Source organism: Enterococcus sp. BWR-S5, assembly GCF_016745255.1.
Lineage (GTDB): Bacteria > Bacillota > Bacilli > Lactobacillales > Enterococcaceae > Enterococcus_L.
Window position 1 is genome coordinate 1 of sequence record NZ_JADOEQ010000007.1, and the last position, 54,136, is coordinate 54,136.

73 protein-coding genes, 1 tRNA gene and 1 other annotated feature (1 of these 75 cut by a window edge) are annotated in these 54,136 nt (G+C 38.0%); of the genes, 17 read left to right on the forward strand and 57 right to left on the reverse strand.

Translation table 11 applies throughout. The features are described from left to right. Positions 1–541 precede the first annotated feature (541 nt). The 4 genes from IW510_RS09520 to IW510_RS09535 all read left to right on the forward strand — a co-directional run bounded on the left by IW510_RS09520 (position 542) and on the right by IW510_RS09535 (position 5,682). Positions 542–1,231, forward strand: a complete 690-nt coding sequence (locus IW510_RS09520) for a response regulator transcription factor (RefSeq protein ID WP_202058989.1) — start codon at positions 542–544, stop codon at positions 1,229–1,231. After that, positions 1,221–2,399 carry a sensor histidine kinase gene (locus IW510_RS09525; RefSeq protein ID WP_202059322.1) on the forward strand — a complete coding sequence of 393 codons (1,179 nt, stop codon included), beginning with the start codon at positions 1,221–1,223 and terminating at the stop codon, positions 2,397–2,399. Before IW510_RS09520 ends, IW510_RS09525 begins: the two co-directional genes overlap by 11 nt. A 31-nt stretch (positions 2,400–2,430) precedes the next feature. After that, positions 2,431–2,644 (forward strand) — a binding site (T-box leader). A 61-nt stretch (positions 2,645–2,705) separates the two neighbouring features. After that, positions 2,706–3,977, forward strand: coding sequence for a serine--tRNA ligase (gene serS, locus IW510_RS09530; protein WP_202058990.1), 1,272 nt, complete (start codon positions 2,706–2,708; stop codon positions 3,975–3,977). Between the two features lie 226 nt (positions 3,978–4,203). Next, the gene (locus tag IW510_RS09535; RefSeq protein WP_202058991.1) at positions 4,204–5,682 is read left to right on the forward strand and encodes a polysaccharide deacetylase family protein; all 1,479 of its coding nucleotides are present in this window, start codon (positions 4,204–4,206) and stop codon (positions 5,680–5,682) included. A gap of 102 nt (positions 5,683–5,784) precedes the next feature. Here IW510_RS09535 and guaB read toward each other — a convergent pair whose 3' ends face one another. From guaB to IW510_RS09565, 6 genes are all read right to left on the reverse strand, one after another. Continuing rightward, the gene (gene guaB, locus IW510_RS09540) at positions 5,785–7,269 is read right to left on the reverse strand and encodes an IMP dehydrogenase (RefSeq protein ID WP_202058992.1); all 1,485 of its coding nucleotides are present in this window, start codon (positions 7,267–7,269) and stop codon (positions 5,785–5,787) included. 302 nt (positions 7,270–7,571) lie between these two features. After that, complete coding sequence (locus IW510_RS09545; protein ID WP_202058994.1) at positions 7,572–8,255, reverse strand: DUF1129 domain-containing protein; 684 nt, start codon at positions 8,253–8,255, stop codon at positions 7,572–7,574. 326 nt (positions 8,256–8,581) lie between these two features. Further along, positions 8,582–9,682 (reverse strand): redox-regulated ATPase YchF, encoded by a 1,101-nt coding sequence (gene ychF, locus IW510_RS09550; protein WP_202058996.1) that lies wholly within the window; start codon positions 9,680–9,682, stop codon positions 8,582–8,584. 71 nt (positions 9,683–9,753) lie between these two features. Next, the gene (locus IW510_RS09555; protein ID WP_202058998.1) at positions 9,754–9,936 is read right to left on the reverse strand and encodes a DUF951 domain-containing protein; all 183 of its coding nucleotides are present in this window, start codon (positions 9,934–9,936) and stop codon (positions 9,754–9,756) included. Between the two features lie 143 nt (positions 9,937–10,079). Further along, complete coding sequence (locus IW510_RS09560) at positions 10,080–10,619, reverse strand: hypothetical protein (protein ID WP_202059000.1); 540 nt, start codon at positions 10,617–10,619, stop codon at positions 10,080–10,082. 167 nt (positions 10,620–10,786) lie between these two features. Further along, positions 10,787–11,029, reverse strand: coding sequence for an LPXTG cell wall anchor domain-containing protein (locus IW510_RS09565; protein WP_202059002.1), 243 nt, complete (start codon positions 11,027–11,029; stop codon positions 10,787–10,789). Between the two features lie 511 nt (positions 11,030–11,540). Here IW510_RS09565 and IW510_RS09570 point away from each other — a divergent pair. The 4 genes from IW510_RS09570 to IW510_RS09585 all read left to right on the forward strand — a co-directional run bounded on the left by IW510_RS09570 (position 11,541) and on the right by IW510_RS09585 (position 13,220). Further along, on the forward strand, positions 11,541–11,750 hold the full coding sequence (locus IW510_RS09570; protein ID WP_202059004.1) for an XRE family transcriptional regulator: 210 nt from the start codon (positions 11,541–11,543) through the stop codon (positions 11,748–11,750). A 233-nt stretch (positions 11,751–11,983) separates the two neighbouring features. Further along, complete coding sequence (locus tag IW510_RS09575) at positions 11,984–12,430, forward strand: hypothetical protein (protein ID WP_202059006.1); 447 nt, start codon at positions 11,984–11,986, stop codon at positions 12,428–12,430. Between the two features lie 2 nt (positions 12,431–12,432). After that, complete coding sequence (locus IW510_RS09580; RefSeq protein WP_202059008.1) at positions 12,433–12,813, forward strand: hypothetical protein; 381 nt, start codon at positions 12,433–12,435, stop codon at positions 12,811–12,813. A gap of 17 nt (positions 12,814–12,830) precedes the next feature. Then, entirely contained in the window at positions 12,831–13,220 is a 390-nt protein-coding gene (locus IW510_RS09585) for a protein-export chaperone SecB (protein WP_202059010.1), read from the forward strand. A 37-nt stretch (positions 13,221–13,257) separates the two neighbouring features. On the opposite strand, the gene IW510_RS09590 is transcribed toward IW510_RS09585, so the two are convergent. The 26 genes from IW510_RS09590 to IW510_RS09715 form a co-directional block, all read right to left on the reverse strand. Next, positions 13,258–14,082 carry a peptidoglycan amidohydrolase family protein gene (locus tag IW510_RS09590; protein WP_202059012.1) on the reverse strand — a complete coding sequence of 275 codons (825 nt, stop codon included), beginning with the start codon at positions 14,080–14,082 and terminating at the stop codon, positions 13,258–13,260. Continuing rightward, positions 14,069–14,317 (reverse strand): phage holin, encoded by a 249-nt coding sequence (locus IW510_RS09595; protein WP_202059014.1) that lies wholly within the window; start codon positions 14,315–14,317, stop codon positions 14,069–14,071. The genes IW510_RS09590 and IW510_RS09595 overlap by 14 nt, the downstream gene beginning before the upstream one ends. Next, on the reverse strand, positions 14,314–14,604 hold the full coding sequence (locus IW510_RS09600) for a hypothetical protein (RefSeq protein ID WP_202059016.1): 291 nt from the start codon (positions 14,602–14,604) through the stop codon (positions 14,314–14,316). Before IW510_RS09600 ends, IW510_RS09595 begins: the two co-directional genes overlap by 4 nt. 85 nt (positions 14,605–14,689) lie before the next feature. Continuing rightward, complete coding sequence (locus tag IW510_RS09605; protein WP_202059018.1) at positions 14,690–17,083, reverse strand: glycerophosphodiester phosphodiesterase family protein; 2,394 nt, start codon at positions 17,081–17,083, stop codon at positions 14,690–14,692. Beyond that, the gene (locus IW510_RS09610) at positions 17,084–17,263 is read right to left on the reverse strand and encodes a phosphoribosyl-ATP diphosphatase (RefSeq protein ID WP_202059019.1); all 180 of its coding nucleotides are present in this window, start codon (positions 17,261–17,263) and stop codon (positions 17,084–17,086) included. After that, positions 17,263–19,218 (reverse strand): phage tail protein, encoded by a 1,956-nt coding sequence (locus IW510_RS09615; RefSeq protein WP_202059020.1) that lies wholly within the window; start codon positions 19,216–19,218, stop codon positions 17,263–17,265. The genes IW510_RS09610 and IW510_RS09615 overlap by 1 nt, the downstream gene beginning before the upstream one ends. A 16-nt stretch (positions 19,219–19,234) precedes the next feature. Beyond that, complete coding sequence (locus IW510_RS09620) at positions 19,235–20,161, reverse strand: distal tail protein Dit (RefSeq protein ID WP_202059022.1); 927 nt, start codon at positions 20,159–20,161, stop codon at positions 19,235–19,237. Beyond that, positions 20,162–23,458 (reverse strand): tape measure protein, encoded by a 3,297-nt coding sequence (locus tag IW510_RS09625; protein ID WP_202059024.1) that lies wholly within the window; start codon positions 23,456–23,458, stop codon positions 20,162–20,164. Beyond that, on the reverse strand, positions 23,459–23,770 hold the full coding sequence (locus IW510_RS09630) for a hypothetical protein (RefSeq protein WP_202059025.1): 312 nt from the start codon (positions 23,768–23,770) through the stop codon (positions 23,459–23,461). Between the two features lie 26 nt (positions 23,771–23,796). Next, positions 23,797–24,171, reverse strand: a complete 375-nt coding sequence (locus IW510_RS09635; protein ID WP_202059026.1) for a tail assembly chaperone — start codon at positions 24,169–24,171, stop codon at positions 23,797–23,799. A 34-nt stretch (positions 24,172–24,205) separates the two neighbouring features. After that, positions 24,206–24,988 (reverse strand): hypothetical protein, encoded by a 783-nt coding sequence (locus tag IW510_RS09640; protein WP_202059028.1) that lies wholly within the window; start codon positions 24,986–24,988, stop codon positions 24,206–24,208. Between the two features lie 49 nt (positions 24,989–25,037). After that, positions 25,038–25,544 (reverse strand): phage major tail protein, TP901-1 family, encoded by a 507-nt coding sequence (locus tag IW510_RS09645; RefSeq protein WP_202059030.1) that lies wholly within the window; start codon positions 25,542–25,544, stop codon positions 25,038–25,040. A gap of 11 nt (positions 25,545–25,555) precedes the next feature. Then, positions 25,556–25,945 (reverse strand): phage capsid protein, encoded by a 390-nt coding sequence (locus IW510_RS09650; protein ID WP_202059032.1) that lies wholly within the window; start codon positions 25,943–25,945, stop codon positions 25,556–25,558. Beyond that, entirely contained in the window at positions 25,945–26,322 is a 378-nt protein-coding gene (locus IW510_RS09655) for a hypothetical protein (RefSeq protein ID WP_202059034.1), read from the reverse strand. The genes IW510_RS09650 and IW510_RS09655 overlap by 1 nt, the downstream gene beginning before the upstream one ends. Continuing rightward, positions 26,315–26,644, reverse strand: coding sequence for a hypothetical protein (locus IW510_RS09660; protein WP_202059036.1), 330 nt, complete (start codon positions 26,642–26,644; stop codon positions 26,315–26,317). The genes IW510_RS09655 and IW510_RS09660 overlap by 8 nt, the downstream gene beginning before the upstream one ends. Further along, the gene (locus IW510_RS09665; RefSeq protein ID WP_202059038.1) at positions 26,641–26,979 is read right to left on the reverse strand and encodes a phage head-tail connector protein; all 339 of its coding nucleotides are present in this window, start codon (positions 26,977–26,979) and stop codon (positions 26,641–26,643) included. Before IW510_RS09665 ends, IW510_RS09660 begins: the two co-directional genes overlap by 4 nt. A gap of 43 nt (positions 26,980–27,022) precedes the next feature. Continuing rightward, the gene (locus tag IW510_RS09670; RefSeq protein WP_202059040.1) at positions 27,023–27,214 is read right to left on the reverse strand and encodes a hypothetical protein; all 192 of its coding nucleotides are present in this window, start codon (positions 27,212–27,214) and stop codon (positions 27,023–27,025) included. A gap of 8 nt (positions 27,215–27,222) precedes the next feature. Then, the gene (locus tag IW510_RS09675; protein WP_202059042.1) at positions 27,223–28,233 is read right to left on the reverse strand and encodes a major capsid protein; all 1,011 of its coding nucleotides are present in this window, start codon (positions 28,231–28,233) and stop codon (positions 27,223–27,225) included. 18 nt (positions 28,234–28,251) lie between these two features. Further along, entirely contained in the window at positions 28,252–28,596 is a 345-nt protein-coding gene (locus tag IW510_RS09680; RefSeq protein WP_202059044.1) for a hypothetical protein, read from the reverse strand. Positions 28,597–28,607: 11 nt separating this feature from the next. Next, a complete protein-coding gene (locus IW510_RS09685) occupies positions 28,608–29,240 on the reverse strand; it encodes a DUF4355 domain-containing protein (protein WP_202059046.1) in 633 nt (210 codons plus the stop codon). A gap of 118 nt (positions 29,241–29,358) precedes the next feature. Next, positions 29,359–29,811: an HD domain-containing protein gene (locus IW510_RS09690; protein WP_202059049.1), complete on the reverse strand. Its 453-nt coding sequence runs from the start codon at positions 29,809–29,811 to the stop codon at positions 29,359–29,361. Next, positions 29,771–30,001 (reverse strand): hypothetical protein, encoded by a 231-nt coding sequence (locus tag IW510_RS09695; protein ID WP_202059050.1) that lies wholly within the window; start codon positions 29,999–30,001, stop codon positions 29,771–29,773. The genes IW510_RS09690 and IW510_RS09695 overlap by 41 nt, the downstream gene beginning before the upstream one ends. A gap of 1 nt (position 30,002) precedes the next feature. After that, positions 30,003–31,442 (reverse strand): minor capsid protein, encoded by a 1,440-nt coding sequence (locus tag IW510_RS21560; protein ID WP_202059052.1) that lies wholly within the window; start codon positions 31,440–31,442, stop codon positions 30,003–30,005. A 4-nt stretch (positions 31,443–31,446) separates the two neighbouring features. Next, on the reverse strand, positions 31,447–33,066 hold the full coding sequence (locus IW510_RS09705; RefSeq protein ID WP_202059054.1) for a phage portal protein: 1,620 nt from the start codon (positions 33,064–33,066) through the stop codon (positions 31,447–31,449). A gap of 8 nt (positions 33,067–33,074) precedes the next feature. Next, positions 33,075–34,376 (reverse strand): PBSX family phage terminase large subunit, encoded by a 1,302-nt coding sequence (locus IW510_RS09710; protein WP_202059056.1) that lies wholly within the window; start codon positions 34,374–34,376, stop codon positions 33,075–33,077. After that, positions 34,369–34,818 (reverse strand): terminase small subunit, encoded by a 450-nt coding sequence (locus tag IW510_RS09715; protein WP_202059058.1) that lies wholly within the window; start codon positions 34,816–34,818, stop codon positions 34,369–34,371. Before IW510_RS09715 ends, IW510_RS09710 begins: the two co-directional genes overlap by 8 nt. A gap of 103 nt (positions 34,819–34,921) precedes the next feature. Here IW510_RS09715 and IW510_RS09720 point away from each other — a divergent pair, with 103 nt between their 5' ends. Both IW510_RS09720 and IW510_RS09725 read left to right on the forward strand, forming a co-directional pair. Then, positions 34,922–35,104, forward strand: a complete 183-nt coding sequence (locus IW510_RS09720) for a type II toxin-antitoxin system HicA family toxin (RefSeq protein WP_202059060.1) — start codon at positions 34,922–34,924, stop codon at positions 35,102–35,104. A gap of 52 nt (positions 35,105–35,156) precedes the next feature. After that, on the forward strand, positions 35,157–35,543 hold the full coding sequence (locus IW510_RS09725; RefSeq protein ID WP_202059062.1) for a type II toxin-antitoxin system HicB family antitoxin: 387 nt from the start codon (positions 35,157–35,159) through the stop codon (positions 35,541–35,543). Positions 35,544–35,875: 332 nt separating this feature from the next. Here IW510_RS09725 and IW510_RS09730 read toward each other — a convergent pair whose 3' ends face one another. From IW510_RS09730 to IW510_RS09745, 4 genes are all read right to left on the reverse strand, one after another. After that, on the reverse strand, positions 35,876–36,160 hold the full coding sequence (locus IW510_RS09730; RefSeq protein WP_202059064.1) for a hypothetical protein: 285 nt from the start codon (positions 36,158–36,160) through the stop codon (positions 35,876–35,878). A 316-nt stretch (positions 36,161–36,476) separates the two neighbouring features. Next, a tRNA-Tyr gene (locus IW510_RS09735) sits at positions 36,477–36,547 on the reverse strand. A gap of 113 nt (positions 36,548–36,660) precedes the next feature. After that, positions 36,661–36,816, reverse strand: a complete 156-nt coding sequence (locus IW510_RS21450; RefSeq protein ID WP_330932648.1) for a Thoeris anti-defense Tad2 family protein — start codon at positions 36,814–36,816, stop codon at positions 36,661–36,663. 286 nt (positions 36,817–37,102) lie between these two features. Continuing rightward, positions 37,103–37,522, reverse strand: a complete 420-nt coding sequence (locus tag IW510_RS09745) for a transcriptional regulator (protein WP_202059068.1) — start codon at positions 37,520–37,522, stop codon at positions 37,103–37,105. Between the two features lie 230 nt (positions 37,523–37,752). Here IW510_RS09745 and IW510_RS09750 point away from each other — a divergent pair, with 230 nt between their 5' ends. Continuing rightward, positions 37,753–37,941, forward strand: coding sequence for a hypothetical protein (locus tag IW510_RS09750; protein WP_202059070.1), 189 nt, complete (start codon positions 37,753–37,755; stop codon positions 37,939–37,941). 85 nt (positions 37,942–38,026) lie between these two features. Here the strand turns inward: IW510_RS09750 and IW510_RS09755 are convergent, their stop codons facing one another. The 17 genes from IW510_RS09755 to IW510_RS09835 form a co-directional block, all read right to left on the reverse strand. Then, positions 38,027–38,332, reverse strand: a complete 306-nt coding sequence (locus IW510_RS09755) for a hypothetical protein (protein ID WP_202059072.1) — start codon at positions 38,330–38,332, stop codon at positions 38,027–38,029. Between the two features lie 33 nt (positions 38,333–38,365). Then, on the reverse strand, positions 38,366–39,037 hold the full coding sequence (locus IW510_RS09760; protein ID WP_236674694.1) for a DNA-methyltransferase: 672 nt from the start codon (positions 39,035–39,037) through the stop codon (positions 38,366–38,368). Between the two features lie 202 nt (positions 39,038–39,239). Next, positions 39,240–39,812 carry a hypothetical protein gene (locus tag IW510_RS09765; protein ID WP_202059074.1) on the reverse strand — a complete coding sequence of 191 codons (573 nt, stop codon included), beginning with the start codon at positions 39,810–39,812 and terminating at the stop codon, positions 39,240–39,242. After that, positions 39,809–40,633, reverse strand: a complete 825-nt coding sequence (locus IW510_RS09770) for a DUF1642 domain-containing protein (RefSeq protein WP_202059076.1) — start codon at positions 40,631–40,633, stop codon at positions 39,809–39,811. Before IW510_RS09770 ends, IW510_RS09765 begins: the two co-directional genes overlap by 4 nt. Then, positions 40,630–40,899: a hypothetical protein gene (locus IW510_RS09775; RefSeq protein ID WP_202059078.1), complete on the reverse strand. Its 270-nt coding sequence runs from the start codon at positions 40,897–40,899 to the stop codon at positions 40,630–40,632. The genes IW510_RS09770 and IW510_RS09775 overlap by 4 nt, the downstream gene beginning before the upstream one ends. Next, positions 40,896–41,195, reverse strand: coding sequence for a hypothetical protein (locus IW510_RS09780; protein ID WP_202059080.1), 300 nt, complete (start codon positions 41,193–41,195; stop codon positions 40,896–40,898). The genes IW510_RS09775 and IW510_RS09780 overlap by 4 nt, the downstream gene beginning before the upstream one ends. A gap of 6 nt (positions 41,196–41,201) precedes the next feature. Then, the gene (locus tag IW510_RS09785; protein WP_202059082.1) at positions 41,202–41,375 is read right to left on the reverse strand and encodes a hypothetical protein; all 174 of its coding nucleotides are present in this window, start codon (positions 41,373–41,375) and stop codon (positions 41,202–41,204) included. Positions 41,376–41,389: 14 nt separating this feature from the next. After that, positions 41,390–41,536, reverse strand: a complete 147-nt coding sequence (locus IW510_RS09790; RefSeq protein ID WP_202059084.1) for a hypothetical protein — start codon at positions 41,534–41,536, stop codon at positions 41,390–41,392. 98 nt (positions 41,537–41,634) lie between these two features. After that, positions 41,635–42,099: a crossover junction endodeoxyribonuclease RuvC gene (locus tag IW510_RS09795; protein WP_202059090.1), complete on the reverse strand. Its 465-nt coding sequence runs from the start codon at positions 42,097–42,099 to the stop codon at positions 41,635–41,637. Further along, entirely contained in the window at positions 42,096–43,559 is a 1,464-nt protein-coding gene (locus IW510_RS09800) for an ATP-dependent DNA helicase (protein ID WP_202059092.1), read from the reverse strand. Before IW510_RS09800 ends, IW510_RS09795 begins: the two co-directional genes overlap by 4 nt. Next, a complete protein-coding gene (locus IW510_RS09805; RefSeq protein ID WP_202059094.1) occupies positions 43,556–45,376 on the reverse strand; it encodes a hypothetical protein in 1,821 nt (606 codons plus the stop codon). Before IW510_RS09805 ends, IW510_RS09800 begins: the two co-directional genes overlap by 4 nt. Positions 45,377–45,940: 564 nt before the next feature. After that, positions 45,941–46,447, reverse strand: coding sequence for a DUF669 domain-containing protein (locus tag IW510_RS09810; RefSeq protein WP_202059096.1), 507 nt, complete (start codon positions 46,445–46,447; stop codon positions 45,941–45,943). Positions 46,448–46,450: 3 nt separating this feature from the next. Then, positions 46,451–47,158: an AAA family ATPase gene (locus tag IW510_RS09815; RefSeq protein ID WP_202059098.1), complete on the reverse strand. Its 708-nt coding sequence runs from the start codon at positions 47,156–47,158 to the stop codon at positions 46,451–46,453. A gap of 4 nt (positions 47,159–47,162) precedes the next feature. After that, the gene (locus IW510_RS09820) at positions 47,163–47,957 is read right to left on the reverse strand and encodes a PD-(D/E)XK nuclease-like domain-containing protein (protein ID WP_202059100.1); all 795 of its coding nucleotides are present in this window, start codon (positions 47,955–47,957) and stop codon (positions 47,163–47,165) included. A gap of 14 nt (positions 47,958–47,971) precedes the next feature. After that, complete coding sequence (locus tag IW510_RS09825) at positions 47,972–48,322, reverse strand: hypothetical protein (RefSeq protein ID WP_202059102.1); 351 nt, start codon at positions 48,320–48,322, stop codon at positions 47,972–47,974. Next, complete coding sequence (locus IW510_RS09830; RefSeq protein WP_202059104.1) at positions 48,297–48,566, reverse strand: hypothetical protein; 270 nt, start codon at positions 48,564–48,566, stop codon at positions 48,297–48,299. The genes IW510_RS09825 and IW510_RS09830 overlap by 26 nt, the downstream gene beginning before the upstream one ends. A 197-nt stretch (positions 48,567–48,763) precedes the next feature. Further along, positions 48,764–48,967 (reverse strand): hypothetical protein, encoded by a 204-nt coding sequence (locus IW510_RS09835; protein WP_202059106.1) that lies wholly within the window; start codon positions 48,965–48,967, stop codon positions 48,764–48,766. A gap of 251 nt (positions 48,968–49,218) precedes the next feature. On the opposite strand from IW510_RS09835, the gene IW510_RS09840 reads away from it, so the two are divergent. Continuing rightward, the gene (locus IW510_RS09840) at positions 49,219–49,545 is read left to right on the forward strand and encodes a hypothetical protein (RefSeq protein ID WP_202059108.1); all 327 of its coding nucleotides are present in this window, start codon (positions 49,219–49,221) and stop codon (positions 49,543–49,545) included. On the opposite strand, the gene IW510_RS21455 is transcribed toward IW510_RS09840, so the two are convergent. From IW510_RS21455 to IW510_RS09855, 4 genes are all read right to left on the reverse strand, one after another. Further along, positions 49,534–49,662: a hypothetical protein gene (locus IW510_RS21455; RefSeq protein WP_269092469.1), complete on the reverse strand. Its 129-nt coding sequence runs from the start codon at positions 49,660–49,662 to the stop codon at positions 49,534–49,536. The two genes, IW510_RS09840 and IW510_RS21455, sit on opposite strands and share 12 nt — an antisense overlap. A 105-nt stretch (positions 49,663–49,767) precedes the next feature. Next, positions 49,768–49,938, reverse strand: coding sequence for a hypothetical protein (locus IW510_RS09845; RefSeq protein WP_202059110.1), 171 nt, complete (start codon positions 49,936–49,938; stop codon positions 49,768–49,770). A 111-nt stretch (positions 49,939–50,049) separates the two neighbouring features. Continuing rightward, positions 50,050–50,325, reverse strand: coding sequence for a hypothetical protein (locus IW510_RS09850; protein WP_202059112.1), 276 nt, complete (start codon positions 50,323–50,325; stop codon positions 50,050–50,052). Between the two features lie 100 nt (positions 50,326–50,425). Further along, positions 50,426–50,611: a helix-turn-helix domain-containing protein gene (locus IW510_RS09855; RefSeq protein WP_202059114.1), complete on the reverse strand. Its 186-nt coding sequence runs from the start codon at positions 50,609–50,611 to the stop codon at positions 50,426–50,428. Positions 50,612–50,911: 300 nt separating this feature from the next. On the opposite strand from IW510_RS09855, the gene IW510_RS09860 reads away from it, so the two are divergent. The 5 genes from IW510_RS09860 to IW510_RS09880 all read left to right on the forward strand — a co-directional run. Beyond that, a complete protein-coding gene (locus IW510_RS09860) occupies positions 50,912–51,274 on the forward strand; it encodes a helix-turn-helix transcriptional regulator (RefSeq protein WP_202059116.1) in 363 nt (120 codons plus the stop codon). Between the two features lie 12 nt (positions 51,275–51,286). Then, the gene (locus IW510_RS09865) at positions 51,287–51,919 is read left to right on the forward strand and encodes an ImmA/IrrE family metallo-endopeptidase (RefSeq protein ID WP_202059122.1); all 633 of its coding nucleotides are present in this window, start codon (positions 51,287–51,289) and stop codon (positions 51,917–51,919) included. Between the two features lie 90 nt (positions 51,920–52,009). Beyond that, the gene (locus IW510_RS09870; RefSeq protein ID WP_202059346.1) at positions 52,010–52,546 is read left to right on the forward strand and encodes a hypothetical protein; all 537 of its coding nucleotides are present in this window, start codon (positions 52,010–52,012) and stop codon (positions 52,544–52,546) included. A 13-nt stretch (positions 52,547–52,559) separates the two neighbouring features. Continuing rightward, entirely contained in the window at positions 52,560–53,087 is a 528-nt protein-coding gene (locus IW510_RS09875; RefSeq protein ID WP_202059124.1) for a DUF5067 domain-containing protein, read from the forward strand. A 106-nt stretch (positions 53,088–53,193) separates the two neighbouring features. Continuing rightward, positions 53,194–54,136, forward strand: partial view of a tyrosine-type recombinase/integrase gene (locus IW510_RS09880; RefSeq protein WP_202059126.1) — the 5' portion only. Its footprint extends 188 nt past the window's final position; only the first 943 of its 1,131 coding nucleotides appear in the window; it begins with the start codon at positions 53,194–53,196; its stop codon lies off the right edge, out of view.

Sequence of the window (54,136 nt, forward strand, 5' to 3'; positions counted from 1 at the left end):
TGATTTGATGTCAACTCTTTTTTTGAAGAAGTTGAAGTTTTTTTCTGCTTGGCTGTTGTCGTTTTGTTTCATAACAACTTTTATATCTTATCAACAATCTTGTTATTTGTCAACAACTTTTTTGTTGATAAAATAAGTTTTTTCTTTTACTCAGCTGTTATTCTATTGTGCTGTTTAAAAGATGTTGCCGTGTCTCAGCGACATGTAATAATATACCAAGATTATCATCTCAGGTCAATCATAAATTTGCATTTTTTCAAACTTTTTTTCATTAACGATTGTTCGTTATACATCCAGTTATCATCGTTCGCTTTTGACATCTTTTTTCTATTATATTTATAATATAGAAGTCCTAATATACGATAAATGCTTTTTGCCTAATAATACTATAGTAGAAGTTTTCTTTATATAGTAGTTATGGAGTCTATAGTTTTTAGTAATGTATTTAAAATTTCCGTAATATACACGACTTTTTATCTCTTTTTGCCTTTTTTTGTTAAAATGTTAATGACGATATTAAAGATATGGAGGATATACCCTTATGAAAATTTTAGTAGCAGATGATGACAAAGAGATTGTTGAGCTTTTAAGTATCTATATTCACAATGAAGGCTACGAGGTAGTCAAAGCCTATGATGGTAGAGAAGCTCTATCAAAGATTAGAACAATTCCTGATATTGATTTACTTGTACTGGATATCATGATGCCGATAATGGATGGTATGCAGGTTGTTAAAGAATTGCGGAAAGAATCGCAGATACCTATTATCATGCTGACAGCGAAAACAACAGATATGGATAAAATCAAAGGATTGGTTGCCGGAGCAGATGATTATGTGACGAAGCCGTTTAATCCTCTGGAGGTAATGGCTCGTGTCAAATCTATTTTGCGAAGAAGTCAAATGCAGCAAAAAGTGAATGAACCCGATGTATTGGAAGTTGGTTCATTAATTATCAACAAAGATTCTCATGAAGTAAAAACAATTGATGATAAGGAAATCCAACTGACTGCTTTAGAATTCGGTATTCTCTATCTTTTAGCCAGTCATCCAAACCGCGTATTTAATGCTGACGAGATATTCGAACGTGTCTGGCAGCAGGAAAGTGTTGTTTCCGCAAAAACTGTTATGGTTCATGTCAGCCATTTGCGCGATAAGATAGAAGAAGCTACAGGTGGAGAGAAAGTTATACAGACAGTTTGGGGTGTGGGGTATAAAATTGATGCCCGCTAAACAACGTAAACCGGAGAAACAACGTCGAATTGCTTTGACCTCTAAAGAAGTAAGTGAATTATTGGCTGAGGGAATTTTGACAATTATTCTTTTACTACTATTGAATGTCGCAATTCTTGTTCTTGTCTATCAATTTATTCAAGGTTCGCCCGCTTTGAGAAATATCATTTTTGGAACGAAAGGGGCTTTAGCTGATTATCTTGAGACAGATGTTTTCTGGAGCTGGAGCAAGTTTGTCATTCCGATTTTTCTGATTATTGACTGTGGTGTTTTATACTGGCGCTTAATTAGAAGGTATCATCAAATGCAGCTGCGTCATATTATCAGCGAATTACATTTTATCGCTGATGGAAATTATGATCATCGAATTCCTTTTGAGTTAAGTGGTGACTTGGCGAAAGTTATTGCCAGCGTGAATGGTCTTGTAGATAGCACTATTGCTGCAATCCAGGATGAACGGCGAATCGAAAAATCAAAGGATGAGCTGATTACGAATGTCAGTCACGATATTCGAACGCCTCTTACTTCTATTATTGGGTATCTGGGTCTCATTGAAGATCGGCAGTTCCACTCTCAAGAAGAGCTGCTCAAATACACACATACAGCTTATGTAAAAGCGAAGCAAATGAAGTTATTGGTCGATGACCTTTTTGAATACACCAAGGTCCGACAACCAGCAGTTCCATTAAACGCCATTTCATTTGATATGACTCAGCTGTTAGAGCAGCTCGCCATTGACTTTGAACTAGAAGCGAATAAACGCGGGATGGAAATTATGGTTAAAACCACACCAGAGTCAATTCCTATGGAGGGTGACACAGAAAAACTGGTGCGAGTATTTAATAACCTTCTATCTAATGCTCTTAAATATGGAAAGGGCGGAAATAAAATTTTGATGGAAGCAAGCAAGGTTGGAACAGAGGTGGTGGTCGCTGTTCGTAATGATGGTCCGCAGATTCCGCAAAAATCTCTCGATCAGTTGTTTGATCGCTTCTATAGAGTAGAAGAATCACGCTCACAGGAAACCGGCGGAACAGGCTTAGGTTTGGCGATTGCACAAAGCATTGTTGCGCTTCATGGTGGATACATTTATGCGAAATCAGATGCAAATTGGACCTCATTCATTATTCACCTGCCCATTCAAAGAAATGCGGCCTCTTCCAAGTAAGCATTGACATCCTATACGAAATTTTGTATGCTAAGTGAAAACAAAGAGAATTAGTACTTGTAGCTCTGATTTCCAGAGAGTTTGCGGTGGTGTAAGCAAACAATCATCTATAATGAATCCATCTCTTATTCTTGTGTCTGATGAAATAAATCAGATCGGCAGCAGCCGTTATCTGCTTAATCAAGGGCAGCCGTTATGGCTGAACTTGGGTGGCAACGCGAAATCCTCGTCATTTCGTCCCAAGATTTTTTTCTGGGGATGAAGTGGCGTTTTTTATTTTCAAATCATTAAATAGGAGGAACAACTATGTTAGATGTAAAAATGATTCGTCAAAATTTTGATGATGTAAAACAAAAGCTTAAAACTCGTGGTGTGAAAGAAGAGGTACTGGTAGAATTCATCAGCCTTGATGAAAATCGCAGAGAACTGCTTGTTAAAGTGGAAGAGTTGAAAAAGTATAGAAATGATGTATCGACTGAGATTGCTCAATTAAAAAGAAACAAAGAGGATGCTTCTGCTAAAATCAATGAGATGAAAGAAGTCGGTGGAAAGATTAAAGCTTTGGATACAGAAATCGCAGACACCGATGAGCAGTTAAAAGCCATCGCTTCTGCTTTGCCAAATCTGCCTCATGAATCTGTTCCTGTAGGCGCCGGTGAAGAAGAAAATGTGGAGCTGCGCAAATGGAGTGAGCCAAGAACCTTTGACTTTGAGCCAAAGCCTCACTGGGAAGTAGCTGAAAACCTTGGTATTTTGGATTTTGAGCGCGGCGCGAAGGTTGCCGGAAGTCGTTTTGTTTACTATAAAGGATTAGGTGCACGTCTGGAACGCGCATTATACAATTTCATGCTTGATTTGCATGTATACGACCATGGTTATACAGAAATAATCCCGCCTTATATCGTCAACAGCAACTCTATGTATGGTACAGGACAATTTCCTAAATTCCGTGAGGACGGTTTCCAATTGGAGGATACTGACTTTACGTTGATTCCGACAGCAGAAGTTCCTTTGACCAATTATTATAATGGCGAAATTTTAGATGGGAAAGACCTGCCAATCTACTTCACCGCACTGAGTCCTTCTTTCCGTTCTGAGGCTGGAAGTGCCGGTCGAGATACACGTGGGCTGATTCGTCTACACCAGTTCAATAAAGTAGAGATGGTAAAATTCAGTGATCCAGCTCATTCTTATGAAGAGCTTGAAAAAATGACTGCTAATGCAGAAGAAATTTTACAAAAGTTAAACCTGCCGTATCGAGTGATGGCTCTATCAACTGGGGACATGGGCTTCTCTGCTGCGAAAACCTATGATTTAGAAGTTTGGATTCCGGCACAGGATGTCTATCGTGAAATCAGCTCATGTTCAAACTGCGAGGACTTCCAAGCGCGCAGAGCAATGATTCGCTATAGAGATGATGAAGAAAAAGTCAATTATTTGCATACGCTAAACGGCTCTGGGTTAGCAGTTGGCCGAACAGTCGCAGCGATTCTTGAGAACTATCAGAATGAAGATGGTACAGTGACGATTCCAGAAGTATTGATTCCTTACATGGGCGGACTGAAGGTTATCGGCTAAAGTTTTCTCTTCTATAATATTTAATAAATAGGAAAGACGGACAATCTCATAGGGGGATTGTCTGTCTTTTTTATTATCAGCACATATTAATCAGAACTTAATCGCTGTATTAAAATCAATTCTCCACCTTGCATTTCTATTATGGCTCCCTTACACTTTTATTGTGGCAAATACTCTATATAGACTAACCAACACTATACTTTTTCAATAAAAGGATTTGATTCATATGGAACCAAAAACAGCACCAAAGCATTCTAGAAAAGAACGTCGAAAAAAAGACAGACAATCCGTCCCAAAAAAATGGCGATTGATCTTACCTATACTGGTTATTTTTGCAGCAGGTCTATACGTCTGTGTCCTGGGCTACCACTACATCCAAGCCGGACAGCAAAAAAAAGAAGAGCAGAAAACTGCTGCTGCTGAAAAAAAACGAGACCAACAACTACTCACAACGATAGAAAAACAGCAAACAGAGTTAGGCAATAAGGTAGTAGAAAATCAAACAGTTGATGACCAGCTTCAACAACTGACGTATCTTCCAATTACTGCGCAAAAGAAGTTGTTAAAACAGGAGTTGGAGACATTGACAGCCGAAGCACGGAAGCAGTTAGATGGAGGTACACCTTTCAAGCTTGTTGGTTATGTAAAAAAAGAAATGGCTTTTGGAAAGGTTGTCTCCTATTTACCAGTCGTTGATGTTTACCAGAGGAAGGCAGAGCGTTGGGAAGCCGGCTCTTCTTCACAGGGAAAAAAATTCTACATGAATAAGGAAACAGCTGATTTCCCCAGCGTAACTGATCTTTTTCAAGACCAAGCGACCTTAACCGCTATCCAACCGCTGATAAAACAACAGTTATTGGATGAGGCAGCGGATAAAGCTGCAGCAATTGACCCAATTCTAAATTTCCCAGAAATGACGATGGAGCAAAAGATTCTTAGTTATTCTCCGGACAAAATTACGTTATCTCTTCCGGAAAACCAATTGGGGCTTAAACAGATTGGTTTGCCATTTTCCAAGATATTGGATTTTACAGACTCTGCATTTATTGATCCAACAGTGATTACTGCAAATACAGCGCCACCCTTGGATCCAAATAAAAAATACATCGCGTTGACCTTCGATGATGGTCCTAACCCAATTACTACACCACGACTTCTTGAGGTTCTAAAGGAAAAGAATGTTAAAGCTACCTTTTTTATGTTGGGGCAAAACGTGGTTAACAACTCTGATCTAGTTCGTCAGGTCGCCGCAGAGGGGCATGTGATTGGTAGTCATTCCTATTCTCATCCTAATTTGACAACGCTTGACCCAGACAGTATAAAGGATCAAGTACAGACAACGGATCGAGCAATTGCGAATGCTACAGGGAAGTTCCCTTTAGATTTTCGACCGCCTTATGGTGCGATAAACAAGACAGCGGCAGAAATAATTGGCAGACCGATTATTCAATGGTCTGTTGACTCTGAAGATTGGAAAACCAAAAATACACCCAAAATCATCAACCGTGTAATGAAAACCAGCTACAACAATTCGATTATCTTGATGCACGATATCTATCCGGAAACGATTGATGCCGTTCCACAAATCATTGATGCTTTGCGAAGTGAAGGATATGAAATTATCCCTGTTGATGAGCTGATAACCGAAAAACAAGAACCTTTGCATATGTACTATGGAAATAAGTCGGAACAGGTTATCCAATAATCGATAGACTCTACGAAAAAATAGCCAGCTAATCCCTTTTCTAAACTGCATCCAAAAAAACGAGAGGACTGTCGCTTTGACAGTCGTCTCGTTTTTTGATTGCTATTGTTCTACAGAATAGTTTGGTGCTTCTTTTGTAATTTGAACATCATGAGGATGTGATTCTTTCAAGCCATTTCCGCTCATTTGAACAAATTGAGCTTCTTCACGCAGCTGCTTCAAGTCCGCTGCACCGACGTAACCCATACCAGATTTCAATCCACCAATCATTTGGAAGACAATGTCTGCTGCACTTCCTTTGTAAGCTACGCGGCCTTCGATTCCTTCCGGAACCAGCTTGTTCGCTTCGTTGACACCACTTTGGAAATAGCGATCACTTGAGCCCTTTTCCATAGCGCCAAGAGAACCCATACCACGGTATGTTTTGAATCGACGACCTTGATAGATTTCAAATTCGCCCGGTGACTCATCGGTTCCTGCCAACATGCTTCCAAGCATGACTGCATGTCCGCCTGCTGCAAGAGCCTTAACGATGTCCCCTGAGTATTTGATTCCACCATCTGCAATAATGGCTTTACCATATTCACGAGCAACGGAAGCTGCATCATAGATTGCTGTCAGCTGAGGAACACCAACACCGGCAACGACACGTGTTGTACAGATAGAACCAGGACCGATTCCTACTTTCACTACATCAACACCAACATCATACAAGGCACGAGCGCCTTCACCAGTAGCGATGTTTCCGGCAATCAGTGTTGCTTCCGGGAATGTGTCGCGAATTTCTTTGATTTTACGAATTACACCCGCACTGTGTCCATGTGCAGTATCAATAATGATTGCATCTACACCGGCATCAAGTAATGCTTCTGCACGTTCAAAGGTATCACTTGTTACACCGACAGCTGCGGCTACTAACAAACGTCCATGCTCATCTTTCGCCGCATTCGGGAATTCAATGACCTTTTCAATATCTTTGATTGTAATCAAGCCGCTCAAGCGTCCTGCTTCATCAACGATTGGCAGTTTTTCGATTTTATGTTTCTGCAGAATTTTTTCTGCATCCTTCAGAGAAGTACCAACTGGGGCAGTAACTAAATCATCTTTTGTCATAACGTCTTCGATTCTGATTTGATAATCAGTGACAAAACGCATGTCACGGTTTGTGATGATTCCTACTAATTTACGATTTTCCATCGTTTCAACGATTGGTACACCGCTGATTCGATATTTACTCATCAATGCTTCTGCATCAGCAACCGGACTTGCCGGAGTCAGGAAAAACGGATCTAAAATAACGCCGCTTTCTGAACGTTTTACCTTACGAACTTCATCTGCCTGCTGTGCGATACTCATGTTTTTGTGAATGACACCTAACCCACCTTGACGCGCCATTGCGATTGCCATTTTGCTGTCTGTAACGGTATCCATACTTGCACTGATTAAAGGAATATTCAACTTGATATTTTTTGCCAACTGCACGCTCATATCCACTTCATTTGGTAGTACGTGACTTTCCGCCGGAATCAGTAAAACATCATCAAATGTTAGACCTTTTTTCGCAAATTTCGTTTCCCAGTTAGACATTGCCTGAACCACTCCTCTATTTTAATTTTATTTATGAAAATAACAGATAATAAGGGATAAGTCAACCGCATTTTCTCGTTTACGAAATATTTCCGTAAATTTTCTATAACATGAGTTATTTCTCATTATTCTATCAGCAAATTGATAGAATATATCGCGATAGACTACACTACTTCTCTTATAATTGTAATAACTCTTTCCCATACCTGAATCTAATCATTTCTTCCTATGAAGATATTTTTCTTTAGAAAAAAACCTGAGTCAGGGCACTCCCTTGCTCAGGTTATCTATTTCTTCATAGCTTATCTTGCCAAACTGCTTTGCATGTTGTATTTCTTTTTAAGGAAATAACGTCCCAACAACACAGCTGCTCCAAGAACGATTACAATGACTGGGTCCAACACCGGATTGATACTTGTAGGCAGTAAAGCGGATCCCGCAAATGCCAACAGCCATAAGAACATCGCACCAACCATGATGGCGCCAGACTTCAAGAAGCCCGGACGTTGTGATTTATCTGCTCCTGGTCGGTCATATTGATAGACATACTTGTACATCAAATATAGAACATACCCGCCGACTGTTCCTCCGGCAAGCAATGTAACCAGACCCAATTGCTGTGTATTGTTTTTAAACAGCAGGCCGGTAACAGACATCATAAGTGCAATTGCACCTGTCAAAAGCATTGCATTGTCCAGCCACATCAAAAATGGTGTTGCCTCTTCCTTTGCAGCAGGCTTACTCAAAATTGCTTCTGTCCGCTCTGAGACTGTTCCAAAAAGCTGACGTGCAGTCTTTCCGCTTTTTTGTTCCTCTACCATCACCGGTAGGATTTCATGTAAAGCCAAAGTTTGTTCTTGTTCTGAAAGATTAGCCGCATTCATCGACTTTTTCAAGTCAAAGATGTACTGCTCATTTCTCTTTGTCAAATTCTTTTCCAGCTCACGATTTTCAGCAACGATTTCCTGCAGTTTTTCCAGTTCCATTTCCTTGTGCCCCCTAAGCCTGCTGTCGCAGAACAAACTTTATCTATATGTATCCTGTAAAAGATGCCATTGCATGAAGAGTGACCTTTGCACATCGTATAGAACAAAGGACTCTATTTACAAGCCGATTGCTTTAACAGGATGTATATATATGAACCGCACAAACTATTTCACTGCCTGAGAGATGGCTTTTGCTCTCTGTGTAAAACAAGCGATTCGTTTCTTTATTGTTTATTTCATCGTATTTGCAGATATCTTTTTAGATTCTCTGCTTGATGGTATTTTATCATATTCTTGATAGATAAAAACCGATTCCCTTAAACTATTTATACATTGAAACGGAAAAGCATGACGTCGCCATCTTGGACGATGTAGTCCTTTCCTTCCAAACGGACTTTTCCGGCTTCCTTCGCCGCTTGCATATTGCCATATGTGTTTAAGTCCTCGAATGACACTGTCTCAGCACGAATGAAGCCGCGCTCGAAATCTGTATGAATAATCCCTGCTGCTTGAGGTGCTTTGATTCCTTTACGGAATGTCCATGCACGTACTTCCTGCTCACCGGCGGTAAAGTATGTAGCAAGTCCTAACAAGTCATAGGCTGCACGAATCAACTGATCCAGGCCAGACTCTTCGATGCCTAGTGCTTCTAAAAATTCCGCCTTGTCTTCCTCATCCAATTCAGCGATTTCTTCTTCTGCTCGGGCACAAACAACGATTACTTCCGCATTTTCATTTGACGCGAATGTTCGAACCTGTTGTACATACTCATTGCTATCGGAATCTGATACTTCATCTTCTGAGACATTCGCTACATATAAGATAGGCTTAGTCGTTAACAAGAACAGACTTCTTACGATTTTCTTTTCTTCATCGTTAAACTCAATCGTTCTTGCAGAAAGACCTTCTTCCAAAACCGGTTTAATTTTTTCTAAGACTGCCAATTCAGCAACTGCATCTTTATCTTTTGTCTTTGCAATTTTCGCCACTCGTGTATAACGCTTATTAATCGAATCCAAATCCGCCAGAACTAACTCTAGGTTGATTGTATCAATATCTGCCAAAGGGTCTACTCGTCCTTCAACGTGCGTAATATTCTCATCATCAAAACAGCGAACAACGTGACAAATCGCATCCACTTGACGAATATGACTCAAAAATTGGTTTCCAAGGCCTTCACCTTTGCTTGCGCCTTTAACGATTCCCGCAATATCTGTAAATTCAAATGTTGTTGGAACGGTTTTTTTGGGCTTTACCAATTCAGTTAAGCGTTGCAGTCGATCATCAGGAACCTCTACCATTCCAACATTCGGATCAATTGTCGCAAATGGGTAGTTGGCCGCTTCTGCTCCTGCCTTTGTGATTGCGTTAAAAAGAGTAGATTTCCCAACGTTGGGCAAACCTACGATACCTGCTGTTAATGCCATGTCTGTTCACTCTTCCTTTATCTCATTTCTGTTCACAATTATTCAGTGTCCATCATTTATATTTTTTTGCTTTATGCTTTCTTTTCCAGAACCTTCTTCAACCTTTTTTCAAAGTCGCGACGGGTCATCATGACGATATGCTGACAGTTCAAACATCTGACTTTTATGTCGGCACCCATACGGATAATTTCCCACCGATTTGTCTGACAAGCATGAGGCTTTTTCATTTCGACAATGTCTCCTAAATCATACATAATCTCATTTCCCTTTCTGAGGTTCCTCATCTATCACAACACATCTGTCTCTCTTACTTAAAATAAAAAAGCAGATAAGCCTACAATACCATTTTTTTTCCTAAGTAGCAAAATCTATTTTCCCGTTTTATCAAATTTTTTCGTCAGTAATCCAACTGTTTTAAACGAAGCAAAACAGTATCGGTACTGATTTTCTTTATATAATATAATTGCGTAATTGTTCTGCGCATCTTCTTTTCTTCTTTACCAAGCTGCTCATTCATCTCAAATAAGCGAATAAATACATATTCAATAAGCATCTGCATCCCACCGCTGCCTAGCTCTACGCCCATTCGTTCCGTGTCGCTAAGCTGTCCTTTTTGCAGTTCGTAAATTTCCGCAGCCAGCTCTCCGGTAATGAAAATTTCATCGGCTTTCTTTTTCAATTGATAAAGCAGCTCTTCTTTTGTTTCAACCTCTTTCATAACAGCCTCTCCTTTCGTCTTCAACGACCCTGCCTCTTTCTGCTCCAGTGCAAATGTATGCAGCAAAACGGCATTTTCCAGAGAGCCTTTATGGAAATCAGCCTGACCGTTACGCAGCTTTCCAATCATTTGTCGGGAAATACCTGTGGCGATTGAAATCTTATAGCTGCTGACAGAAGAATTTAACAGCTCTTCAATCAGCTCTGTGTCCAATTTCATAGCTTCCCTCCTTTTACTTATTATTATAGCGTAAATTAGAAATTACGTAAACTACACTTTACCAACTAACAATAGAGGATGCCTGTTCTACGGGAAGACGATAAAAGAGCTTTTATTCCTCTTGGAAATGAGGATTAAAAGCTCAAAATTAGTCATTTATCAATGAATTACAGTCCGAATTCATTTTCTTTCTTTTTCTTCAAAATGTATGCGGCCTGCGCAACTAAAATCATACCAGCTGCTGCCACAACCATATTTTCTTTCTCACCCGTTTCCGGCAGAGATTTTTTATCATAGATAGGTTTAACTTCAGGTCTTACCTCTACCACTGTATTCACAGGCTGTACTTGAGATGGTTGACCAGGCTGACCAGGTATTTCAACAGCCGGTACACCGTAAACTAATACCATATATTAGTTTTCACAGGCAATCAACATTGTATAACGTTGTATAAACTAGAAAAAATAAAGGTTTCTTAGTATTTCTTTAGTCAATTGTTATATAACGTTGTACAACGATTGCCCCTTTTTTGCCCCTAACTTTAAGTTTTTCTACTATTATATGTAAGTGGGAAAAAATATTGTGACAATTTTTTTTGAAACTATTGACTTAATACGCAATGCGTATTATAATAAATATATAGAAAGGAGGTAGAGATATGGTTGAAGACATAATAAAATGGCTAACAGCTGTAACACTGCTAGCCACGGCGATTCTAAACTTCTTAACAGCCACCAAGCAAACTAAGAAGAAAAAGAAACGCAAAAAGTAAAAAACTTGGTAGAGGGGATAACCCCTCTCTACCTCCATATTATACCACAATAAGGAGGAACCTAAAATGATGATATTCTATTTAGCTGTTGCAATACTGGCGGTTGCTGGTTTAGTAATAGCGATAAAAAACTTTAAGGATTGATGTATATGAACTGGTTTGAAAAGTATAAAGAAGATTTCGGTTTCACTTCCAACTATCAAGTAGGAAAAAAGGCTGGCATTACTGCAAGTAGTTTGCAACGCTTAGACACTTCAAAAGATTGGAACAATGTGCAATTGGGTACTATTCGAAAATTAGCCATCGCTGCAGATAAAAATTTAGATGCGTTTGTAGAGTATTTAGAAAATGAAAGTTAAGCGGACTTTTCGCGACCGCTAGACTACAGATAATGAACTAAAATAGGTTTACAAATCATTTTAGTTCGTTCTAATTTCGTATTGCACAAAATAAATTACTCAGGTATAATTTCAAATAGTTACGTTATTCAAAGATAAATTTGAAAAGTGGGATTATTTTGAATCATAGTCATAAAGTGTACCATACAAACACAACTACAAAAATAGAGATGTTTATATCAGACTATTCATACATGATTATCAGTAATCACGCTTATGACGAAAATTGGTGTGGAGAAGGAATGTATTTTTGGGATAATAAAGGAAATTCTAATTTTTGGAAAAAGAAAAAGAATGGTGATTCTGAAATTGTTAGTTGTTTCCTAGTTTTTGAGGAAGAACATCTTCTTGATTTTTCAGATTATGAAGTTGCTGAGCGTATGCAACAGCTCATTAGTCTATTGTCACAGAGAGATAGAAATCTTCTCGATGAGAAGCCTGGCAAAAAGATTGATTTTCTAGCAAAAAAATTAGAGATAAAACTTGTAAAAGTAATTGGCATGTATCCTTTTTCTAAAGGAAGTTCTTTTTTTCCTGAAATCGATAATGCTCATCCGTCCACATCCAGTAAAATCATATATTGTGTAAAACCAGGTAACTCTGATATAATTAACGAAAGAAAGTTAGTAGAGGAGGAATAACAATGAACATGATAGATAAAATCGACAAACTCTTGCTTGATTTAGAAGATTCAGAAGTACTTGATGAATTTGTTAATGAGTACCATGACTTTATAGATGAAGATTTAGAAAAGTCTTGTACAAAATTTAGCAAACATATTTCTCATGATTTCACTGACAATCTTCTCTTTGATAACTTTGTCGAATTTACGAAAGATTTTGGTAAAATATTCGATGAGTATGTATTAGATATTAATTTTGACGAAATATTAAACGCAGTCACAGAAGGTATCAATAAAAGTAATCAATATGATAATGACTACATACCAGAAAACATTACTGAGTTTAAGTTAAAAATTAATGCAGATACAATTAACTACACAAACTTGACAAATGCTGCTTAAAATTAGGAGTTGTAAATATGGCATCACCAATAGAATTTCAAGGATACAGGATTGAAAAAATTGAATATGACCACAAGATGGATGGGGAGGATACTTCCATCACTAGTAATTATTTTGATCCTCAAGTAGAACTCAGATTTGACGAAGATTTTAAAGAAGGACTCGTTATATTGAGTGTCACTTTGAATGAAAAAGACGAGAGACATTTTTTTCTTCAACTAGCCGGTTTTTTTGTTGTAACTAGCGAAGAAGTTGACCAAGAACAAGCGAAAGAACTACTTGCCTTGAATGGAACTACAATCTTAATGCCTTACGCCCGTTCAATAATTTCGATGATTACATCTTTAGATTCTCCAAGAGCTTTGGTCATGCCGACCGTTAATATTCATGAACTGTTTAGCTCATAAAATAAGCCAGTCTCTTTTTACGGAGACCGGCTTTTTCTTAACCTTCCAATAAATGTTTTTTGTTCCAAGCACTGAGCCACACTCTGCCGCCGTTTCTAAATTGAACTGGTAACCAGTAGTAGTTACCGCTACCCTTTTGCGCTAATCCAACATCGTTCACATTGATTTCAGGAATGACAAAGCAGCTTCCCTTAGTTGTCACTTGATTAGCAAGAACATTTCCCTTACTGTCAGTAAGTGTGATATCAGCACAGGCTATGCCATTCTGTGTCCAGTCAAAATCAACTGGTGCAAGCTCGTTACAGCGCACTTGCCAAATACCGTTCACATATTGAAGGTCATCTACTCGATAGACTTTATTATTCAATGGAATCGATGTATTCGGTTGTGTATTTGTTTCACCATCCGGAACTGTCGTTTCACCTGAACCGTTATACCGATAGATTGTCACGGCAGGCTTTCCATTGTAACCCCAAATCACATCATGATTATTCACAGTAATTCCATTATAACCAAAGTTGCAATGAATAATGTTGTCTGCACTATCAAGGAAAATCCCTGTATGTCCTGCTGTGCCTCCGCTTTGTCCACGAACACCCCAAATGAATATATCTCCACGCTTGACTGTAAAACTACCGTCAGCATTCGCAACTACCTTCTTCCAGCCGTTTGCTTCTAAATGACCGAATAAGCTATCAGTATTCCCCATCATACCATTAGGAAGGAATCCCCCAGCACGTAAAGCGAAATAAACTGCTGAACTGCAGTCGTAACTCGAAGGACCTAAACGACTGTTCATCGAATAGGTCACTTTCCCTTGGCGATCAGTAAACCATTTAATAGTAGTTTCAAGGTTTGCCATCTTGCTTCAACTCCTTGAGAATTTCGTCTGCCTCCACTGCTGCTCCTGTAAAGCTGTTATTCTTCCACCAAGCGACTAAGGTCGAACCAATCGTTACAATTAAAGACACGACCTGATACACATCATCCTCAACGATATCAAGTGTGCCTTTTCCGAATGTAGCGAGTAGCTGATTCAATAACGCCAAAAATAAGACGACCGTTCTTGCGATCGTCTGAGCTGATACATTTTTCATTTATTTTTCTCTCCTTCTTGTTTGATGTCAGGTAAATTTCTAAACAGCGTTTTAAATCGCTCATCAACAGAGGTCTTCTGTTGCGTAAAATCAAGCCTCAATTGATCGATTTCTCGATGCAATACAGCCCTGTCATTCTTACTTTCATCAAAGTTCAACACTAAAGTTTCTAGCTTGCTTAGAATTGACTGCAAACTTGAATACAGTTTAGCGAACCCATAAACTAGACCACTCAGAAAAGTAATTACTGCAATCCATTCTGTGACTGTGAAAAATCCTATTCTCATGTTACACCTGCTTCCATAATTAAAATACCTCAAAGAATCCCGATAGAGGCTGTATTCTTTCTCATAGTTCGCCTGCTTTCTTCAATTAAACTGGATAAATGAAACTCATCGTTGCCCAGGTAGAACGTGAACTCCAAAAATTTGGTATTAATTTACCAGCAGAGGCTCCGGCTGCTCGACCATTAACATCAACTGTTGCATATTGAATTCCTGACGATGTTCGGATTGATGATGATTGCCAAGTTGTCAGAGTAGGAATTGCCCAATCTGGTAATGTCGCCAATTCTGGCCGTGTTTCTAGAGGCCCGCCATCTACGGTTAGATTTACCGCAATCATCCCATTACCAAGTTCTCTAATTTGGTTTGAATAGAGCGATGCTGATTCCCTAAACGTAAATCCATTTAACAATGTCGGGCTTCCCACTTTTAGATTGCCTGAAAGGCTATCTGTTGTGATGAAATCAAACCCAAGCGTGACTATATCCTTAAACTTAGAATCTGGCACAGTATATGCTGCGATTGATAAACCTGCTGCTCTACATTTTTCAACATTTGTCAGTGTAACAGTCGTTGAAGCATAATTGACGTTAATTCCAGAAAAACACCCCAAAGCTTTTGCCGTTTCGATAGATTGATCCGTAATGTCATTTACAAGATAAGATACAGGAACATATGGCAATCGTTTCTTAATTTCTGCCAAGGCAGTGGCACTATAGCTTATCACTAACGCTTTATTTTCCAATCCAAATCGCTGAAGTAATTTTACAAACGAATCATAATTTGCCTCGGTGTATGTAGCGTCTTTTATTTCGATTACTGGTACAACACCGGTGTCTCTTAAAATGACTAAATACTCTTCCATTGTAGGAACCTTTAAGTCATCACCAGAATATTTAGCAACATGATTACCAGCATCAATGTTCAACGCTTTAATTTGAGCAAGCGACATACTCCTAACATTCCCAGTTCCATTTGTTGTCCGGTCTACGGTTTCATCATGCATAACAACCCAATAACCATCACTTGTAACTTGCACATCTGTCTCACACCCCCAATGGCTGTTAACCATTCGGAAGGCTGGTTTAGAGTTTTCAGGAGCATACACATGATTTCCTCGATGAGCAATATAATGTGTTCCGTATTGGAACCGTTCTGACATTTTCGGAGTGAAACTTTCTAATGTTTGAATTGTTCTTAGTGGAGTCATAAACTTAGTATTGCTGTCTGCCACTTGCGCTTCTTCGATGGTAGCAACACCATAGTTTTGAACCTCTGACAAGCCTACTTGAGATTTAGTGACCGAATGAGGATTTGTACGATTTTCTGCGTGCGATGCAAGCTCAGCTTTACTAGCTACATTTTCTTGCTTAGCAAATCCTGATTTTTCAAGAATATCTTGAGCATTAAATGACAATCGAATTTGCGTACCAGAATAATCTACTGTTACATTTGAAGCAGTCACGCCATTAGCTTGATCTGTATAATAAAGTAAATATGTCTTTCCTAGACTATCAATATACTGTTTATCGTTGATTTGAATAGTGAAATCGGTAAAATCTGCAGCATTCTGTTGATTCAATGTATTCCATGAATCTGTTGCTGGCATGTATGCTGCGACCTTCAAGTTCTTGTTATTTGGAGCTGAGGCCTTTGCTCTAACAGTTGTTGTAAACCCTACAAACTTATCTTTCACAAACTGCACTGCCTCTTCATCAGATAAGCCATCAAAAAGTTGTGGACTCATTCTTCTTGCAGTTTCAACATTATCAAGCACGGACATTTGCTGTGGAATAATCCCATTAGAAGTTGAACCTGTACTCACTCCCGAATCATCACGACTGACTAATTTATTGTAATCTGCCTGACTAATTTCATTCCAAGCTGCTGATGGTTTCTTTAAAGTATTTGCTGTGAAATCTGAGTAATAACTATGTGGATTGGTCGAAGTATTACTTGCTGTTTTCCCTTGATAATCCATCATCTTATTCACAATAGTTTGACCTGAAATCAACTCGATTCCATCCGCCTTAGACATTCTGCTAGAGAAATCTGCTGTTAGCCGATTGGCTAATGTTGTTTGTTTGATTCCTTCTGTATCGGTACGTGCTTGAACAATTTCAGGGTTACTATCTCCAGCTTCTGCTACTAAATCGTCAAAATCATTACGAAGTTGATCAAATTCTTGTTTATTCTGATTCGCTGTAGAAACTGCTTGGTCAGATTTAGTATTTGCATTTTGCGCAATGCCCTTTGCTTCATTAGCTGTTATATTCGCTTGATTCCCAGCTTCTGTTGCGATTCTAACTGCTTCGTCACCTTTATCAGAAGCTATTTTTTTCGCTTCATCTATTCCTGTGTTGAGCTGGGTTTGATAAGAATCAACCTTCTCACTAGCCGCATTCGCTGCATCTAAAATATTATTTATCTTAATTCTCCCTTGATTGAGAGTATCCGTTTCTCTAATTTGCTCAACAGCCATTTATTTTCCCTCCTTTGCTATTTCTTCTATACTTGACTTCTGAATGATTCGATCACCAAGTAGAATAAATGCGCCTGCAGTAAAATCTGATAGTTCGCTGTAGATTGTTTCTAAGGTACGATCAGATTCTATTTCAGTAATAAATTCTCCATTGTTGATTGTTTTTACTTTTATTTTCATTAGAATTGCCCTCCTAGTTGGGATTGTATGAATACTCGGCAAGTCACCTGTGCTTCTATTCGAGCTAAATTATTCGGTTTGATTTGAATCGTGTGGTTTCCTCTTGAGATTTTCCCACTCGATGATTTCCTTAAATAGTCCACAAGATTTAACCTTGTTTGATTTATTTCGTGTTGGGGCAATGTTTGCCCGTCGACTACAATGTCCACACTTGATGCACTTGTAGAAGCTTCATAGATACCCCAATCTAAAGGATGTGTATGAGCTGGTAAAGTAATTTGATGTGTATGATTTGGTATTGATACACTGTGGCTGTGAGCCGGAATACTTACTGAATGTGTATGATTAGGAATGTTCACATTAAAAGTGTGATTGTGATTTGGCACATTTACTGAATGTGTGTGGTTGTCAGCGGCTTCTTTTGTGTAAATCGGACCCGCTGTTCCTTCAAATTTTAAGATTGAACTTCCGTAGGCCGAATATCTAGTTTCAGGAACAGGACCGGGAGCCGATGTTGGTTCAAACATCAAATGCCTATGACTACCGCTGGCGCTGCTTGTTTGAGCGCTTCCTCCTCCTGTTGCTGTTGAACTTCCAGAAGAATATCCTCCACCACCAGAGCTTGTTTGTGAGCTTCCTCCACCACTGCTGCTTGTTTGAGTAGAGGCTCCACCAGCACTTGTTGATTGAACAGTTGAACCGCCGCCCTTCACAGCCTTTGTATATCCACGATAACGTTTAGTTTTAAACGTAAGTTCTACAGTATTTACATGAAATACATCATCATCTAAATAGAATTCGATAATCGCAGGATAAGCAGCTTCGCAATTATCCTGATAAGAATAGTTCAAGATATTCGTTGCTCCTTGCGAGTATGTTTCATTTATTTCTTGTTTTCTGTTAAGGTCAGACATTGTTGTTGTGATATCGTCTTGTAAATTTCCTAGTTCAAGCTTCAAATCTTGAGGAGCACCGAACACGTCAGGTTTTGACTCTTTTTTTATTCTAAGATTCACACTGCCAAAGTCATTCGTATTGATCATAACTACATTTCCTAAGCGTAAATTGTCAATTTCGAGTTTTGTGTCTGTTAACTTCATCAAGTCGGCTGCTGATACTTTCCATGAAATAGACGGTTCTGACCACTTCTTGAGCATGTTTATAGCATTGTCTTTTAGTGCTTGTGCTTGTGTGAATCGTAAATCAGTCCATACATACTCACTCAATCCATATTTAGCAATAGCCTCTTTATCTTCTACAAAAGGAATCCCGGCATTCACAGAGGTAATGTTCAATTGATTGATACCTTCTCCTGCCCCAAGAGGATACACCCGATTGACAAGATTTTTAGGATCACGCTCTATCTCGAATCCATGCATATTATAGCCTTCTTGAATTCTCGCCACTGGTTCTATTTGTGGTCTAACAAGAGACAATTCAAATGGATAAACTTGTGTGTTCCACTCCCAAACATAATCTTCGTCAAATGCTGCTGGGATAGAAAACAAGGCATCAGCTAAACCATTTTCATTTTCCCAAGCATAGCTAAAATATCTGGTAAACTCACATTTCTTTAAAATCCAATGCTTTGTTCGTTGTTTGTCTAATACATAATTAATCACGTTAACGGTTGTTTGATTCACCAATTCGTGATAACCAAAAAGCACTGTGTCTAGTAAAGTGCACAGTGCTTCGTTAGCAGTATAGCTGATTGTGTTATTGGTTGAATCCTTTTGAACTGTTGAAGGCATAATTCTAAATAGCCCAATATATTCGTTCTCGTCGTCAGTTAGTTCTACCCACAGCATTTCTTGGAGAAACTCATTTTTAGGGTCATCAAGAGGCATTGTAAATTCTAAATTACCTATATTGTTTTCGATTTTCTCATAGCTCACTTTATGTGCGTTTTCAAGTATTGCCGTGTATTCTCTATTAAGGTTCATCGCCATTAACATTGAGTCGATAACCTCCTTATAAGTATCTATTTGGATAGCGAATAGTCAGTGTAAAATCACTATCATCTGCTTGGATGAAAAGCGGTTCGCCCGGGTAAATGTAAAAATCATTCATAGGGCGAATCATAGGCAGGTCATTTTTTGTTATGTTAAAGAGTTTTGTATCAATTTCTATAACTGAATTGTCAAAATCACCTAGATTAATTGTGTCGCTCCTTGTTTTTATCCACACGCCGCGGCCAGTTCCCTCAATTATAATTGTAGGCTTAACTTTCAGTCCTTCTACCGTTGGATAGATTTCTACAGGTTTGACTTCTGTTCCATCATCGCCCATAAGATAACTTTGATTTTGAAAAGTTATCATGGTAGAACCCCAATAGGCGCCACCTTCAATGATGATTGGTAAGTTAACAGCCCCTGAACCAGTGTTTCCCATGAGATAGTTAGCCTGAAAGGTTATAGATTCCGAGCCCCACATAACACTTGTAGCATCGCTCTTCGTGTACTTGTAAGGGTCATTCAATATAATAGTAAAAGTACCGACGACTTGATTTAAGCCTTCCGGTACTTCACTTACATCTGATTTACTTCCTGTCCATAACATCTCTGGTTCGTCATTAAACCATATCTGTACATCCTTTTCACTAAAAAGAGCGATATTCAACCTATTGAAACGATCACGAAATGACTCATTATCAGGCGCAGTCAACTGATATTTTACAATCAATTCTCTTTCAGGGATACGAGAATATACGTGTCTTCTACCATCTCGAATACCCAGTTGATAGCTTTCTACCTCAGTCACAGCCAACTCTCTTCCAATAACATTCAGCGTTTTATATCCTGGTACGATATTTTCTAAAAAAGTATCGTTAAAATTCATAGCTTCAGAGGGAAGACGGCCAACTGTTTGTGATTCATCTGTATCTATAAACTCATACATTTAACCCCTCCTCCCTTTTGCTATGTTCGCTTTATTTTGTTCCTTATAGAAAGCTTTCGCCAATTTTGGCACAGTTTGTCCTACTAGTGTATCACCATCAAGCAGGACATCTGATGTTACATAAATTGGTGGTAAAGTCGGACCATCTCCTGAATAACTAAGATTGTACTGATTTTTACTACCTACATTCATATCGAACTGATAGCCATTTTTTGCTTGTATGTTATCGACAACTGTCTGAGCCACTTTTCTGGCACTTGCTGCAAGTTGCTTCACTCGACTAAGCATTCCAACTTCCACACCCTCGGTAGCGAACTCACCAGATTCCATTGTCACTCGAGATGGACTGTGAATATCTAACGCGGTATTGATTGTTGAAGCAATCTGACTAGCGATAGACTCTGCCGCAGATATAGGACCACTTGAATTCGACGTGATTCCGTTTGCTAAGCCAGACATAGCATTCATCCCAACATTGTACATGTCATCCTGAAGACTGCTGAATGCCTCCGGAATATCCGTAGCAATTTCACCAAACTTAGTAACTATATTTTGCCCTTTTGTGGCTGCTTCAGTTGTCATGCTTTCTACAGCAGTGGATAATTTGCTCTTCCCACCGTCAACCCCCTTAACAGCACCATCTACCATATTTTTACCATGCTGTTCATAGACTCTGGATGGACTGTGAGAATCGTTCACCTCAGCCATTTTATCACTAGCATCTTGAGCCATTTCTCCTGTAGCATCGGCTAAGCCACTTGCATTTTCACTTACCCCTTGAACAGCTCCTTCTGGAATTGCAGACCCTAATGATTTGAAATCAGCTGCTTGTATTGATGTCATAAGAGAACTTTCAGCACTCATAACCATTGCATTAACAGTTTCATTAATTCCATTGTCTTCAGTATTGAAAGCCTTCTTGAACGAGTCTGTAGCTGTCTGACCACCACGAGAATAGGTTTCGCTTAGTCTTTGTAATTCTTCATCAGAAGAATTAACCATCGCAGCTACATAACCAGCCGATTCAGGACCGGCATCTCTCAATTTGTTTAAGAGACCTTCATCTACACCACGACTGGCAAGGTTGGTGATATTGTCCGCCCATTGACTAATGACACGTTGATTTTCTTCAAGATTAGCTGTCATTTGAGCAACTGACATTTCTTGTTTATCTGAAAGAGTATCAAACATATCTGTCGCCGCATCTCGATATTCATTCCATTTTTCTTTCATACCATCGACAGCTGTTTTCTGTTGTTCGGAAAGTGTTTGATATGAAATCACCTGCTGCATTACACCCGCATCGACTGCTGCTGCAACTGCTGCACTAGATTCTTCCATAATTGTTTGAGTATTTTTTTGTTCTGTTCCTAATTCGGTCAATGTCGTTTTCAGAGCTGTTTCCTGTTCTTCCAGCCCCTTCAAAGCCTCTTTGTGTTCGCCGGCTTTTACCTTTCCATCTTCGAGTTTTTGATTCCAATCTTCTCTAAGCGCTGTCGTTTCTGCCAACTGTGCTTCAACATTGTGTTGTTCAGTAAGAATATCTACTAAGTCCTGTTGTGCTTGATTGGCGGTATCTTGTTGAGCATACGCCTCAATTCTTGCTTTCATCTGCTCAGCTGTCATAGAGAGCTGTTTACCTTCTTGGTCATACATCAGGTTCAATCCGCCGACAGATTCATTCAGTTGTTCAACTGAATCTTTCAACAATTTTTTATCAGCTGTAGACTGGTTTTCTTTCTCGGATAGTTCAACAATTTGATCCACTAAATCTTTATAGGCTAAAGACTGACTCTTGATAGTTTGCTGTGCTTCAGCTCGACCTTTCGAAGCTGATGTGACTGAATCAGATAATTCTTTCGTAGAATTTGCAAGTTTATCTTGTTCCTTGTTTAACTCGAGTGATGCTTCTGTATCTTTATTTAGCCATTTCCATAATCCAATTCCAGCAGCTGTCAATGCACCTACTCCTGCAACTATCCAACCAATTGGACCAGATAAAAATGTAAGAGCTGCACTAAACGCAGTTGTCGCCGTAGTCATTATTGCTGTAGCTACAGCTGACGCCGACAAAGTTCCAGTAAGAAGACCGATGATTAGAGTTCTTGCCTTAACCGCTATTGTGTTTACTCCTTCCGCAGCCGTTGAAATGTTTGTAGCTACCGCCTCAGCGTTTGTCGCAGCTGTTTTTGCAGAAACTGCTAATGTAAGAGTAGCATTAGCTTGTGTAGCCGCAGTGATAATAGCCTTATGTGCCGTGAAAAGAGCATTTACTTTTGAAATAATTGTAAAAGCTCCATATGCAGCAGCCAACCCAACTAAAACTGGTGATAAAGTTTTTGCTGCTGAGAATACGACTGATAGAGCCGAAGCAAAGAATTTCGCTGCTGGCGTTGCCATTTCGATAGCTTTTGTTACTGCTTTGAAAGTATTGTTAACAATCACTTTTAGCCCATCAAGATTTTTTGCTATTGTTTTTCCGGTAACAGCTTTAGACATATTATCAAATGCCTCGATAATCGAAGCTAACCCTTTTGCAGCAGCATTTTGTAAGTTCCCAAAAGAAGTCGCAATACCTTCAGAGTTAATTCTTGCAAGTTCTGCCAGTTCTCCTGTACCAGTACCCAAATCAATCAGTTGATTTTGAAATTCTCCGAATGTAATATTACCTTCCTTCAAAGCTGTATAAAGATCACGCTGGGCTGTTTCTCCTACGAATCCCATCGCCTCAGCAGTTTTTTGTAAGCCAATCGGCATCGTTTCCTGTAAGGTTTTCCAAGATTGTAAATCGACCGAGCCAGTACTTAGCATTTGAACGTATTGTTGCAATCCTCGACTTGCATCTGATGTTGAGGCTCCGCTTGCTAACATAGCATTGTTTAAAGCAATTGTTGCATCTGTTGATTTATCCATGTTTCCAGTAATTGCAGTCATTCTTTGTGCACTACCAACTACTTCATCCAGTGTAGTTGGTAACCCATCGATTCCATCTGCAAGCCTTTGAACACTTTCTGAGGACTCCTCAGCAGAGAAGCCGAGAGCACTCATTACTTTCGGATATCGTTGCATCGTATCAAATCGACTAATCGCAGCATCCATAGAAGAAGATAATGTGCTGAAGACTCCTTGTACTATTTTAAAGGCTCCCAAACCAGCAACAATTGAAGCAATGGATTTCGTAGCACTTTGTGTGCCAGTGTCAAAATTAGACAATGAGCGAGTCGCTCCATTCATAGCACTTGTAAATCCATTATCTGTTGCAGACAGTTGGGCTTGAACTGAATAACTTTCCGCCATTTATCCTCCCTCCTTCATGTTTGCTTTGAGTAGTAGTTTTTGCTGAATTCTAGACATTTTAGGTTTTTTCGTTTGAATCCCTAGATATTCATTTTTACGTTTATCTGCGTCGAAAAAGTCTTTGAAGTTCTTGTAGATATATTGAGACTTCTTATCCGTCATTTGAATTTCTCGCTGTTTCCACGCAGAAAGGTGCATGTTCAATTCTTGATCGAACTCACGCAAACGAGCTGCTTTCATCAATCTTAGATAATGCTTGAAAGTAATTCTTCCAAGTTCTTTTTCTCCTACTAAATTTGGATAATAACGCATGATTTCAACTTTAATATCGCCAATAGTTAAGCGAGAAAATTCTTCAGAGCGTTCTTGTTCTGAACTTTCACTGCTTTCCAGTTCACCATCCCTGTTAGAAGGTTGACTCCTTGCAATTGCAATAAAAAAGCATCAATTGTCTCCGCAATATTATCCTGTGACTCAATCCATTTTTTGATTTCAGCATTCGTTGGAATAGAGTCTTCAGTAGCCAATGCAGCTCGAATGATTTGAACCAAGTATTTTGGGTTCCTAGTATCAGCTAGTAGTCCAACATTCATTTGAGTTCCCATGCCGATGGACATTCCATCTCGCTCAATAGTCTTTGTATAGTCTAACGTTTCAATGAAATCTAATCCGAAGTAGAGTGTGTACTCTTTGTCATTAATAGTAATTTTCATGTGTTTTCCTCCTAAAAAAGAAGACTAGCTGATGCTAATCTTCTTCTACTAAAATTGTTAGTTCTGATTTTGCGTAGTCTATTGCAACTGCACTAGCTACTGTTGTGTCAGCTGCTTCGGCTCTAACTAAAACATCAACTAGTCCATCATCATTAATACAATTACTGTCAACAGATTGATTCAATAGTGATGAAGTTGCTTCTGTATGATGAACGCCTGAATTCCAACTTGTTTCATTGAAAACATTCATGGTCAACATAGTTCCTGTTGCACCTCTTCCGAAGCCGTATGTGCTAACACTAATTTTTTGTATTTCTTCTCTTGCAACAGCAACTTTCTCAACAACAGTTGTAGCCCCTCTGTCAGAAAAATAGTTGCTATCGTAACGTTCAAGCGCATCAATGATATTATAGGTTAGCAAGATTTGTACCATATTCCCTGATGTCACATTTGAGATGTTAAATACTTGAGAATCATTTAATTGCTTAATTCCCGCATATCTTCCAGATGAAAATTCGTAAAAAGACTTGTCATCAGGCAATGCAATTGTGTTTAATGTCGCTATTTTAGCGATGTTAGCATTCTCAACCACACTACCAGCTACCTTGTCAGTGAAATCACATAAAATTGTCACTTCTTTATACGTAACTTCCTTTGTTTTGAAAGTTACCTTTTCACTTTCCCCAAGAGCATTCACTACTTGAATAACATATTCAGTGTCTGCAATCAGTCCATATAAAACATATGGTGAGCCAACATCTTCTGCAACAACATTTCCATTTAACTTGATATCCCCCTTTTCACCTGACCATTCCACTGCTGCTGAAGTCTTTGTAATCTCAGAAACAGCCAGGTCGTGGGGAGGCTTAGGGAGTGTCTTCTTTTACCGTATCCTTGAATGTATATTGAACAACTTCTGCTTGCTCATCCGTTAGAGTTGCAAAACCTTTTTGACCTACGCCGTTCACGGCAAACGACAAACTAAGTTCTACTTGCCCTTCTGCAGCTGCGGTCGGAGTGAACTCTGAAACATATGCTTGGAAGTATGTCGCTTTATACTTCTCAGCATTCTCGCCAGTTCCTTTCTCAGACCTGTTAATCTCCCAGATTTCAATTACTTCTCCGTCCAGTAATGCGTCTTCCATTTCATCAACGTGAGAATCACCTCTAGCCACAATTGAAGTTGCAGAAAAATCATATGCAACTGGCTTCAGGTTTTGAACATTTCCGTCTTTTGTAGTTACTTCATCAGTATCTCGTGAACGGCCATTTTCATGTTCAGTCTGAAATGCCATTTTCCACGCTGCTTCCTCTGTCGCTTTGCTTAACAGTCGATATAGTAGAATTACATCAATTCCTTGTAATGCTTCCATCTTTTTTCCTCCTATTTCACTCTAAATTCGAGTGTGATTATTGCCCGTTTTAAAGGCGTATTAGTCGTTGTATCATCAATCATTTGAATATCACTTGACTGAATGTCTAAAGTCCATGAATAGCCTCCTGTTGCTTCGATACGTATCGCTTCATTGAAAAGAGCAGATGCCATATCGGACACCTGCTTCCTCTTTTTTTGTAATCCCCAAACAGATAATATAAGTACTACTGAACCTTTGATATCTGTTTTATTTGGCGCATGGATGTTTTGAGTAGATTCAAACTCCACAAAAGGATAAGCAACGTCTGACATCGGTTTGAAGTCGTATGTGTCAAAATTGAGCTTCTGAGATTGTTTAAACATTTCATCGAATATTGATTGATCACGTGTTTTTATCATCAGTTCACCAGCCTCTTTAAATCTCTTTTAAAACTCACTAATTGAACTCTGAAACAAGGGTCTACAACTGGCCTGCTTGTCATAAAACGCGTTCCTTTTTCAAGATACGGGTTATATTCCATTCCTAGACCAGTATTGCCTGTTAGAGCATCTGAGCTGAAACTTGGAATAACACTTCTTTTACTAGCTCCAGTAGGACTCACGAACTTCCCACCTTCCCAGTGGCCTGTATAAACTTCCTGAGTCTTTCTTTGAATTTTCCCGTTAAGTTCAGTAGTGTTTATTCTAACCACTTGCTTAACATCATCAAGCGTTGCGTTTCTCTTTAATTTTGCTTGCAGTTCTCGAACTCCGGTAACTTGTATTCCTCTAGCCATCTTGCGCTACCTCCTGAACGATAAACGTATTTTTCGAACGAAGATTACGTTCAGTGATAATCTCATATTTCCTTGTTTTTTGTTTCAACTCGTCAACTATCAATACATAATCCCAAGATTTTTTATAAGGGCGTAGCAAACGAATAACTTTCGCACCTTGTTGGATATCGCCAAAAAGCACTTTTGACCTATCGGTTCCTAAATCTGTGACATTGGCATACTTGATGGTTTCTACCTTTTCATTGTCAACATGTTCACCTTTATCCGGATTGTAATAGCCACCGTTTTCAACAATAAATACCAGCTTAGTGTCATATCTCATAGGAATCTTGCAACTCCTCTGCGTGGCAAACTTTTTTCTTTTTGTTTGTAGTTATACGCTTCGATATCATCTTCAAACTCATCTAAAAGTTGCCCATATGAAATAGATTCTCCTTCTTGACCGTAAGAGTTCATACCTTCGTTCCCTTTGCGGTTGAAACGCTTAATCGTACATTCAACTACAATATAATTTAAAGTTTCAGGAACACTCTCTAGAAAGCCTAAGCGTACGCATAACTGGCTAGATATTCTTTTGATAAAATCTTCCAACTGCTTATCAATTTCAGTATCCTCTATTTCTAAGGAACGTTTTACTTCTTCTAAGGTTTCACTCATATAACTGCCTCCTTTCAAAAAAAACAAAAAGGCTAGTCAATGACTAACCTTTGCTTTTACTAACTTTTTTCTTTGGTTTTATTTCAACAGCTTCCAAATAATTACCTCCGAACGCTTCAAGGTTCTTCTCGACTTCTTCAAAGCGATTTTTTTCAAGTTCCACTTCTTGCCCAACCTGATAAGTTTTCTTTGTGTGAATATCCATAAATGATTTTAAGACTTTATATTTTGCCATTTACCTCACTACCCCTCTGGTAATACGGTCGCTTGGAATACGTTATCTGCTTCCGGGAATGAAGGTAATGCTGTACCAGCAGCTTTCGTCCAAGTGCCAACTGGGTCAAGATTAGATTCATAAACCATAGCAATGACATTTCCTACTTTGTAATCATTAGAACCTCCAGATACCAAACGAGATTCTTCCGGAGTAACACCAAAGATTGATTCACCAGGATTTTCAGAACCAAACATAACCAATTTATTTTCTGGGAAATAACGCTCCTTAACAAGTTTCCCTTGCGCATTTTCTTTATAATATTTCGCATCATATGTCGCAATCGGTGGTAATCCAAATTGCTGCAACACTTGATTCAATGTTCCTGCGGTCGGTAGTAGTCCTGCGTCTTTGAAATATCCTTTAATGCCAGCATTCTGTAAGATGGCATTTCGAACTTTTGCGGATGTCAAAATTCTTGTCGGCATTGTATCTAGTTTAGACGCCCAATCTGTTAGCAATCCGATTATGTCTGTACTTGCTGATGAGAAATCAGCCGTCGCTTTGTGGTCTGCCGGCACACCGTAATCAACAACCAAATCATCCAGTCCATTTTCATCTAGCGTTACAGTACCGTTTGCCAATACTTCCATACGCATTTTTTCAACACGAGCGTTAACAGATGAAACCATTGTGTAAACATCATTGTAAACCTCTTGCTCCAAGAAACGTTGTTCTTCGGCAGTCCGAGGGTTTCGCAATGCAATCAAGTCTTTTTCTTTCAACTGAATTTTTCGTTTGATAAACGCCAATTCTTGTGCGCTACGAGAAGCTACACGAGAAGCAATTTCTGCCTCAGTATCAAAAGCATGTACACTTGCGATTGTTGGGATACGAGTACCTGCTTTCAAAATATCGAATTCTAATCCTTGAACCTTTCTTGCCGGGAATAATGTCTCCCCAAGTAAAGCTGGCGCTTGTCGATTATTTACATAATCTAATACATTTTTTTGTGAAAATAATTCTGCAATATTAGCCATTCATTTTTCCTCCTAAAATTAAGATCCGCTAGGCAGCGCTAGCATTTTTCCGTTTGCATCATAAAACTTAACTTCTCTCATTGCTGTCTGCGCAGCATCTGCTGGCTTAACTGGCAATCGTTCGATTAAGATGTGCCCTTCAATAATTACACCAACTGGTTGTGGTCCTTTTGACACATCGACATCATTGATTGTAATTCCTTCTGCAGTAGCATCATTGGCTGGAAAAACTGAACCTGCTGGTAGAATGCCATTCACTACTCCTGCATGTGTGTCGTCTACTTGCTTTGTAAATGACAAAAAGTTTTGAGATTTTAAAAAGTTAATTTCTGTGTATGTTTCTGTTTTTTGTACATAAACCATATTTCTTCCTCCTAATTGGTTGCCCAAGGATCATTCTCAGGCTTTTTGATTTGATTGTTAGCAGCTTGTGCCATTTGTGCGCCACGAGACAAGGTAGGAGTTCCGTTACCATCTAAAGGAACCTTTCCGCCTAATCTTTTTTCGTAATCAGCTCGGATGGCCTCTCTTTCAGCCTCAATGGCCGTCAAATACGTCTTGACATTGTTTGAAGTTGTTTCAGCATCCTCCGATACAACGAGGCTGAGTACCTCTTTAGTGGCTGTAACTCCCTTATCAACAAGCATTTCACTCGCTTGCTCAGACATCTTCGCAAGATTTTCTTTGCGCTCATACTCGGCGATTTTGTCCTCGAGTTTTTGGCGTTCATAATCTGCTTTGTCCTTATCATTCATTTCAGCTAGTTTGTCAGCTTCAATCTTTTCAGTCTTCCACTTCTCTTCAGCAGCGGCTACGGCTTTCTTAGTTTCTGCCGAAACCATCTTTGCCACATCATCACGAGAATATTTTTTACCTACTTCACTATTTTCCTGATCGCTTGGCGATGTTTGGTCTTGATTTTCTGCCGGCGTCGCATCTTGACCTTCAGAACCAATATCAGCAGAGAAATATTGTAAATTAATAGGTATAAATAACTGTCTTTTCATGGTTAATCCTCCGCGGTTACGCCGCTACCCGATAAATTTGATTAGTTACGCGAATCACTCGAAACAGCTCAATTTATAACGCCCTGAGCAGTAGAGGGCATAATAAAAAGCCCTATTTCTAGGACTCATTGTTTAGATATTCAATTGCTGCATTGTATTTCTTGATTCGTTCGAAATCTATTTCGCTTGGGTTCTGTATTCTACTTATATCACTATTGTGTCTGAGGTCGGCCAGTTTCACTTTCCTTGCAAGCTCATTGCTTTTCACTCTTTCAAGATACTGTTGATAGGAAAGCTGTTTAGATTTAGTTAAGATGGACACTGCCTGCAATACTTCGCCAGGTACGCCTCGCTCAAGTAAATCGGATAAAGTAAAATCCGAGTCTTCAATGACATCATGAAGAAGAGCTGCCGCTTTTTCTTCCTCGCTATCAACTAACGAGGCTACGAAAATAGGATGCTGAATATAATCAACACCTGCTTTGTCTTTTTGGTCTTTATGAGCTTCCTTTGCAATCTCTAAAGCCAGATTATAGAGTTTTGTCACGCTTTGCCTCCTTGATGAAATCATTTGCTTGTTCCTCTGATATTTCCTCATATAGTTCATATTTATCTGATTCATCTGAATAAAATAGAATCATTAAGCCTGTTTCTTTCCAGTCATTCAATTCTAAATCAAACCTAAAAACGTTCTTTCCTGAAACCTTAATGATTGTACCAAAATAATCAGAGTCAAGCAGTCGATAGAAAGTATTCTTCATACTACTTCACATCCTTTATATTACTTATGCCTTGTGGTCTTTGAAGAGACTCTGACAGCTGCTGCATTTCTTTGCTTAGATTTAATGCTTCATCTGACATTGGATCAATGACACGATATTTCTCATAAAGTTCATGTAGCTTACCATTTTTTAGAGTAAAACTGTCAGGCGTGTGGAATTGTAATTCGAATTCATAGCCCTGTGGAGTAAAGAAGTTGCAGTTTATCCCATTATAAGGATTAGAAGTGTTGTTCCAGTAATTTTTAACTGCACTTACATTATACCCCTTATTCTTCAAAGCGACAACGAACTCATTGAAATCTTTTGCCATATTATCAGCTTTAGAAATGGATGTGTACCTAACAACATCCCGCATATTACCATCGGGCTCACCTTTTACTTTACGAGTTAGTGAGTTCAACGTCTTCAATCTAAAATCTAACCCATCAAGAGTTGTTCCAACGTTGCCAGCAAGTTCTTTCAAATCCTTCGTTATTGTTGGCTCAGCTTTTTGGGCTTTAGAAAGCAAGTCTTGCGCCTTTCTTTCGGCTTCCGCTGTTCCTCTATCATAGTAAGCAGCTGTTGAACATCTGCAATTTGGGTGCATAGTTGGAGCATTTTCTCCCGGCTGCATCTTCTTTGTTTTGAATATTTTTCCGTCCAAAGGCTTGCAGATGGAACAAGCAGACGGTTCAGCAATGAACTCATAATCTTCATATCCAAATTCTTCATAACTCATTTTTTGAATCTCTGTTTGTATTCTTGCCGATTCCGTCCTCATGAGTCTTTCTGCCTGATACTTCGTAACATCGAATAAATCACGCAAAAAGAGAGCAGATTCACGAGGGTTTTTCCCTTGCACAATCGCTCGTATCAACAATTTATCAAGTTCTGCTTTTAACTCTGCTTGGTATCTCCATATATTCTCACTAAAGGTTGCTGTTTGATGCGAGCCTTTGACAATTGACTCGATTTTCTTCTGGTAGTCATTACTTATCGTCTGCCCCAAGATGCCCGCTTGTCGCTTATATTCTGCTATAGCTTCATTCGAAAGGATATCTGATAAATACTTTTGAAGGTCATCGGTAGTAGAAACCAGCTCAAAACCTATTTGAGACTTCAACAGTTCGAGCCTCGATGTCCGCATTGTCAGATTGTATATCTTAAGTTGATAGTTTGCTTCTTTTGAAAAGTCTTTGTTTTTGACATATTCCTTTGCCTTGCGAGCGAAAGACTCTACATCCATCTTTGAAGCACGTTTCTTTGCTTCTGTGATGCTAATTCCTTCACCTGATGCATAATTAGACCAGTTCGCTTCAATCTCTTTCTGAATCGAATCTAAAGCACTTTGAAGGCGTTTCTCAATCTCTTTGGAAATCTCTTTATCAGAAAAAATCTGTTGCTTGATGTGTTTCTGTTCTCTGTCGCGCCAATAAGTCATTCAATCACTCCTGTTCAATAGGAGCGGTTTCGGATGAGTCTTCTTCCACTTCTTTCTCTTGATCAAACTGAATGCTAGCAACCTTGTCGTTAAACTCTTTTTTTATCCGCTTCAATTCTTCATCGAACGGAACACCCGTTAACCTTTCAGCCATTTCACACAACGTTTGGTCTGATACGATACCAACCATACCTGCGATTACTTTCATGATTTCTTCGTCTGATTGCGGCACGTTCGGTGTAAATTTAATTTGGATAGCATTCACTTTGTCATATAGTTGCTCTTGCTCGTTGTTGTTAGAAATAGAAACAGACTTGATTTTGTCAACCAAGCCTTTTGAGTCTAAATTGTCTTTCAAACTCCATGAGTGAGTGAGCAACCTCAGACGTCGCATGATTGCTTTTTTTACCATACGTTCTTTATTCTTACGATCATTATCAGAGCCCCAACCTTTGAATCTGAATCCTATGCCTGACTGATTGGACCCGATGTTTTCGTCTGTAAAGTCAATCAATGCAGTAAAACGTAAAATATCAGCCACTGTTCTACTATCGTTTGCCTCCATACCGTTTACGTCATACTCTTTTTTTAGATAATAAGCATCCGGTGTGTCTCCGAGCTTTCCATCTTCATATACCTTTTTATCGCCTAGCACAAGCATTCTAGCTTTCATCATAGCGTTAAATACTTCGAGTTGGCTGTTATCTCCTGAATCATCGACCGCAGTATCAGGATTCCCTTTGATTACCAGATAAGCTTCAGATGTATCTTGCTGGAAGTTCGCCATTTCCGAACGTGATAAATCGTAGGCATCTATAGAGTCAAGAACTCTTTCGAAATCACTTAATCTTTCTTCGTTATTTATCCACTCATTAACTTGTACCGTGTCAAAATAACTCTCTACAATGCCGTTCTCTTCAAAAGTCGCATTGTCTAAGTCATCATTTTCAGCAATCAAGTAATAATTAAAGCCGCTGTTTGTGTACAGTTCTATCCTTGTCCAGCGTTCATCCAAAAACTCTTCCTCATAATAATGCACAGCACACAATGAACTTTTATCTTTTGTGTTGTCATAAATGACAAATGTTTGTTGCACATCGAATTTAGCCAAAGTCTCTTTCCCAAATTCATCGCGCCCTATCCATTCGTAAGCTCTGCCGAATGCAAACATATCACGCCCCATAAGCTGATTGTGATAGTCCTCGTTCGACTGACTCGAAAATTCGTTGATTCTATCAACCATAGATTCTTCACCACTGTATTTTAGAGGATTTCCTAACAATACTCCCAGTTTGAATGAAACGATGAAATTCGCAAAATCACTAGCAATCCGATTATCAGAACGTCCATCAGGCTTTTGCGGTCTATATTTGATATTGTTATCAGCTAGCATATATCTATTTAGCTGTTTCAGCCGCGGAACCTGTTTCTCTTGATGATGTCTAATAAAATTCACAATCATTTTCCAAACGTCTTCATGTTCGAAATCGATTACTTTTTCTACTTTCTCAGTTGTTTTATCTAACATTGAACGTTTCGGCAATCTGTCAACTGGCACCCTATACACCATATTTGCTTCTTTATCAAAGCGCTTCTTACCTAACAAATCAATCTGTCCGTCCATTTACTCACCTACAATCCTAATTTTTTGAATGTTTCTATAGTTTTTCTTACGTTTACTGGCTCCTGCTTTTGTTTCATATCTTGACTAAACGCGTATCTTGTCGCATCAATCGTGTGATTATCTTTGTCTTCTAGTCGCGGCTTAGGATTTCCATCCCTATCCGTCTGATAATCTATATTTTCGAATTCACGAGCAATATTAGGTGTTCTCAACGGATCAATGCAGATAAAGTCCAAATCATCTAACCATTCTTCTCCGTACTCAACGCTGTCAGGACCTTTTTTCACACCAATTATCTTTTTAGCACTATGCTCAATTCTTAATTCAGCAATGCTTTTCGGTTCTGCGCTATCGGCAAATATCTCATCGTTTTGATAGCCTTTATCATGTAATTTTTTGGCTAACTCACGGTTGCTAATCTTAACGCCATATATCTCATCAATTGCGTATATGCCATTCTTTTTCTTGTCATAATGCCAGCGAACAAATGCTAGTGGGTCCGTTGCATATCCGAAATCGACAGCATTTCTTATATTATCGAAGTTTGCCATCATCTCATCTGGGATGGAGCCTGCTTTTACTTGTAAATTATCAAACGGCACTACGCCGGAGCCGATTGCTTTACCGTCATATTCCCATTCAGCTCGCCGAGGATTTCTTTCTCTTGCTGCTTCTACCTCACTTAAGAACTCTTTCGAGATATAGGGATTATCTTTGTATGTCGAATGATGTACAAACGTGTTATCTGGTTGAAAGCTCGTCTCATACTTTTTATTTACCCACGATTGTTTTCTTTTTGGTGGGTTGTAACTGTAAAAGAACTTATAAAAAAGACCATCATCTAACTCTCCACGTAATAAGGAGTTAGTGATAGTCGTCACTTCGTCTTCTGTTTTAAATTCTGCTAGTTCCTCAATCCAGCCGATTGCAAATGGAAATTTGCTGTCTTTTAATGACTTGATTCGCTCTGGGTTTTGCGCTCCTCTGAATATCATATAGTTTCCTCGAGGAACATAAGTTATTCTAAGTGGAGATTTATTAAACTTGAATAGATGGGTCACTCCCTGCTGATCAATTGCCCATTTCATTTGTTCATAAACCGATTGTTCAAGCGTATTATCTACATAACGGATACCAACAGCATTAACGGCGTATCTCATTAATAGCTGAGTAATGATATGCGCTATATCAGAAGATTTGCCGGAACCCCGACCACCTTTACAAACTATATTTAAGATATCGCTGTTTAGCGTCACTAACCAAACAGGATGAAATTTTTTCGGCAATAATTCAGATAACTTTTTAGCCATCAGCTACACCGCTTATATCATCAATAAATGTTGGAACTTCAGCTACTTCTATCTGTTGCTTATCAACAAAAGCAGCATTAATTTTATAGAAATGCTCTAACGCCTGATTACGCTCCTTGAAACCGGCTGAATACTCACTGATTTCGTGTTCTAATACTTCATTTGTTTCCGGGTCCCTCTTAACCACTTCAAACCGCTGCGGTTCCCCCTTTGCTATTGAAGCAGTAATAGACAAAGCCTCTTCCATGCTCAAGTGCTTCTCTATCTGCAATTCTCTAGTCTTTTGTTCAATATAAGCTTTGATTGCAGTATTTTGTAGTAGTTTATTTGCATTTGTATTTGTGTATTTTGTGCTATACCCAGCCTTTATTGCTGATTGAGTTGCATTCCCTGTGATGATGTACTCATCAGCAAATGTTCTTTGTCTTGGATTTAAACTCATTTTCCATCACCTTCTTTCTTAAATTAATACGTGTTTTTATACGATTCCCCCTCGACACGTATTCGAATACGTGTTATAATATATATATAGAAAGGAGATAGATATGAACTCTAAGGAAGTTATCAAAATCATTGAAGCTGATGGTTGGCAACTTAAAAATGTAAAGGGTAGCCACCATCATTACAGACATCCTTCGAAAAAAGGAAAAGTCACTGTTCCACATCCGAAAAAGGATTTACCAATCGGAACAGCAAACAGCATTTTGAGGCAAGCGGGTTTGAAATAATCCGCTTCTCCTTAGAATCTATCTATCTCCTAAAAATTAAGAGGTGAACCCTATGTTTATTTACTACGCTATTTTCAATATTGCTGAAGACGGTATTAATGTTTCCTTTCCTGATTTAGATGGCGCATTTACAAGTGGTAGCGATATGCACGAAGCCTTGTATATGTCTAAGGACTTGCTAGCTGGGTGGTTAATCAACGCTGAGGATGATGGCGAAACTTTACCTACACCTTCTCAACCTGAGTCTGTCAAAGTCCCTGAAGGAGATTTATTGATTCCTGTAGAAGTTAACCTTGAAGTTTATCGTGAGAAGTTCAATAACCAGCTCATCAAAAAAACTTTAACCATTCCTAAATATCTAAATCGGTTAGCTGAAGAAGAAAAGATTAATTTCTCGTCAACATTAACAGAAGCGTTAAAAAGAAAGTTAGGAGTCTAGTTTTATACTAGGCTTCTTCTTTCTGTACTAAAAAAGACCCCGGTTAGGAGGTCTTGACTTTATTCTTCTCTTTGCACTTCGGGCATTTGAATATCCACTTATCCTCAATACGTTTGCTAGATATGACATCGATATCGTGCGGAATACTGTTTCTGTTTTTCTGCACATCAAAAAGAGTAAACCCGTTAAACTTGTGCCCGCAATTACATTTAATTTCCATACGCTTCAAATCCTTTTTTTGATTATTATACCACCGAATGAAAGCGTTTTGAATATAACTTTATCGTTTTATGATTTATCTTCCTCCAAAATAAAAAGAACGCCTAAGCGCTCTAATCGAAATTATCTATCAAAACTTGATGAAGCACTTTCCCTACCCTGTTGATCATGTCCTCATCTTGCTCCTCGTACCCAGCCTCGTAAAATATAGCATGGGTTAATTCGTGGATTACTGTCTGGTCTTTTCTTTCGTCACTGATATCACTTAAGACAGCTATTTCAGCTTTCTGATAGTCACAATTGCCTATAAAATCTCTACTTCCATCTATCTCAATAAAGGGCTTTTCAGTCAATGCATATACCACACCACCGACTTTTATTTCATTCTTTAGTTCCATGATTTTATTTCCTCCATGATGATATAATTATAGTGAAAGCGAGGTGGAACATATGGCAGGTAGTAAAAAATGTAGTCCTAGCCCTAAAGTGAAACAAGCAGCAAAAACTCTTTCAACAAGCAAGTCTGCTGCGAAAAAGTCTAGTGCCGGTAAAACACTAGCTAATCACAAAAACAAGAGTCACTAGGACAAAAAGAGACTTGGATATTAACCCGAGTCTCTTTCTTTATGTACTAGCAATCTACCTAGTCGGTCACATTCCAACATCCTCCGCCGTGCACTCCTCAAACCGTGCCCATCTTGCCTCGATTGCTAAAAGACAGCGCAGGAATCGAACCTGCATACTCCCGATTTACCATCAGGCGCATTCCACTCTGCCAGCTGTCTTAATGATGGGCGCTTACGTCCCACTGTTTCACTGTCACAGCTTAATCATAAGAACTCCCTTCAAGAGTAAGTATAATTCTCACTACAACAGGTTAGCCGCACAGCAGCTCTTTCTAGCTTAGTGTTTCCCAATCTTCTGCCAGCATATCTGATTGCGATGCTAGCCACCCCACTTGAATTTGATTGCTCGTAGTTTTTATTGCTAAAGCATCTGTCACAGTCCAAAATTCATAGTGATTACCTCTTTCTTTCGTCCTCGCTTGGGACACATCGCTGAGAGGTGTGCGAGGTTCTGTTAGTAAACTAAGCAAGGAAACTTCATAAGATCCTTGATTCCTATTCTACGCATGGTAGATAGGACAAAATCGCTCACAAATCGGGATAGATTAACTCACCGAGGAGTTTTCCACATCCTTTTAATAGTTTTCAATCTGCGAGCGATATATAAGCTAAACATCTACAAAGCTTTTCCTGTTGTGTGTTCTCCCGTGATGTTTAAACTTTTTGATACTACCATTTTATCAAGAAAATTAGGGTCGAAAGTCTAACAATCGTCTAAATATCTAATCCCAAATCTAAAGCAATTTCTTTGAAAAACTCATTTCTCAATGTAAACGCCGTTGCTCGGCTACAATACACCATGTTGTTATCGATTAACCCTTGCATGGTGTAACGTGGGTACTTTTTCATATACAACTCAAAAATGATTGTCATTGTATCTTCTCCTGCACCTTGGAGGACATTATCTATAACTCTCTTATTTCTTTCCAATGCTGCCAGCCTCTTATCTTGCTCAATCGTAATCATTAGATTGTCTTGACTGTCATAGCTCGCTTTCGTTCCTTTGATGTCTCTATTAATATCAGACTCACGATATGGATAGCGTAGTTCTTCTTCACGTTTTCTAATATGTTCGTCTGTCTCCGGGTAATCCGCTAGAATATCCTTGATATAGTTAAACGTTGATTTTCTCAAATCGTCAGTCTCCTTTCTTACTTTTTAAACAGCACTTTAATAGCTGATCCTACAATCATAAGAGATATTGCTATAGCAATGCTTACGGCAATCATCGTTCCACATGCAATTAAAATATCCATCAACCAAATCGCCCCTTCTGCAAAATGATATATTTATCAAATAAATATCAGAAATATTTAAATAGTGATATAATACCCATATAAAATCCATCTTATGGAGGAATACTTATGAACTCATTTAAAGCAGGACAGATTGTCTTAGTGAAAATAGATTTCGATGATAATATTTGGGTTGTAATAATGAGCCAAGTCTCTAAATGTTCTTTTTCAGGCATACTTTTTCCTCCCATCTCCGGACAGCAATCTTTATTTTTTTATGATAATCAGATCATTATGGAGTTTTCTGATATTTCTTAATCCGCTTTCTTCTCCCTATAAGCCACATACACAAACATCGCAACTATCAGTATAATCAGCACGGCAACGGATATGTTATAGCTCATTACGTTTCACTTAACCTTTTAAATAAATCATCTAGCAAAGGAATCCCTTGTGATAACTCAAAATAACGTTTGTTGCGACTTTGCTTAAACTTGTTATCAACAAGAATGTCCGTCCAAGCATTTCTAGTTTGGCTATCTGTGGTATCCAAATACGCAACAATAGTTATGTTGAATCCCCATTCCCATAAGCGGCATGATTTAACTGTAAATTTGACAGTTCCGCCTAAAATTGGAATTTCGTACTTGTCGTATTTGTAAGTGTCCACTTCGACATATTCTATTCTTCTTCGTTTAAACAGGTTCATTCTCCCGACCTCCTCAATGTAATATACGCAGTTTTATAGTAAAGTCATTTGAGTGACATTGTTCTTAATTCTATCGATTGATTGTTCAAAATATTCTTCGTTATTTTCGAAACCTAAAAAATTTCTTTCGTTATTAATCGCCGCGACAGCCGTTGTACCTGATCCCATAAAAGGATCAAGGATTGTGTCATTTTTTTTTGAAGAATTAAGCAGTAGATTAGTTATTATATTCAATGGTTTTATTGTCGGATGCCCAAATTGATGTTTGTCTTTCACATTCATCGGCTGAACATATACTGTTTTAGCTCTATCATAATTTTCTGGATTACAATATCCGTTTTTCCTAAAGTACAGACAGTATTCTTTATCTGTTAAATACTTGTTATTAAAAAGGGGCGCTGCATTTGTCTTTTTCCAGATAATAATGTCAAAAGAACACCCATGCTCTTTCACAAAAAAATCAAGATACATAGGAATCTGTTTGTGATTACACCATATGTACAAATTAGGTGTTTTCAGAACTCTCAACATTTCGCTTAAAATCCCTTTGTCAAAGCCTTGAGTAAGATTATTTTCTTCAATTTGATCATTCATTTTTTGAATGCTTTTCGCCAGTTTAGAGTTGCCGCCAGCTTTTACATTATCTATTTGATAGGGCGGATCAGTAATTATTAAATCAATACTTGCGTCTGGTATACGCTTCATACCTTCCAAGCAGTCCTCATTGTATATTTTATTTAGTTCAATCATATTATTCACAAAAGGAGTAAAGATATCTTTAACGCCGGCCGGCTACTCCGCTCCTCTCGATTAGTTTAAATAAATCCTAGCTTCTTCAATACTTCATAAATAATGATTAATACAACAAGCACAAGCCAAGGATTCCGTTCTAAATATTCCCATAGATTCATCCCTTAACCTCCGTTGCTTCCTGTTCTTCGGCTGTCATGAAGAGAAAAGGATGTCCGAGTGCCATACCGTGCTTTTTCGTAAAAATGGCATTGCTTTCCACAGTCTCCACTATTTCGTAATCATCGTCCGCAATAACTAGGTCACCCGCTCTAAACTCATTCAGCTTTCTACCTTTCGAATGAAAATGCTCTGCACGTTTGAATAGTGCTATTTCTTCTGTGGTAGCATCAGGATCATGAGCAATTGCCTTTTCGTGTAAAGTAAATTCCTTAAATGTACCTGCAGCAGAATCATAGAATTTAACTGACTGCATTTCTGTCATACTATTTTCAATTACTTTGTAGATGTAACCGAAAGACGAATCCTTTTTGTAATACTCCCCGACCTTGAAAGTCTGCTGATTATCTTCTAAAAGTTCTAAACGTCCAATCACTTCATTCAGATGTTTTAAAGTGATGAACGCAGCCATTTTCACTTTGTTACTGGTCGTCCCAATACCGTTTTTGATATTCCTTAGATCCCTTGCAGTTTCTCTTAATTTCTCTACATTGATTTTCTGTTCTGTCATCGCTGGTCCTCCTCCACTTTCACCGCAAACGGCCAGTAACGCTCGTCGATTGCTTTGATTTCTGATTCAGTGAAAATTGTTTTTTGATTAGGCATAAGGCAAACCTTAGTATGAACTATTTGTTGTTGTCCGCTCTTACAATCTATAGCTAGTCGCCCAAATCCATTAACAGTTTTATCAAGCGGCAATTCGACATAATAAAGCTGCTCCTGCTGAACTGTGTAGTTGCCAGTGACAAATGCAACACATAATATTTTCTCTAACTCTCGTGCACTATTAGCAATGATTTTGCTGTCCTCGTTGATTCTCCCATCATTCATGACTCTGGAAACCACTGTACTTACCCATCCAGACGGATTGTCTTCAAAGTATTCCTCAACAATCCATTTCGGTAATACAACAGGCTTGTTCTGTTCATCGAATAGCTCGATGATTTTTTGTGCATATTCCATTGCTCCTTGTTCTGTTTCAGATTCATCGTAAAAATCCCAATCAGACTCTAGAAATTCTTCTAAAAGTCTTGCTACAGCATTCATACGTTTATTTCGGTCCATAGCATTCCCGAATGCTTTTCCGAATTTCTTCATGTCTTCTGCTGCTCTGGATGTAGGAGTTCCCTGATTGCTCAGTTTTCGCAACTGCTCATAAGCATCAGCTTTCTTCTGCAGCTCTTCCTGCTCGGCTTGAATTTCTTCGAGATGATTTATAGCCTGATATGATGCTTCTGCAAAACCAGTTTTATAAGCATCCTTCCACGGCCCTGAATTTACATCTTTTTTTACATCTAGTATTTTCTTTATCTTTTCCTCTACCATACTCATTTCTCATCCTCCAAAAATTCTTGCATCCGATTAGCAGCAGACTTAACGAACTCACGTTTTTCATCAACTGCTTCGTTGTATACTTTGTCAATCGTTTCTCGTAAACTATTTCTTAGTTCTTTATCTGTTACTTCAAATCTTGCAACTGAAATCGGACGTATATCATCATCGTCAAGATGCCGCTCTAGTTCATCGATTCGCTTATTCAGCCGCTCTAATTCTGCAATTTCTTCACGCATAACGTGGAATATTTTCATTGGATTCATTCCGCTACCTCCAAATAGTAAATATTGTCCGTCACAGTAGATTTACCATCACTGTACATATCCATATTTACCCACTTATTTTTCTTGATATCGTATATCAGCTCATTGTTATGATTCACAAACCATTCATTTGTTACAATCTTCCTGCCTTCTTTATCAGCGAATATTAACGGATTCGACGTACACGCATAAGCTCTGACTAGTTTTCCATCAACGACATCACCGCAGTTGTTTTTAGGCTTATCAGCTGTGTAGATAGACCGCAGATGTTCAGCATTTCTGATTCGTTCTTTCATTCCACTTCACTCTCCCCTGTATCGTCTTTTGCTTTTGCGTAGCAATGGATATGGCTCCCAAGTGAAGAAAGTACCTACTTGCCACTTTCCGCCGAATAATGCTGATGCCATTACTAAAGCAGATAAAACCAAGCCGATTACATTCCCTATTAGAGAGATAATGCTTAATAATATGTTCATTTATTCGTCCTCCTCTATTTAAACGACCAATGCCGCATATCATTCCGCAATGGCCCTCTTGCCTGTGTTTTTTCCAAGTCAAAGTGTGCATTTGTTGTTTTATGCTGTGCAAGCGATTTGTTACGCTTAAAGTTCTTGTTTATATTCCGTCTATGGACCATGTGATGTCCTCCTTGTGGAGTTCTCACAATTACAGTATTTTGGTATTCGCTAACAATTTCGCCGATGATGGATTCACCATAGATTGTTTTAAAATGTTTCATGTTATGACCTCCAGTGCTGAGAAGGCTCTCGCAAATAGGATTGCCTCACACTCATCTTCTGATGGTTCCAATTTGTAGAGGTCCTTCACCATTTCAATGGCTTCCTGCTTAACAAGGTCACGCTTTTTATTTTTGATGCCAACACGTTTCCGCCATTCGGAGGCTTTAACAACATTCACGAAATAGCCTTTTTCTTCCAAACATATTTCCAGGGTTCCTTTTAATTTGGCCAACACTTCGTACACAACAGGATTGCGCTGTACTTGAATTCCCTCGATATAGACAAATGCTGCTTCAAACTTTTTGCACAAGGTCATACATTTTTTTATTGTTTCGCGTATCCTTTCGTTTGTTGGGCCTAATGGCCGGATAACTCCATAGGCGATAATTTTAGAGTTATCCATTTCCATCACACACCAACCTGTTGCCGTTGTTGACTGGTCAAAAGCAATTAAATTCATTCGATGTGGCTCCATTCTCTATTTGGTTTGTACTGCGTTTTTATTGCATCGCCGATGATAATAAGTTTTTTTCGGGCTCTTGTTACTGCCACATAGGCCAAGTTTTGATAATCATTTTCGCTTGGCTGGTACGCCACTACATCCCATTCGCTGCCTTGTGATTTATGAATCGTCAAGCCGTAGGCCAAGTCAAAGTTTTTTTCTAGGTCTTCACGACTCTTGAATGTAATGACAATATCGCTATCCTTTTTCTGTGCACTGTATGGCGAAATGATTTTGAATATTTGTCCATTGTAGAAACGGTCTTTTTCATTCGTTTTCGCAACAATTACGTCATCAATGCTGAAATTCGGTGATACAGTGGCTCGGCCATCTTTTACCCGCTGCTGCTCGTTTATTACTTTGACATTATGGTTAGTGAAGGATAAAGCAACTTCTGCCCCTCTTTGAAAGGCCTCATCAGAATTGCTTACAACCTCAATATTTGGCAGTGACATATTTGAATTTTGGGGAATGCCTAGAATTTCTCTACCAAGTGCAATAATGTCAGCAGATTCTGACCGATGGTTTTCTTTCAGTTCGGTTGTATTGAAAATTTGTTGGATTCGTTCAAATGGTCGCCCATATTCAATCGGTTCCAGTTGGTTCTTGTCGCCGACGAAAATGAGTTGTTGATCGTCGTAAATGCGCATTAACTTGGCAAACATTGGCGTAGACAACATCCCGCTCTCATCAATAACAATTGCATCGCAATTGGATGGATTGTAAACAAAACTGTGAATCGTTTTTACCACCACTTTGCTGCCTTTGATTTTTGATTGTAAGGCTTCACGTGCTTTGTGTGTCGGCGCTAGTACCACGACATGCTTTCCGTTTTTTTCTAATTGGTTGATAATTTCGGCTGTGACAAAGCTTTTTCCGGTCCCTGCTCCACCAACCATGCAAGAGACTTGATGCTTCAAACAAGTTTCTAATGCGATACGCTGTTCTTTGCTCACATTGAGGTCACGCTCATAAATTTGGTTGAATGTTAGCTTGTTTCTTGGTAGGCTATTAATTTCTTTGGAAACATACAGTGTGTCTCTTGTGGTTAAGTAATATGGCTCTTCGTAGAGCACAACACTTGTGCCTTCCAAATTGTCAATGGCTAGAGCCACAACATCGCTTCGATTACTTTTCATCTTGTCGGTGACATCCACAAATACTCTGGCTTGTCGTTCTTGTTCCTCGGTATAGTGAATGTCATAGCGAATGATTGCATTTTTTGCATTTTTGAAGGCGTAGCGATCAAGCTCCATGAACACCATAAATGGGTTCTCTCTCTCTAAAAGGGATTCAAAGAAATCAACAGGGTCGTAATGGTCCAGCCTTCCTTGATAATTTTTCGTATTCTTAGCGAAAGCATAGGTGTAAGTACCTTCAATATTTTTGACCAATGCTTTCGAATACTCTCTTTTCATCGGTAAATCACTTCCACTTCTTTTTCTGGCAACCCGTCAAGGATTGCTTGTGCTTTAGTCTGTTCAATAAGGTCAGCTGCTTCATCATGCCATCGTGCCATTTCTGGATTGTTGAGTGTGTCTGTTAAATACAGGTATACTTGTCGATAAGTTTCATTTCGACTGCCTTCAGCAATGCCATGCTCCAATACTTGTTTTAACAATTTTGCTTGTGCGTGGTTAAAATCTAGCAGCGATTTAGAGCTATGAGAAAAGTCAACCACATTGCCACCTGTTTTGCGTTCTGAGGGTCTAAACTGAGCCACGCTGACCATTGTGCCAATAACTGTTGAAACGTCTGAGAACGCCAATGGATAGCCCATGAGCTGAGCTACTTTCTTGCTAGCTTCATCAATTTCCAATTCGAGCATAGTGGCAACTCCTGTTACAACTGCCCTGTACTCTTCTTTATTCATCTCTTCATCTGCCATCAAGATGATTCGCCAACGGTTCGATTGGTTATAATAATATTTTGCTGTTGGATAGACTAAGCCGAACAAGCCTTGTCCTTCCAATTTCTTTTCGATTTCTTCTCTGGTGTAGTCCGCATCATCAACATCAATTGATATCAAACGTCGTCCACCTTCGTATGTGTCATCGGATCGTTCGTTATCCTTGAATATTCCATCAATGAAATAGGCCAAACGGTATTTTTTGATGTGCTTATATTCTTCTTCAGTTGTTGCCCCAGACAGCAACTCAATACCATTTACTTTTTCAGATTCAATACTGTCCACATCAGCAAGGAATGATTGTAGAGTCTCTGACGGACTATGCTGTACTTCGCTTCCAACGAAACCGGTTCGTATGTTGAGAGGAATCTCGATGGTCATAATGGACTGCAGGAGCTGCTCTTGTTGCATAGCCACAGCTTCTTCTTGTTGTTCTTCTTCCTTTAGCTGTTCTTCAAACACATCCATTTCGTCCTTGTGTTCGAATCCTCTAAAATCAAAAGCAAAGTCAGGAATGACCACCCATCGTGCATTTTCTTTTCCAATCTTTTTATTCGAATTGAATTGCGTAATATTTAGTTCAGGCAATTCTTTTAGAGTTGCAGCAAGTTCTTGTGAGCCTACTGTCTTTTTGAACTCTGTTGGTTTCATAAACCAATTCCCCTCGTGTTTACGAAAAGTATTGATTCTTAATCGGTCAAGCGCATTGAGGATTTCAGCTTCGTCAAAGATATTTTTCTGATAGAGAGCAAACATCATTTTTTCAGCTTCTTCCACATCAGCCAGCTCATCTATAATCACTTTGGGATTCACATTCCTGTTCCTAACCTGAACAAAGCCGATTTCATTTTGATATAAGAAACGGTGTCCATCGTACTGAAGGTTCAATGATTGGTCATCGAGAATCACTATAGATGGTTTAATCCAATTCACTCGTGTTCGATTGATAACTAATGTACGTTCTGCATTCCGATAAATCATCATGCTTTCTTCGAACTCATCCGCTACATTCAAATCAAGCGATTTTTTCGAGTAAGTAGACCCTTTCGCTACGCTGGTCAAATAATTAATTTTTTTTAGATACACGACTTTCTTTTCGTGCGTTTCGTTTATAAAGTTTTGAGTTAGATTCAAATTTGAAAAGGTTGCTATCTGGCTCCTGTCCAGTCCTAACTCAAGAAGTAATTCAAAGGTTCTGTTATAGCCGCCGATTGCTAGAAAAAGCACTTCATCCATTTTTGTATACTGTGTTAAACTTGTTGAATGAATTCGGTTGTATATTTTCTTGAGGTTCTTTTTTGATTTGTCGAAAATGATTTCGCCCAACTTGCTTGCCCGCTCCTTTCGTGATATACTGAGAGAAATTAAAGATGATTTTTTTCGGGATATTCCTTTCGTGACTTTGTGAAAGTTACAAAAAAGGGATATCCTTTCTATTTACCATTAATAAATGTTTTATCTATTTACTAGCTGTAACTTTGTAACCAAATCGCTAGACACTTAGAGCGACAAGGGATTTCGTGGTTACAAAAAAAGTTATGTGGTGGGTACAAATACAAATATTTTCCTTTTTTAGATTAAAATTTTCTCATTTAAGGTTATTTCTTGTGCTGTGTAACCACCTTGTAACTTTTTTTGTAACTTCTCTCAATCCCTTGCGGTTCTAAGGCTAAACCCACTTTTTGGCACTTTGTGAAAAAATCGTTTGTAACTTTTTTTGTAACTTTTTTTCGCATTTTTGATTCCATTGTGAAATAACGCTATTGTTTTAAACAAAGAATACTTAAATACCAATACTTACAGCTTGTGAATTCAGCTTGTGAACACAATTTGATTAAAAACCAATTCAAGCCATACATATCAGCGTTTTAGACTTGTGAATTCATTTTTTTAGAATGGTAAATCTTCATCTGGAATGTCGATTGCATCCGATCCATCACTACTATCATCCAACGGACCGAAATCGTAATTGCGATAAGGGAAGTCTGGATTTTTTTTATTTGGTGAAACGGTTAAGTTCATCAAGAACTGGCTGCCGATTACTTTTTCAAGAGCAGTTGTTGTCGCATATTCATCTACTAAATCCCCATTAGTAAACCCTACGCCTGCCATCGTTCCGAGTTTCAGTAGTGTTCGCCCATTTTTTTCTTTGACAAACTCAGGTAATGCATCATCAAATGACATGTAAATGACTTCCAAACGGTTTTTATCTTCACCTGATACAACTTCTAACGTAATAGCAAGCTGTGTCTGTCCACTTTTACTAACGTTTGCTTCTGCTGATTTTAAGCGTACCGGATAAGTTCCAGCCTCTAGTTTTGTACTTTTCGCTACCTTGTCAGTTTTTGGATCAAATCCTTCTTTTTTAATTTGGCTCAATGTTTCTAATAATCCCATGATTTATTTCTCCTCTTCGTTTGTATTTGTTTTTTGTAATATTGGAAGCAATTCCATCTGTTTGATGGTTTGCAGATTACCGATTAATTGGTCTTTTGCTCGTGTGGCCTGTGTTGGCTGTAACACGATGGTTCGTTCTTCTACCTGTGTTTCTTGATTCTTTAAAATGATTAACCTACCAACAATAGGAATAATCCCCATGATGGCATCAATGTTTCGAATGTCGGGTTGGAATTGTGTATAAACCCCTCCGGACTCTCTTGTAACTTCTACTTTCTTCTCATGTGCAAATATCAATACATTTTTGCGTAAATCTTTTAAGCTTGCGATAAAATCAAGCATCACTCTATCAACAATGGCGTAGTCTTTGATTTCCGGCATGCCAGAAGTTGTGGACTTTGATTTTTCATTCAGCCAAAACTTTTGGAATGTTGATAAGTTGTCTATAACGATGTTCTCGTATTCGCTAACGTGTTTTAATAAGTAGTGATAGAATGTCTCTAATTCGGCTTGAGGCTTCTTAGAATTCATCACAATGATGTCTACGTGCTCTAAAGTTTCCAGTACGTGGTACATGCCATCTGTTGAAAAAACAAGTGTTCTTCCAGTGAGTGATTTAACCATTGATGTTTTACCTTTGCCTGGTTCCGAATAGACAAGGATCATCCAATTGTCGAATCTCTTAATGTCTTTTGCTTTGATTATTTCCATTGATTTACCTCCGTTCAATCAAGTCCAGAACATTCTTAAAACCAATGATTTTTTTATTGGCTCGACAATATTCACAAGTTCCACATGCTGAAGGCTCTGCTTCTCCGTTTTTGACTCTTAAAAATCTGGGTAGCTTTTCTTCTACATACTCAAGTTCCCTAGCAAAAATCTCTTGATCAAAATTAATGGCCTCGATATTTGGTGGATTTTGCTTTGATACTGCAAAAATGTACGGAGTGAACTCTTTACCATATTTTTGTTGCAGAAGTTCTCTATAAATTGCCATCTGTAAAACATAGCCATACTCTTCTACAAACGATCCCCAATTATTATCACGAGTGGACCATAGCTTTCGTTCGATTTCTCGTGTCGTTTTTAAATCAACGAAATAACCTTGGTCTATGTTCAAACAATCAATTTTTCCCTTCCACACTGCTCCGAATAATTCACCCGTGATGATTATTTCCTTTTCTCCTTGGTACAATTCATGAAAGAAATCATCCTCATTAATTCGTTCTACCATTTTTTCTGCTAAGATAAACGGCGCCCGCAACGTCCCTTTTTTTGTCAGCATCTCTTCTTGATGCCTAGTCAGGAAATCTTCATGTGCTGCATTGCTTTCAAAGGCACTGTGAACATAATTACCAACAAGAAATGCTTCTGTGTTATCTTCTCGAAACGTACCATTTAGTTCTGCTGCAGCTTTGGCTTCGCACTTATCGAATTTCTTAAATTGAGATACTGACATATATTGCCAATCCAGCTCATTCGAATAATAGTTTTGCTCAGTTGCATCCATTCGCCTTCTCCTTCCTATAAGTTATCGAGAATCCTCATGATGGAGTTCCCTAGTTTCAAATGCTTGTCTATATCATCAGTCAAATCAAAGTCATCTATATAAACTTCTAGAAGCTTTGTATAGACTTCTTGCTTTAGCTCCAATTTTTCTGCAGTAGCAGAGGATTTGCTCGCTGTATACTCTTCCAATGTTGTAATGACTCTTTTCCCGTCTATTTTTTTGACTTCGATAAATCCGCCCGTTTTTAATTGGCTGATGTACGACTTCACTGAGTTTTCGTTGATTTTAAGAGTTGTGGATATCACTTCATTGGGTGCATCTGGATATTGCTGGATCAAATCAGCCACACGCTTTTTGTTGTTCATGCTTCCACTCCTTTAACATAGTTAGTTGCATTTCTAATAGATGGATGTATTCATCGACATCAAACTCAACGCTTTCCTGCATCACTTCAAACTTGTCACGGACAATTTGAATGTCTGAGTCTTGATAAATAGATACAGTATTGTCTTTGTACAAATCCATGATTAATGATGAACCTGGTCGGTCATCGTTTTCGTGCATGATTAAACGGTCGGGGATGGTTTCACTCCAATAGAGTTTGGACATTGTTTATGCCTCCTTTAAAAACTCATCTCTCATTTTTGTTGCCTTGTCTATATCAAACACAATATTTTCATCGAAAAACTCATGTTCCACATAGACAAAACTCTCTCCAAGCTCTTCTAGCTCAGTAATAATCCAATTTAAATGATCAATAGTAGTTGAATTACTTATGACAATCACTTTCTTCCGTGGTATAATCTTTACAAGAATTCGTATTGTGTTACCTCATGGCTGGACCCGTTGGCAGACGAGTCTGGCTTTTTTAGTGCTTGTTCCATTTCATTCATAATTTTGACAAACTTCATTTCTTGGTTGGTTAACGGTCTATCGTACATCCCGACAGTTTCCATATCATCTCTCAACTGAAATAGTTTTGTTGTAGCGACAACTATGGTTTCATTCATGTTTCTTATCCTCCTTGAATTTCTTAATGCCTTTCCCACACTTTGTGCAATAAGGTCCGCCATAAGACTCTGCCTTCCATAAATCCCGATCATTTAACCTTACTTTGACATCACAATCTGGACATCTAAATACATTACTACCTTGTAAATAGCGGTTAAATTGTTGTTTAGTATCCATGCATTCACATCCTTTCTATATTTAGTTTATTTCTAACCTCGTGTATAATAGTTCTGAAAGCGAGGTATTAAATATGTTAGTCACTGATATTTCAAAATCAGAAGTAAGAGTATTAAAGTATTTAACAAAACCACAATCTTCTCTCGGAAGATCTCCAAGTTACGTAGCAGCAAAATTAAATATGGGTGAAAACACAGTAGAAACTATAATAAATAATTTGGTATCTGAAAATTTTCTTAAAAGTGGTGTTAGTGACGGAGAATACCGAATAACTACTGAAGGAAAATTATTTCTAGAAAAGTACAGATCATCGATTCTATCAACTGTTCTAAAAAGTTTTATAATCCCTATTATTGTTTCTGTCATTACAGTGCTTGTCCGTGATTATCTATTTAAATAAATCTAATAAGTAACTAGCAATAATTGTTGTGATAATCGATACAACCACTGGAATGACAATTGAATAAAATTTACTTTTAGAAGTGGCAGATTGTTTGGTTGCTACTTCTTTTTTCATTTCTCTTCACCCTCTCAATATTTTGTCTTGCTCTAATAAGTGGTTCATTGAGCTTGTACCATCGGTTAGCTTCTGCTAAACCTTTCATAAGTAATTCTGATTTACTCATACGTCTAAAAACCCCGCTTTTAATAACCCAAGAGTTGCAAATACGCCCACCGCCATACCGGCAATTAACATCAATGCATAAGCAATGTTGTAATAGCCAAGTGCCGCCATCACAGCAAGCGTTGCAAATATTTTCAATAGACTAAAGAAGTCTTTTACTCGTTTCATGAAATCCCTCCTTAAAATATGTGATAAACAACCAATGCCAACACTGCTAATACCTCTAGCGTGTATAAATATTTTTCGAATGCGTCTAGGTTCACGCTGTTTCCCCTTTCGCTATTGCCATTTTTCAATGACTTCTGACTTATTTCGTTTAAACTTATTCTCTTCTCGCCATTTCAAAAATCTATCAAAAAGTTCGGCCTCTATTATTGGCATATTATATGTGGGCAATCTGTACCCTTCTTTGTAATCTGGATGATTCTTAAATTCTTTCAATAGCTTTTGAAACAGCGATTTGTGCAATCGATATCCAAAAAATATTTGAGCCTCATCCTTCGCCATCCAAACTTGATTTAGCTCTACCACTTTACATACAGTCATCTGAGACATTCTTTTTACTCCTTTCTCATTAAAATCGAATTAATACGAACATACATTCTTTTTTGATTGCTATTACATAGTTATTGAGCTAGAATGTAATTGTTAGTTACTATTCAATTCCTAGAATATATTTAATCCGGATGATATATTCCTTGGCTTTCTTTCCATCACGCCGACCATTGACGATATCAGATAGATAAGGTTTTGAGATATCTAACAATTTTGCTAAATCAGTGAATGTCATTTTTCGCTTTCTCAACTCTGTTCTAATTTGAATATCTAAATTTTCTGACATGTTCTGACCTCCCTTATTATTTTTGTAAGCTAATTTATTCACTAATTTCGTAAAAAACATTGACACTTTCTATATAATTATATAGAATAAGTTTATAGTTAAATAAGCTCTGTTAAAAGCCTTGATGATTCACAGCGAAACCGTCTCCCAACGATTAGGTGTATTGTTTTGGTTTAGTTAAGTGAACTTATTAGCAAACTAATTAGCTTACGAACACAGTATATTATATAATTGTATAGACGTCAAGAGTAAATTATATAATTATATAGATTTCGTGTTCGTATAAATAGGATGGTTGATATGACAACATTTGAACGTGTAAAAAAATTAGCAGACTCGCAAAAAATATCAATAGTAGAGTTAGAAGAAAAGTTAGGCTTCGGTAAAAATTCCCTATACAGATGGAAAACAAGTGCGCCAGCTTCTGACAAACTCCAGAAGGTAGCTGACTATTTTAATGTATCTACAGATTATCTTTTGGGAAGAACAACTAAAAATGTTAATAACGAATTAGAAGATGATAGATTTGGAAGCAATTTAATTAATCACTTTAGATTGAATACTGCCAATCTAGATACAGAAGATATTGAAGAACTAGAGGAGGAGTTAAAAGAATACACAGAATTTTTGATTGAAAGAGCAAAAAAGAAAAAAAGAAACTAAGGTGGCTTTCATATGGATTTCTTAGAGGGAGATATTTTTTACGAAGCATCGGCAATTGCCAATGAAATTTGTGACACAGTGTCTCGATATCATTCAATACCAATTGAAAAAATTAATCATCATACTATTAAAAAATATGTTGAAGCCGTTGAAGGTGTCGAGTTTATTGATTATAGATTTAGAAAACAGTTACAACAAATTATACTGGGTTCTACTAGCAAAGTAGCTAATTCAGTTTTCATAACAACTAACGCTTTTCTAAAACCAGAGAGAAAAAACTTTACTCTAATGCACGAAATTATGCATTATTATTGCGACATCCCTACTGCTAAAGAAGGACAAACTTTTTCAGATATGTTTTTAGAAGACGGTTATCTACCTGAAGATTATGAAAAAGAAACAAGAGCTAATATTGGTGCTTCAATATTGTTAGCAAATGATACGGCGCTTGAGTACGCTACACATCACTTTTCATCATTCGACCAAGTTGCTCAATATTTTTTTATGAGTAAAACAGCTTTGCAAAAACGATTAAACGAATTTTTGATTTTTTACAAAAAATGTTCACCTAATTATGCTCATTCGCTTGTAACTAGTTATCGATACAGAAATAATAAAGAAATATTACAATATTTAAAAAGCTAACCAGTACCACAATTACTGATTAGCACGACGTATAATTTAACAAGTTGCAAATATGTCATACCATATTAAAAGTCAAGGGAGCGATTCTAAGTGTTTGAGTACAAATTTGGGTTTCTGCCAAAGAAAACTGTTAAGGTCGAAGAATTTGGCATTACGATAGAGAAAAACACATTTATGTTTGAGAATATTAAATGTATTTTTGTTAAGCCATATAATTTTGTAAAGAATGAGTGGGGGACTGTTTATTTTAGCCTTGAGGGAGAGGACTATGATCCAACCAATGCTTTTACAAAAAATGTTTTCAAATTCACCAAAAAGCAAACAGAAAAGGTCAATGAACTTTTGAATTTGTTAGATATTGAAGTAATAGAAAGAGAAAATAGTTTAAGCCAAGACTTCAAATCAAGCAGTAATTGCAACGACCATCAATCGATTATATGTCCAAACTGCAACAGCAAAGATGTCGAATTCATGCAAAATAATAAAAAATCTTTTTCTGTTGGAAAAGCAGCTACCGGGGCCGCACTAATTGGAGGCGTTGGAACACTGGCTGGTTTTGCTGGTAAAAAAGGCAATAACCAATGGCATTGTAAACAATGTGGGAATGTTTTCGAGACTAAAAGATAAGGAGTACTCAGGTATGAGAAAAGCAAGTTTTGTTTTATTATTTAGTGTTTTACTTTTAGGCGCGTGTTCATCACAAGAAGACCAGACATCAGAAAGCCAGCCAAGTTCATCGGAAAGTTTTGAAAATAGCATTACTATCGAATCATCAAACAATGACTCTGCCTTGTCCTTTTCAAATGATGAAGTAGACCTTGTGATTAACAATTTAACAACTGGAAGAGGTATGGACAATTCTGAAATAGTATTTATCGATTATACTGCAAGAAATAAATCTAGCATCTCTGTTGATGCACAATACCTATTTATGTATTACGTAACAGCTTACCAAAATGAAACTGAGCTTGAATTTGGCTATATTGATGATACTACTGACGAACGATATGAAGCTGTTCAAAAGTTAGACCAAGAAATTTACTCAAATGAAGAAGTAACTGCTAGCTTTACTTACAAATTAATTGATTCAAATGCACCTATAGAATTAAGATTTCATGATAGGAATCAAACGGAAACATTGAAAACAGATACTTTTGAAATAGAATAAAAAACACATCCCCCGTCGCCAAACAGATGGATGTGCTACTGAAAATAAAACCTAAATAGGCCTATTTAACTATGCCTATTTTAGCAGAAAAATAGGAGTGATACAAATGTGGATGGAAGAACTACAAAATGGAAAATTCAAATATATTGAACGGTATAAAGACCCCTATACCGAAAAAGATAAACGAGTTTCTATTACATTAAATTCTAAATCCAATCAAGCTAAAAAACAAGCGCAAAAAATGCTAGATGAAAAAATAAAATCAAAACTTATGACGAAAGAGAGCAGTAATTTAACTTTTGAGAAAGCTTTAAAAGATTGGCTTCTTTTCTACGAAAAAACGGTTAAACCTTCAACATTTAAAATGATCGAAAGTCCTATAAAAATTGTACGAAACTATATTTCAGACGATGTTTTACTTAGGAACATTGATTCATATTTCATTAAAGATTTGATAGAAAAAGCATATTATACAGACTCATATTCCTTGAGTTATGTTAAAAAGATTAAAGGAGTTATAAGTTCTGTTTTAAAAAGAGCTTATGATACAGGTAAAATACCTTCTGTTCCCGATTACAAGTTAGACTTGAAATTAAGAGACGAACCACATGTAGATAAATATTTAGAGCCGTGGGAATTAAGAGCCATCATTAAACAACTTAATTCTAATCCTAAAAATGAGCGAAAGGCTGATATGGTTGAATTCCTAGCACTCACTGGATTAAGATACGGAGAACTTATCGCTCTCACCATAGATAAATTCGATGGTTCATCTATAAAAATTGATGGAACAATAGATTCGAGAACAAGAGGCTACAAGCAACCTATTCGAACAACCCCAAAAACAAAAAAATCAAATAGGGTTATTCCTCTGCCTCAAAGAGCTATTGAAATACTAAATAAAACAATAACTGAAAACCAATTTCTCAAACTCAATAATGATTATGTTGATTCTGAATACATTTTTACCAGTCATAAAGGTTTGCCAATTGATTTCCGAACATTTACACCCGCTCTACATATTGCAGCAAAGAATGCAGGAGTGAGTA

Bases quoted from the DNA above. Each gene is read 5' to 3' on its own strand.
- IW510_RS09520 (WP_202058989.1), top strand. From the start codon at position 542: ATGAAAATTTTAGTAGCAGATGATGACAAAGAGATTGTTGAGCTTTTA.
- IW510_RS09525 (WP_202059322.1), top strand. From the start codon at position 1,221: ATGCCCGCTAAACAACGTAAACCGGAGAAACAACGTCGAATTGCTTTG.
- serS (WP_202058990.1), top strand. From the start codon at position 2,706: ATGTTAGATGTAAAAATGATTCGTCAAAATTTTGATGATGTAAAACAA.
- IW510_RS09535 (WP_202058991.1), top strand. From the start codon at position 4,204: ATGGAACCAAAAACAGCACCAAAGCATTCTAGAAAAGAACGTCGAAAA.
- guaB (WP_202058992.1), bottom strand. From the start codon at position 7,269: ATGTCTAACTGGGAAACGAAATTTGCGAAAAAAGGTCTAACATTTGAT.
- IW510_RS09545 (WP_202058994.1), bottom strand. From the start codon at position 8,255: ATGGAACTGGAAAAACTGCAGGAAATCGTTGCTGAAAATCGTGAGCTG.
- ychF (WP_202058996.1), bottom strand. From the start codon at position 9,682: ATGGCATTAACAGCAGGTATCGTAGGTTTGCCCAACGTTGGGAAATCT.
- IW510_RS09555 (WP_202058998.1), bottom strand. From the start codon at position 9,936: ATGTATGATTTAGGAGACATTGTCGAAATGAAAAAGCCTCATGCTTGT.
- IW510_RS09560 (WP_202059000.1), bottom strand. From the start codon at position 10,619: ATGAAATTGGACACAGAGCTGATTGAAGAGCTGTTAAATTCTTCTGTC.
- IW510_RS09565 (WP_202059002.1), bottom strand. From the start codon at position 11,029: ATGGTATTAGTTTACGGTGTACCGGCTGTTGAAATACCTGGTCAGCCT.
- IW510_RS09570 (WP_202059004.1), top strand. From the start codon at position 11,541: ATGAACTGGTTTGAAAAGTATAAAGAAGATTTCGGTTTCACTTCCAAC.
- IW510_RS09575 (WP_202059006.1), top strand. From the start codon at position 11,984: ATGATTATCAGTAATCACGCTTATGACGAAAATTGGTGTGGAGAAGGA.
- IW510_RS09580 (WP_202059008.1), top strand. From the start codon at position 12,433: ATGAACATGATAGATAAAATCGACAAACTCTTGCTTGATTTAGAAGAT.
- IW510_RS09585 (WP_202059010.1), top strand. From the start codon at position 12,831: ATGGCATCACCAATAGAATTTCAAGGATACAGGATTGAAAAAATTGAA.
- IW510_RS09590 (WP_202059012.1), bottom strand. From the start codon at position 14,082: ATGGCAAACCTTGAAACTACTATTAAATGGTTTACTGATCGCCAAGGG.
- IW510_RS09595 (WP_202059014.1), bottom strand. From the start codon at position 14,317: ATGAAAAATGTATCAGCTCAGACGATCGCAAGAACGGTCGTCTTATTT.
- IW510_RS09600 (WP_202059016.1), bottom strand. From the start codon at position 14,604: ATGAGAATAGGATTTTTCACAGTCACAGAATGGATTGCAGTAATTACT.
- IW510_RS09605 (WP_202059018.1), bottom strand. From the start codon at position 17,083: ATGGCTGTTGAGCAAATTAGAGAAACGGATACTCTCAATCAAGGGAGA.
- IW510_RS09610 (WP_202059019.1), bottom strand. From the start codon at position 17,263: ATGAAAATAAAAGTAAAAACAATCAACAATGGAGAATTTATTACTGAA.
- IW510_RS09615 (WP_202059020.1), bottom strand. From the start codon at position 19,218: ATGTTAATGGCGATGAACCTTAATAGAGAATACACGGCAATACTTGAA.
- IW510_RS09620 (WP_202059022.1), bottom strand. From the start codon at position 20,161: ATGTATGAGTTTATAGATACAGATGAATCACAAACAGTTGGCCGTCTT.
- IW510_RS09625 (WP_202059024.1), bottom strand. From the start codon at position 23,458: ATGGCGGAAAGTTATTCAGTTCAAGCCCAACTGTCTGCAACAGATAAT.
- IW510_RS09630 (WP_202059025.1), bottom strand. From the start codon at position 23,770: ATGCGTTATTATCCAAATTTAGTAGGAGAAAAAGAACTTGGAAGAATT.
- IW510_RS09635 (WP_202059026.1), bottom strand. From the start codon at position 24,171: ATGAAAATTACTATTAATGACAAAGAGTACACACTCTACTTCGGATTA.
- IW510_RS09645 (WP_202059030.1), bottom strand. From the start codon at position 25,544: ATGGAAGCATTACAAGGAATTGATGTAATTCTACTATATCGACTGTTA.
- IW510_RS09650 (WP_202059032.1), bottom strand. From the start codon at position 25,945: ATGATAAAAACACGTGATCAATCAATATTCGATGAAATGTTTAAACAA.
- IW510_RS09655 (WP_202059034.1), bottom strand. From the start codon at position 26,322: ATGGCTAGAGGAATACAAGTTACCGGAGTTCGAGAACTGCAAGCAAAA.
- IW510_RS09660 (WP_202059036.1), bottom strand. From the start codon at position 26,644: ATGAGATATGACACTAAGCTGGTATTTATTGTTGAAAACGGTGGCTAT.
- IW510_RS09665 (WP_202059038.1), bottom strand. From the start codon at position 26,979: ATGAGTGAAACCTTAGAAGAAGTAAAACGTTCCTTAGAAATAGAGGAT.
- IW510_RS09670 (WP_202059040.1), bottom strand. From the start codon at position 27,214: ATGGCAAAATATAAAGTCTTAAAATCATTTATGGATATTCACACAAAG.
- IW510_RS09675 (WP_202059042.1), bottom strand. From the start codon at position 28,233: ATGGCTAATATTGCAGAATTATTTTCACAAAAAAATGTATTAGATTAT.
- IW510_RS09680 (WP_202059044.1), bottom strand. From the start codon at position 28,596: ATGGTTTATGTACAAAAAACAGAAACATACACAGAAATTAACTTTTTA.
- IW510_RS09685 (WP_202059046.1), bottom strand. From the start codon at position 29,240: ATGAAAAGACAGTTATTTATACCTATTAATTTACAATATTTCTCTGCT.
- IW510_RS09690 (WP_202059049.1), bottom strand. From the start codon at position 29,811: ATGATTTCATCAAGGAGGCAAAGCGTGACAAAACTCTATAATCTGGCT.
- IW510_RS09695 (WP_202059050.1), bottom strand. From the start codon at position 30,001: ATGAAGAATACTTTCTATCGACTGCTTGACTCTGATTATTTTGGTACA.
- IW510_RS21560 (WP_202059052.1), bottom strand. From the start codon at position 31,442: ATGACTTATTGGCGCGACAGAGAACAGAAACACATCAAGCAACAGATT.
- IW510_RS09705 (WP_202059054.1), bottom strand. From the start codon at position 33,066: ATGGACGGACAGATTGATTTGTTAGGTAAGAAGCGCTTTGATAAAGAA.
- IW510_RS09710 (WP_202059056.1), bottom strand. From the start codon at position 34,376: ATGGCTAAAAAGTTATCTGAATTATTGCCGAAAAAATTTCATCCTGTT.
- IW510_RS09715 (WP_202059058.1), bottom strand. From the start codon at position 34,818: ATGAGTTTAAATCCAAGACAAAGAACATTTGCTGATGAGTACATCATC.
- IW510_RS09720 (WP_202059060.1), top strand. From the start codon at position 34,922: ATGAACTCTAAGGAAGTTATCAAAATCATTGAAGCTGATGGTTGGCAA.
- IW510_RS09725 (WP_202059062.1), top strand. From the start codon at position 35,157: ATGTTTATTTACTACGCTATTTTCAATATTGCTGAAGACGGTATTAAT.
- IW510_RS09730 (WP_202059064.1), bottom strand. From the start codon at position 36,160: ATGGAACTAAAGAATGAAATAAAAGTCGGTGGTGTGGTATATGCATTG.
- IW510_RS09750 (WP_202059070.1), top strand. From the start codon at position 37,753: ATGAACTCATTTAAAGCAGGACAGATTGTCTTAGTGAAAATAGATTTC.
- IW510_RS09755 (WP_202059072.1), bottom strand. From the start codon at position 38,332: ATGAACCTGTTTAAACGAAGAAGAATAGAATATGTCGAAGTGGACACT.
- IW510_RS09760 (WP_236674694.1), bottom strand. From the start codon at position 39,037: ATGAAGCGTATACCAGACGCAAGTATTGATTTAATAATTACTGATCCG.
- IW510_RS09765 (WP_202059074.1), bottom strand. From the start codon at position 39,812: ATGACAGAACAGAAAATCAATGTAGAGAAATTAAGAGAAACTGCAAGG.
- IW510_RS09770 (WP_202059076.1), bottom strand. From the start codon at position 40,633: ATGAGTATGGTAGAGGAAAAGATAAAGAAAATACTAGATGTAAAAAAA.
- IW510_RS09775 (WP_202059078.1), bottom strand. From the start codon at position 40,899: ATGAATCCAATGAAAATATTCCACGTTATGCGTGAAGAAATTGCAGAA.
- IW510_RS09780 (WP_202059080.1), bottom strand. From the start codon at position 41,195: ATGAAAGAACGAATCAGAAATGCTGAACATCTGCGGTCTATCTACACA.
- IW510_RS09785 (WP_202059082.1), bottom strand. From the start codon at position 41,375: ATGAACATATTATTAAGCATTATCTCTCTAATAGGGAATGTAATCGGC.
- IW510_RS09790 (WP_202059084.1), bottom strand. From the start codon at position 41,536: ATGGTCCATAGACGGAATATAAACAAGAACTTTAAGCGTAACAAATCG.
- IW510_RS09795 (WP_202059090.1), bottom strand. From the start codon at position 42,099: ATGAATTTAATTGCTTTTGACCAGTCAACAACGGCAACAGGTTGGTGT.
- IW510_RS09800 (WP_202059092.1), bottom strand. From the start codon at position 43,559: ATGAAAAGAGAGTATTCGAAAGCATTGGTCAAAAATATTGAAGGTACT.
- IW510_RS09810 (WP_202059096.1), bottom strand. From the start codon at position 46,447: ATGGGATTATTAGAAACATTGAGCCAAATTAAAAAAGAAGGATTTGAT.
- IW510_RS09815 (WP_202059098.1), bottom strand. From the start codon at position 47,158: ATGGAAATAATCAAAGCAAAAGACATTAAGAGATTCGACAATTGGATG.
- IW510_RS09820 (WP_202059100.1), bottom strand. From the start codon at position 47,957: ATGGATGCAACTGAGCAAAACTATTATTCGAATGAGCTGGATTGGCAA.
- IW510_RS09825 (WP_202059102.1), bottom strand. From the start codon at position 48,322: ATGAACAACAAAAAGCGTGTGGCTGATTTGATCCAGCAATATCCAGAT.
- IW510_RS09830 (WP_202059104.1), bottom strand. From the start codon at position 48,566: ATGTCCAAACTCTATTGGAGTGAAACCATCCCCGACCGTTTAATCATG.
- IW510_RS09835 (WP_202059106.1), bottom strand. From the start codon at position 48,967: ATGAATGAAACCATAGTTGTCGCTACAACAAAACTATTTCAGTTGAGA.
- IW510_RS09840 (WP_202059108.1), top strand. From the start codon at position 49,219: ATGTTAGTCACTGATATTTCAAAATCAGAAGTAAGAGTATTAAAGTAT.
- IW510_RS21455 (WP_269092469.1), bottom strand. From the start codon at position 49,662: ATGAAAAAAGAAGTAGCAACCAAACAATCTGCCACTTCTAAAAGTAAA.
- IW510_RS09845 (WP_202059110.1), bottom strand. From the start codon at position 49,938: ATGAAACGAGTAAAAGACTTCTTTAGTCTATTGAAAATATTTGCAACG.
- IW510_RS09850 (WP_202059112.1), bottom strand. From the start codon at position 50,325: ATGTCTCAGATGACTGTATGTAAAGTGGTAGAGCTAAATCAAGTTTGG.
- IW510_RS09855 (WP_202059114.1), bottom strand. From the start codon at position 50,611: ATGTCAGAAAATTTAGATATTCAAATTAGAACAGAGTTGAGAAAGCGA.
- IW510_RS09860 (WP_202059116.1), top strand. From the start codon at position 50,912: ATGACAACATTTGAACGTGTAAAAAAATTAGCAGACTCGCAAAAAATA.
- IW510_RS09865 (WP_202059122.1), top strand. From the start codon at position 51,287: ATGGATTTCTTAGAGGGAGATATTTTTTACGAAGCATCGGCAATTGCC.
- IW510_RS09875 (WP_202059124.1), top strand. From the start codon at position 52,560: ATGAGAAAAGCAAGTTTTGTTTTATTATTTAGTGTTTTACTTTTAGGC.